Source organism: Actinoplanes sp. NPDC051861, assembly GCF_040681145.1.
Lineage (GTDB): Bacteria > Actinomycetota > Actinomycetes > Mycobacteriales > Micromonosporaceae > Actinoplanes.
In genome coordinates, this window is the sequence record NZ_JBFAYE010000029.1 from 1 (window position 1) to 56055 (window position 56055).

Below are 56055 nucleotides of genomic sequence, written 5' to 3' on the forward strand. Positions count from 1 at the left end.
TACAACACTGCACGCAGCCACTCAGCCCTCGGAGGACACCCACCGATCACTCGACTGGCCGTGTGAACAACGTCTTCGGTCACAACATCTAGACCAGCATTTGCTCCAGTCCTGTCCATGCTCATTCGCAGGTACAACACAGCGCGAGGCATTGATGTATCGGAGGACGCGGCTTTGATGGCGCGACGCCGGGCCGCACTCTTGACGTGCGACAATCCTGTCATGCGACTAGATTAAAACTGTGCTGCTCACAAGAGAGCACCTCACGTCCGGAGCGGGGCCAACGACCACCTAGAAGTCATCCCCGCTCCGGCGCTCAACCACCACCCGAAGGCAGAGCTGAGAGCACCGAAGCTAGCCCACACCACCCCCGCGAAACACTGACAACCACCGTATGGCGTACCCCGGGCCTGCTCTCAAGACGCAGCCAGATCGCTGATCCGCGGCGAGCCTGGTCCTCTCCTCGCCCCCTTCCGGCCCGAAGACAGCGACGTATAGGTAGAAGTGCTGAGGATCCTCAGTCGGGGCCTGGACCTGCCGGTCTTCGAGGGGGATGGCGGGGCCTCTCGCTGAACCTCCGGACGCCTTTACTTCGATCTTGTGCGGTGGGCTGCTCACGTCATATGGCAGGCCGCGAAGGTGCTCAGGCCTGGTCAGGGGCGTTTGGCTCGAGGGCCGGCCACCACGATGGGCTTTTCGATTCGGTGTGCCATCAGTGGTGCCGCTGGGCGTACCCAAGGTGCTTGTGAATTTCCTGCTGGGTCTGCCTCCCATTTTTTGCAGACCTTGTTGACGCCGATCGGGTGGATGGTGAGGGTTCCGCCTGCGTCGATGTGCATTCGTAGGAAGCTCTTGGCGTCCTCGATGCCCTGGCCGGCGAACAGCTCGTTCAGGTTTACGCCGAAGCGGCCGGAGATGAGCAGGTAGAGGGCGCACAGCTGGGTTGACACGATGGCGATCAGGGGGCCGTAGACGACGGCAGCCACGACCAGGGGTCCGGGCCACTGCCAGTCGCGGAACGGGAGCTGGAGCCACACCCAGGTGCCACCCGCCGCGAGCGCGATCTGGGCCAGTCCGTGCGCTATGCCGAGGATCCAGTGGCGCGAATGTTTAGCGAAAGCGTCGGCGCCGGGTGGCTTCGCGAAGAGAACCGTTGCGGCCATGATGATGAAAAGCATGAGTACGAGCGGAATGCTGAACAGCCGCTGGATGTCCCCGCCCTGACTGGCCGCGCCGGCCATCGCCAGCATCGTCAACGTCTGGATGATTCCGAGCATCGTGGCGAACCCGGCGTTGCGGCGCGGTAGGCGATGGAAGACGCCCCAGCCCAGCTTGGTGGAGGTTTCGGCGTTCGGGAACGTGGCCGCCAGATCGTAGGGCCTGCTGCGGCTCCGGCTCCTGGTCAGCGTCTCTTTCGGCGGCACCATGATCTGGTCCGGCAGATCCTGGGTCCCCAGCGTGTACGCCCCGCCGCCGCCACAAGTGATCAGTTCCCGGTCCTCGCCGGTGTAGCGCGCGTAATGATGCAGGTCACCGGAGACCAGAACACGCACGTGCGCCTGAGTGGGTGCCAGGATGGTCCGGATGAAGTAGTCGACCGCGTCGTACGCCTCCGGCTTGTCGACGGCCTTCACCCAGGTCGGCGACGGCGTCATCAGAATGACCCGGTCGTCCGGCCCGACCTCCCGCGCCGCCTTCTCGAAATAGAGCAGCTGAGGGTCGTCGATGTACGCCCCGAACTGCTCGTCCACGGCGAACAGCCACCAGTTCGCCGGAAGCTTCACCGCGAAATACGAGCGGCGCTGCTCGGTACGCCAACCGCCGATGTGGCCGTCCTTGCGCCGGGCGAAGAGCCGTAGGAAAGCCGTCAGGCCGTCGTACCAATCATGGTTTCCCGGCAAAGCGAAAAGCGTGGGTCGCGGCACCCCAGCCGGCGCCTCCGGCAAGGCCGCGCGATACGGGCCCTTCATCCGATTCTCGTAGCCGTCGCCGCTGGCCAGCGGATAGACCTGGTCGCCACCCATCAGGAGCAGCCGCCCGCGCGGCAATTTCTCCCCATCGATATCCAGCTCGGACTGGGCCAGAAGGTACGCCACCGAATAGGTGGCGTCGAACCCGTCACCGAGGTCCGCCACGTAATCCAGCCAGATGTCGCCGTCCGCCGTCGCCGAGTGATCGAAAAAGTCACCGTCCAACGCGTTCTGCAGCTCGCGCTTGTCCAGGTAGGCACCGAACAGGATCGCCAGCAGCGCCCGCAGCCCTGTGCTGAGCAGCAGCAATGGAGCAAGCCAGCCGATCGGCGCCTTGGGCGTGAACCCGAGCTCCTGCGGATCGAGAGTGCGGGGCCGGTCAGGCACAGTCGGCTCGGACTCGGCCGGACCCTGATGGGGAGCGATCGCCATCGACTTATCCTCCGTCACGACATGCACACTAGTCACGAGGTACGACATCAGGCGTCCCCCGCCAAGCCGGAAAGGTCGATGCCGTACACTTGGTTCTCGTTGCCGCCTTAGCTCAGTCGGCTAGAGCGACGCACTCGTAATGCGTAGGTCGACGGTTCGATTCCGTCAGGCGGCTCTGTGAGAAACCCCAGGTCATCGGCCTGGGGTTCTTCGTTTGGTGAGGTCTGTGACGGGGTTCGGAAAGCCCGCAGTCCGCAAAATAGTCCGCGTTACGCGCCGTGGCCGCCTCATCCAGCCTTGTAGCGACCGTGTCCAGGTCGTCGCCGAAGAGGCCCGCGTAGACGTCGAGGGTCATGGCTGCGGAGGCGTGGCCGAGCATGCGCTGAACGGCCTTCACGTTCGCGCAGGCGGCCACGGCGAGCAGCTCGCTACGTACCTCGCTGAACGCGACCGCCACGGTTACCCTGCGCCGGAGCAGGTCCAAGCGGCTGACCCGGAGTGCGGACATCTCGCCCCCAGCGCAACCCTGTTTATGCCAGGAAGCGGACGAGCGGGCCGTATGGTTCGCAGGCGTCCGCTAGCTCTGCCACCTGGTCGTGGTCCAGGAAGACCGGTTCCTCTCGATACCCGAGGCAGCCGGACGCCCTCAGCGGGGTTCCGAGAGATTCGCTCGCGAGCTCTGAGGTCGTGCAGGATGCGCACCGGTCGACCGTGTCGGGCAGCGGCTTGAGTTTGCGCGCAGCCGCCGCAGGTACGCCATACGGTGGTTGTCAGTGTCGCTACGCGGGCAGCGTCGACTCACTTGGGCATCTCAGCCCTTCCTTCTGAGGTGGCGGTTGAGCGCCGGAGCGGGGATGACTTCTAGGCGATTGTTGGCCCCGCTCCGGACCGACCAGGCCAGCCGTGCCCGGCACTTGCCGGTCCCCCTGCACTTCTGCGAGTCCACATAGGGCGTCAGCGTCACGTCGATGAACTCCACCATCGGTGGATCCCCCGGTGCTTGACTTGGAGGTCATACCGCAGCCGGGCCCTGATCGTCGAAAATGTCGCCATGGGTCATGAGCACCGCACCTTTCATAACCCTCCGACCGCAAGGCCGGACGATGTACGGATGGCCTTGGACCGTGAGGACATTTCCGGTGCCTTGGACGCCATGGTCGGATGCGCGCTGTACGGCGACGGCGACTGGAGAGAGGCGCAGGACCTCTACTTGGCCCTGCTCGATCATGAAGACCACCAGGTCCAGGCGCTCGCCGCTACCTGCCTGGGGCACGTGGCGAGGGTTTACGGCCGACTTGACGAGGATCGCGTAGTCGCGGCGCTTCGTCAGGCACGTGCTCGGCCCCACGTCCGGGGGACTGCTGGCAACGCACGGGAGGATATCGAGGTCTTCTTGCATCCTCGGCGTGCACGGTGGCGGGGACGGCTGTGCCGACTTGTCCGCCCATGGACCTGGTTCTGACGCCACCGCTTGAACGCGGGCTGAGGCAAGTGGAAGGCGAGCGTGTGGTCGCGCTGAAGTTGCTGCCGCGCCGCTTCGAGGCTTGCCCTCGAATAGGTGGTGTCGGTGGGATGGCTGAGCTGCAGGCGGCTATGACTGTCAGCGGCGGACGAGAGACCGGGTGTCGAGTTCGAGTCGGAACGGGTGCTCGGAGGTCAGGCTCGCGCCGGTCTTCACGACGGCTTCCTCGACGTAGTGGTGGCCGTCGAGGCGGTTGAGTCGCAGGGTCAGCGAGTCTGGTGCCTCGTGTTCGACCACTCCCACGCTCATCGACTAAGTCACCTCCAGCAGGTTCATAGGAAGATGCTTCCGTCCACGGTACGGCGCCTCAGGCGGCACGGTGTTCCTGTGAAGGAGCATGGTGGCGACCATGCCGCTCGACGGCCGAGCCGTGTGCCGCTGACTCTGGTCGGGAGCACGCCGAACTCCGAACCTCAAGATCGAGTAGTCCGCATTCAGTCCGCACGAAGTCCGCAGAGATAGCGGAACGCTGTCAGATCTTGGCAGGCGTTTTCCGCAGCTCAGCGGGCTTTTCGTTGGGCGAGGTCAGCGGCGCCCGGTGTTCGGCAAACGCAAGGGCCAGGAACCCGAAGTGGTTCCTGGCCCTTGCCCCCTCGAGAGGTCAGCCCCTGACCTTCGTCTTGCGTGTCGCTTCCCGGCGTCGCAGACGCAGTCTCCCGGCGCCCGGGCGTCCGGTTCCAGACCTCCTGCGAACTAATGTCCGCAGAGCGAAGGTCCCTGGCCGATCGGTCAGCTGGAAAGAGACGAAACGCTTTTGCCGCTTACAGGGTGACGCTTACGCGGCGACCTGGTCGACCAGAGCCTCGCAGAAGGCCGGAAGGTCGTCGGGATTGCGGCTCGTGATCAGGCCGCCGTCGACGAACACCTGCTCGTCGACCCAGGTCGCGCCCGCGTTCACCAGGTCGGTGCGCAGGCTGGGCCAGCTGGTCAGCGTCCGGCCGTCGACTACGCCCGCCTCGACCAGCGTCCATGGGCCGTGGCAGATCGCGGCGACCGGCTTGCCGGTGTTGACGAAGTCGCGGACGAAACGCACCGCGTCGGTGTCCGCTCGCAGGAAGTCGGGGTTGGCGACACCGCCGGGCAGGACCAGCGCGTCGTAGTCGGCGGCGTCGGCCTCGCTGACCTGCCGCTCGACCTTGTACGTGCCGGCCTTGTCCATGTGGTTGACGGCCTGGATGTCGCCTGGCTTGATCGAGATGAGTTCCGCCGTCCCGCCGGCCGTCTCGACAGCCTTGCGCGGTTCGGTGTACTCGACCTCCTCCACGCCGTCGGTCGCCAGGAAAGCCACGCGCTTTCCCTTGATCGATGCGGTCATCGTGTGTGCTCCTTCCGGATACCCCCGGGCGTCTGCCGTCTCTAGTTGCGGTTCCCGGCAACAGCGCGAGCAAACGCCGGAGCTTGGCCGGTGGCGACTTTGCCGCCGAACCAGGCGCCGTATCCGGCCAGGGCGAGTGCGAGCAGCTCGACCGCGAACAGCCCGCCGCCGATCGCGCGATCCGGCGCGCGCATCCGGAGCATCAGGATGACCGCGAAGGTCACCAGCACACCCATGTTGACGAGGGCGCGCAGCACGCCGAGACGGCGTGCACTCGGGTGGCGGACGAACGCCACGTCAACGGCGGTGGCCAGCGCCGCCAGCACGCCGGCGAACAAGCCGGCGACGAGGTTCCAGTAGGCCAGTGCGCCGAGAATGCTAGGCCCGCCCAGCAAATCGGCCATATCAAACATTGCGGCCATCGCGAAGAGACCGAGCGGGAACATCACCAATATCGGCTGCACCGCCTGGCCCGCGACAATCAATCGGCTCTCCATCCGGCTATCGCCCTTCCCACCTGCGAAAATACAGGCTCATCGCGGCATCCGGGTTTGGCCTACCCGATCGGTTCGGGGCCGAAACGCCGCGGCGCGTGCCCGAGGCGGACACCGCATCCCACCAGGGGAGCTTGTACGCAGTCTGCAACATGGCAGATTGAATGGTGGCGGGGAGCGGGGTGGCGTGCTTCACTACTGATAGAGCACAAGGGTGGAGCTGGAGGGAGCAACAAGAAGGGCAGTAACCGAAGGGCTCGCGGCAACGGGCCCTTCAAGGACTAACAACGGCACCCGGCGGCAAACGGGTGCCGTTGTCCGCCTCTAGGCAAGTTTCACGACCTAGCACGTTCGCAAGCTATGCAAGTCGCAAGCTATGCAGTTCGCAAGCCAAGCAAGTCGCAGAGCTCAGGCATCCGAACCGGCTTCCTGCTTCCAAGCTCCGTTCGTAGCAACACGAGCGAGGCGGGGATGTCCCTGGCGCCAATGGTGGCCCGCTGTTCTCCCCCTCGCAAGGAAAAGCGAAGAGGAGTTCGCCATGCGCACACGCACCTACTATGACGGACCCGACGCCAAGGTGACCGATGACCAGTTCGTCTGGCGGACCACCTCCGCACGGTTGGTATTCAACATTCACCATCTGCGTAATGTCGGCCTGGTTCAGGCGCCGGCTCGTGTCCGGCCCTTCGCCCCGCTTCTGGCCGGGGCTACGGTGTTCGCCGCGGCGGCCGGCTGGGCTTTTCTGGCGGATCCCGCTCTCTACGTGATCGCCTTCCTTGCCCTGGCCACACCCGCTGTAGTGGCCAGCTGGCGCGAACCGGGCCGCTGGGAGCTGCATGCGCAGTATCGCGGCAGCGCTGTGGTGCTCTACTCTTCGGCCGAGCCGCGAGTGTTCAACCAGGTGAGCCGAGCACTGCGGCGAGCCATGGAGGACACCCGGCGCACCTCGTGGGGTTATGGCCTGGCAGCGGCTTGACCAGGTCATTTTGCGAAGACCTCTCGGGTGAGATCTCTATTCGATCAAAACCGCCCCTTGCACCTCTCGTTCTGATAGGACAGTAATAAGATGTCCGCGACCTCGCTGCCTGCCAACTGGCAGACAGCGAGGTAGCAGTTAGCAAGACCGCCGCTACTGCCGGTGACCACAGACTTCGACGATGAAGGACTCATGGCTGAGGGCGACTCGCCTACGATCGCGCGCCGACGGGTGCGACTCGCGCTCCGTGAGGCGCGAGAGCGAGCCGACCTCACCCAAAACCAGGTCGCCGAAGAGATGGAGTGGTCTCTCAGCAAGGTGATCCGGATCGAGAACGGGGACGTCAGCATCTCCCCGAACGATCTGCGCCCGCTTTTGAATTACCTCGGCATAAAGGACAAAGCGACCATTGCGTCGCTTCTTGCGGACACCAGGATCGCGCGCACCAGGCAGCGACAGGCGTGGTATCAGACGTCGGAATTTCGCGATCAACTCACCGACTCGATGCGTAAACTGATCGAGTACGAGAGCGAGGCCGACGAGATCCGTTCCTACTCGGTCTACTACATTCCGGGTCCACTCCAGACGACCGCGTATGCGACCGCGCTGATGACCCGATACGAGGACGAACTCACCGAGGACCAACGCCGGCGGCGCATCGACGCGCGGATGCGCCGGCGTCAGGCGCTGCTCGAACGAGCCGGCAGGGACGTGCAGTTGCTGCTCATGCTCGACGAGTCGGTGCTGCGGCGGACCATCGGCGGTTCGGCCGTGTTCGCCGAGCAGTTGCAGGACCTGAAGGCACGCGCCGAGGCGGGCACGATCCGGGTGCGGATGGTGCCGTTCTCGCTCGACGCCCCGGTGACGAACAACGCCAGCTTCGACCTGCTCGCTCTGAGCGAGGGTGAAGTGCTCTACCGGGAGACCGGGCTGAGCGACGAAATGATCGAAGACCGAGAAGTGACCGCGAAACACCGCGCCCGTTACGACAAGGTCTGGCAAGAGGTCGCCAATGAGGAAGACACGATCAACTTCATCCAGCGACGGATAGAAAACCTCCTCGAGGGCGGTACGACCGGTCGTCCGCCTGGGGAAACCCGATAACCAAGGCCGCGGCCGTCTTCGCCGGTCCGGCACCAACCGTGGAAGGTCCACAATGGGAGACATGAACGTGCCCGCATGGCGTAAGAGCAGCCGTTGCGGAACGTCAACCTGCGTCGAGGTTGCCAAGGTCGACGACCAGTACCTGATTCGCGACTCGAAGAACCCTCAGGCCGCGACACTCAGTTTCACGAAGGCAGAGTGGGACGCGTTCGTCGAGGGCGTCACCGCGGGTGAGTTCCGCTTCTGATAGTCGTCGGCCAGCCCGCTCTGCGCTAAACCATTTCGACGCGGGGCGGGCCGGTCAAAAAATACTCACAAAATTCGTATTTCATCGCTAATGGACGCCGCATACCTCACATTTGAGGTGATAAGCGGCGTCGTTTCGTTTTCATTCATCCTGCGCCTTGGGCTCATTCGCTTACCGTGGACTCGAACCGTCACGGGAGGTGCATCCATGATCAAACCGACGGAAGAGCCGCGATGGCGTCGTAGCGGTCACTGTGCGAGTGGGGCATGTGTCGAGGTAGCGCGGGTCGGAGACCACTTCCTCGTTCGTGATTCCAAGCGCCCCGGATCCGCCCATCTCTCCTTCACCGAGGAGGAGTGGGACGCGTTCGTCGCGGGAGTCAAGGCCGGAGACTTCGGTTTCGAATGACTCCGCTTCTGCCGGAGCAGCAGAGTGTCGCGGGCCGAGCGCGGCATACTGCAGAGGTGGACGGCTACGCGCGCGCCACCGACATCGACCGCTTCGCTCTTCTGCATGAGGCGGCCGACGACATGCTGGACGAGTTCGCCGACCACTACCTGGTGGAGCGGCGAGAGAACAAGGAGCCGCTCGGGCTCGATGACGCGCTCGTGCGGACCGTCCGGCTCATTCCCCGCATGCCCACCGCGGCGCCACTGGCGATCCATTTCACCGACCCCGGGATCAGGATGGTTCTCGGGCGATGGTGGGCCGAATCGCTGCCGGCCTGCGCGTGTGACATCTGCGGAGAGGATCCGCGAGAACTGGTGGAAAGGCTTCGTCTCCACGCCGCCGCGTTGATCGAGGGCGGGCTCTGGGAACGCGTCAGGCGTGGAATGAGTGGGTCCTGGTTCGAGACCAGGCTGATCGGCACCGGAGTGAAATCGAGCCGCGAGGGGCCGTTGTCCGCGGCCGGGGCTCGAGAGGCACGCCGCGGCGGTTTCGCCGAGCCGGTGCAATGGGCGCCCTGGCAGTTGCGTTTCTGAAAGCCTCGACTGGGCTTCTGAAAACCTCGACGGCGCTTCTGAAGGCCTCGACGGAGGACCTCAACCGGTGGCCGGCCCGGCATCCGCGGGCCGGCCCCCGAGCATGCCCACCGCGGCCCGCATCGCGCGGTGACCCAGCACGCGGGTCATCGGCAGCTCACCGCGGCAGAATCCGGTGAACGCGCGCCAGCCGAACGGGCTGGCGAATGCGGCGTGCACCAGCGCGGGATGTCTGCCGAACAGCCCGAGCAGGCGCTGTCCCGCGGCCATCTCGGGTGCCAGACCGTCGGTGACCATCCGGTCGTACGCACTCAGGTCGCCACCCGCCGCCGCGACCGTGCCGGCCCAGGTCCCGGAGCGCAGGGCGTAGCTGATGCCCTCGCGGGTCCAGGGTTCGAGCAGTCCGGCGGCGTCGCCGGCGACGAGGATCCGACCGCGGCGCAGGGGTGCCGTGCCACTGCGGCAGCGGGTCAGGTGGCCCGAGTCCCGCAGCACCTCCCGGTCGGTGAGACCGAGGCGGGACACCAGGTCACGCAGGTAGTGGCGGGTCTCGGCGCCCCGGCCCTTCTCCATGATCACGCCGACGGTGAGCTGGTCGTCCTTCGGGAACAGCCAGCCGTATGAGCCGGGCACGGGACCCCAGTCGAGCAGCAGACGGCCACGCCACCGGGACCGGTCGGACGGTGTCGCGGCGAGTTCCACCTCGAGACCGAGATCCTGCTGGTCGAACGTGACACCGACGTGACGAGTGCTGACACCGGCGGAACCGTCAGCGCCGATCACCACGCCTGCCGTCAAGTCGCTCCCGTCGGCCAGGCTCACGGTAGCCGTACGCTCGCTCTGTGAAACGGCTCGGACCAGGCACCTCTGCCTGACCGTCGCACCCGCCCGGACCACCGCGCGCAGCCAAGCGTGATCGAAGTCGGACCGCCGCACCATGGTGACCACCGGCTTGCCGGGCGATCGGCGGGTGAAAGCCCGCCGCCCGTCATGGGTGAACGTGACCGCGTTGATCTCGTCCCGGGCTGGCACATCGAGGGTCTCGGCACTTATCCGCAGCGCGATTCCGAGCAGACCGCCGCCGCAGGTCTTGTATCGCGGGTGCTCGGCGCGCTCCAGAACGACGACCCGCGCACCGCCCGAAGCCGCCGCGTGCGCCGCCGCCAGGCCCGCGGGGCCGGCACCGATCACTGCGACGTCCCACTCAGGGTCTTCGTGCACAGGGGAAGTTTAGATACGGTCGCCAGTGAACCTTCCTCACGATTCACGGGGCGATACTTGAGCACAGTCGTGCCGACGGACCTGCGGGCCTCCACCCGAGCCGTCTACATCTCATTCATATTCCTCGGTGTGGCCATGGCGAGCTTCGCCGCTCGCATCCCGCAGATCCGCGACGAACTCGGCCTGACACCCTCCCAGCTGGGGCTGGTGCTGCTCAGCATCGCCGTCGGCTCGATCACCTCGTTGCCGCTCGCCGGGCATATCGTCGGGCGTTTCGGCTCCCGGCGCACGGTCGGCGCGACGGCTGTCCTGCTCGGAGTGGCGCTGACCGTGGTGGCGGTCGGCTACCAGTTCGGCGTGCTGCCGGTGATCGTGGGTCTCTATCTGTACGGCTTCGCGACGGGCGCCTGGGACGTGGCGATGAACGTGCAGGGCACGATCGTCGAACGTGGGCTGGAGCGGTCGATCATGCCGCGGTTCCACGCCGGGTACAGCGTGGGAACGGTTGCGGGGGCGCTGGCCGGAGCGGGTGCGGTGGCTCTCGGTATCTCGGTGACCGTGCACATGACCGTTTGCGTGATTCTGGCGGCGGCCGCCGTGGTGGCGACGGTGGGAAGCTATCTGCCGGACGACGCACCGGAGCCGACCGAGCCGGGTGGGGGTTTCGGGCGCGCGCTGTCGACGTGGCGTGAACCGCGCACGCTCCTGATCGGCGTGTTCGTGCTGGCCTTCGCGTTCACCGAGGGTGCCGGGATCGACTGGATCAGTGTCGCGCTGATCGATGACTACGGTGCGCCGGCCGCGGTGGGGACGCTCGGCTTCGCGGTGTTCCTGGCCGCCATGACGGTCGGCCGGTGGTACGGGCCGGGCCTGCTGGATCGGTACGGCCGGGTACCGGTGCTGCGTGTTCTCGCCGTGACGAGCCTGGTGGGGCTGGGGTTGTTCGTGTTCGGATTCGCCACGCCGATCGCGTTCGCCGGTGCGCTGCTGTGGGGCCTCGGGGCGTCGCTCGGGTTCCCCGTCGGGATGAGCGCCGCGGCTGACGAGCCGGCGAAGGCACCGGCTCGGGTGGCGGTGGTGGCGTCGATCGGATACTGCGCCTTCCTGGGCGGGCCGCCGTTGATCGGGTTCCTGGGGGATCACGTCACGGTGTCACGGGGGCTGCTGGCTGTGGGGATGCTGCTGGTGCTGTCGCTCGTGCTGACTCCGGCGCTGAAACCGCCCTCTCCGAGTCGCGCCTCGTAAGAGATAAACCTCAGGCGCGGTGGGCCGCGGTGGCGGCCCAGTCGTCGTCGGCGGCCTTCTTCAGGGCCATGCCGTCCTTGCCGTTGTAGCGGACCAGCTTCGGCAGGGCGGCGGCCAGGGCGAGGGTGCCGGCGACGCAGAGGACGCCGCCCATCCAGATCGAGCCGGAGACGCCCAGGCCGGTGCGGGCCATCGCGCCGGCGCGGAGCTGGCCGAGCAGGGGGCCGGTCGTGTACGAGAGCATCTCGATGCCGGCGAGACGGCCGCGCAGGTGGTCGGGGATCGTCTGGTTCCAGATGATCATGCGGAAGATGCCGGAGATCATGTCGGCGGCGCCGGCGAAGGCCAGGCAGAACAGGGTCAGCCAGAGGGTGCCGGAGAGGCCGACCCCGATGATGCCGACGCCCCAGAACGCGGCGGCGACCAGGACCATGAGCCCGTGCCGGTGCACGCGCGCGGTCCAGCCGGAACCGAACGTGGCGAGCAGGGAGCCGACGGCGGGTGCGGCGTACAGCAGGCCGAGGACCTGGGGGCCGCCGAGTTTGGTGGCCAGGAACGGGTAGAGCGCTGACGGCATGCCGAAGAACATCGCGTTGATGTCGACCAGGTAGGTGCCGAGCAGTTCGGGGCGGGACTTCGCGTACCTGAGGCCGGTGACGACGCTGCTCAGCGACGGGCGGTCGGCGGACGGCGGCGGCGGGACCGCGCGGACCAGGCTCAGGCAGACCAGCGAGACGGCGAAGGTGAGCAGGTCGAACGCGTACACCCAGGCGAGGTCGAAGCTGGCGAGCAGGATGCCGGCGAGCGGCATGCCGAAGAGCTGCGCGAACTGCATGCCGAGCGACTGCAGCGCCATCGTGGCGGGCAACTCCTCCGGCTTCACCAGGCGCGGGATCATCGCCTCCAGAGCTGGGCGCTGAAGGCCGGCCACCGCGGCGGTGAGGAAGGCCGCGACGTAGAGCAGCCAGAGATGCGGGGTCTCGGAGAGCGAGTTGATCAACAGGAGGCCGCAGATCAGGGCGAGCATCGCCTCACTGGCGCGGACCAGGATGCGGCGGTCGATGTAGTCGGCGAGCGCGCCGCCGACGAACGACATGATCAGCAGCGGGGCGAGCTCGCAGACGCCGATCAGGCCGACCATCAGCGGGTCGTCGGTGAGCGCCGCCACCTGGAACGGGATCGTGACGTAGCTGATGAACGAGCCGAAAGCCGTCACCACGCCGCCGGCGAAGACGAGCCGGAAGTCCCGGGAGGTCCGGAGCGGGGTCAGATCCAGCGCGAAGCGGCGTTTGCGGGGTGTCACGGGTGGCAATCCTGCCTTAGGCCACCCTTACCCGCACCGCGATTTTCGTCTCGATCACTTCATGACGAGGCGGCCGGAGCTCTGGAACTCGGCGAGGTCGGCGAGGGCCTCGTTGATGATGAAGGACTGCTGACCGGGCAGCGCGTCCAGCGGGAAGAAGCCGGCGTCGACGCTCTCGTCGGTCTGCCTGAGCAGCTCACCCTCCCAGGCGTGCACCACGAAGGTCATCAGCACCTGCTGGTACGTGTGACGGTATTCGTTCGTGTACGTGTACGCGGTGTAGAACGCGTACGGCGTGAGCGAGGTGGCCCGCAGCCCGGTCTCCTCCCACAGCTCCCGGATCGCGCAGTCCTCCATGCTCTCGCCCAGCTCCATGGCGCCCGCCGGGATGGCCCAGCGGTGGTTGTCGGAGCGCTGGATCAGCAGAAGCCTGTTCTGGTCGTCGAGCACCACGGTCCGCGCCCCGACGAAGAAGATCGTGTCGGTGTCGCCGACGCTAGCCCGGACCCGGCCAAGGTAAGACTCCGCCCACGTCAATGCCACGGGAAAACAATAGTCACGCGGATTTACGAGCGGGCTTGGCGGCCTTCTTCGCCGGTGTCGCCTTCTTCGCGGCGGCTGTCTTCTTCGCGGGTGCGGCCGGGGCGTCCTCGCCCCTGGCCTTGCGCGCCCGCTCGACCGAGGCCTTCAGCGCCGCCATCAAGTCGATCGCCGCGGCCGGCTCCTCGTCGGCCTCCTCCGGCTGGACCACCTCACGGCCCTCGACCTTCGCGTCGATGACCTCCTGGAGCGCCGCCCGGTAGTTGTCGGTGAACTCGTCGGCCTTGAAGCTGCCGGCCATCGAGTCGATCAGCGAGCTGGCCATGGCGAGCTCGGCGGGCCGGGTCTCGATGTCCTCGTCGAGGAAGCCGAAGTCGGGGGTGCGTACCTCGTCGGGCCACATCATCGTGTTGAGGACCAGGACGTCGTCGCGGACCCGCAGGGTGGCGAGTTGCTCCCGCTGGCGGATCGCGATCTTGACGATGGCCACCCGGTCGGCGTCGCGCAGGGCGTCGCGCAGCAACACGTACGGCTTGGCGGCCTGGCCCTCGGGCTCCAGGTAGTACGCCTTCGCGAACAGGATGGGGTCGATCTGCTCGGCCGGGACGAACTCCAGCACGTCGATGGCCCGCGACGTGCTCAGCGGGAGATCGGCGAAGTCCTCGTCGGTCAGGATCACCATCTCGCCGCCGCCGATGTCGTACCCCTTGGCGATGTCGTCGTAGCTGACCACCTCGCCGTCGACCGAGCAGGTCCGTTGGTACTTGATGCGGCCGCCGTCGGTGCGGTGCACCTGGTGGAAGCGGATGTCCTTCTCCTCGGTGGCCGAATACAGCTTCACCGCGATCGATACCAGACCGAACGAGACGGCGCCTTTCCAGATCGCTCGCATGATCGGCTCCTCATCGAGATCGAGTGTCCGGACCCCTGATCAGAATGGCATCACTGAGACGCCTGCGTAAGGTGATTGCTTCTGCCTATGGTGATCGGGTGCCGGGCCCACCTCTGTCCCCGATGCTCGCGACCGCGGGCGGGTTGCCGGTGGGACCGGACTGGAGCTACGAGTTCAAGTGGGACGGCGTCCGGGTTCTGGCGCTGTTCGCCGGTGGGTCTCCGGAGCTGTTCGCGCGCTCCGGCGCGATCGTCACCACCGCATACCCGGAGATCGCTGACCTGCACCTTCCCGAGGGCACGCTGCTTGACGGCGAGATGGTGGTCCTCGACGCGAAGGGGCGGCCGTCGTTCACGGCCCTCGCCGAGCGGATGCACGTGCGGGACCGGAACCGGGCGGCACGGCTGGCGGCGGCGCTGCCGGTCACGTACATGATCTTTGATTTGCTCTTCCTGGACGGGCTGGACTACACGGGCCTGCCGTATCTCGCGCGCCGGGAACGCCTGGAGGAACTTGGCCTCGCGGGGCCACGCTGGATGGTGCCGCCGTCGTTCGGCGACGGTGCGGCCACCGCGGCGGCGGCCCGGGAGAACCACCTCGAGGGTGTGATGGCCAAGCGTTCGGACTCGGTCTACCTGCCGGGGCGGCGGTCGGCGGACTGGGTCAAGGTGAAGTTCGACCAGACCGGCGACTACGTGATCGGCGGATGGCGGCCGGGCGCCCGGAAACTGGGCGGGCTGCTGGTGGGGGTGCCGACGCCGGACGGGCTCGCGTTCCGCGGCCGGGTGGGCGGCGGCATCGGCGCGGTCAAGGAGAAGGAACTGCTGGCGCGGCTGGGGCCGCTCGCGACCGGGGACTCGCCGTTCGCTCCGGGCGCGGTGCCGCGCGAGGATTCGCGAGGGGCACATTGGGTACGACCGGAGCTGGTCGCCGAGATCCGGTACGGCAACCAGACACCGGACCGTCGCCTGCGGTTCCCCCGGTTTCTGCGGCTACGCGACGACAAGACGCCCGAGGAGTGTGCCGAGGATGCCTCGTGACCGATTCGTGGCGCGGATCGACGGCCGCGAGATAGAGATCTCCAACCTCGACAAGCTGATGTACCCGGCGGCCGGGTTCACCAAGGGCGAGCTGATCGACTACTACACGCGGATCGCGCCGGTGATGCTGCCCTATCTGCGAGGGCGGCCGGCGACCCGGATTCGCTACCCGAACGGCGTCGACGACCTGCATTTCTTCGAGAAGAACAAGCCCGGGGGTACGCCCGAGTGGGTGCGCTTGGAGACCCTGCCGGTGCCGGGGTCGACCAAGAGCCGCGAGACGATCGATTTCGTGGTGGTCGACGACCTGCCCACCCTCGTCTGGCTCGCCAACCTGGCGGCGATCGAACTGCACACCCCGCAGTGGCGGATCGGGTCCGATCCGGATCTCATGGTGGTCGACCTGGACCCGGGTGCGCCGGCCGGGCTCAAGGAGTGCAGCGCGGTGGCGACCCTGATGCGGGACCGGCTCGCTGAGGACGGGATCGACGCGTACCCGAAGACGTCGGGGAAGAAAGGCATGCAACTGTGCTGCCCGATCGCGGGCTCGCAGGATTCCGAGCGCGTTTCCGCGTACGCCAAAAAAATCGCCGAAGAGCTGGCGGCGCTGGTCCCCGGCTCGATCACCGCGAAGATGGCGAAGGCCGTCAGGCCGGGCAAGGTTTTCATCGACTGGAGCCAGAACGCGGCGGCGAAGACGACGGTGACGCCGTATTCGCTGCGGGCGGGGGAGAAGCCGACCGCATCGGCGCCGCTGACGTGGGACGAGGTCGTGGCGATGGCCACCGGGGAGAGCGAGGCGCGGCAGTTCGGGGCGAGTGAGGTGCTGGAACGCGTCGAGGAGCACGGGGATCTGCTGGCGGGGGCGCTCGAGGGTGGACCACGAGTACCGGATCGACACACTTGATCAACCCTCGTATGGTTCCACCGTGGGTGTTCTCCGGGGTGCCGCCGTCGCGGCCCTGTCGACTTCCTTGATCCTCCTCATCAATTCGGTGCCGGCCTTCGCCGACGAGCCGGACACGACGCCGCCGGTGCTGACCAGCACCGGGCTCACCGAGGGACAGGTGCTCAAGCGTCAGCCGACGTTCGAGCCCGTCTTCAGCGACAACGTCGGTGTGCTCGTTGCCGAGGTGCTGGTCAACGGCGAGCTGAACCGGGGTCACTACTTCCGGGACTACGTGACCCGGCCGGTGCAGGCATGGCTCGGCGACGTCCCGGACGGCAGCGAGGCGGACATCACGGTTCGGGTGTACGACGCCGCGCGCAACAGCGCCGAACTCACCACTCGGGTCCGGGTCGACAACACCGCGCCGTCCTCCCTGTATGCGCCCGCTGAGGATGTCGTGCTGCCCCGCGGCGTCACCACGATCAAACCCGTCGATGCCCCTGACGACCTGGCCTCGCTCGTACTGTCCGACCCCTCCGGGGCGGAGTTGAGCCGGGTGACGGCGGCGCCGTGGGAGCTGCGCTGGCAGACCCCGGACTCGGGTGACTTCGCCGCGGTGACGGTGGTGGCGACGGACGTGGCCGGCAACCAGGCCACCGAGTATCTCGGCTACCGGCTCGACCGGACCGGCCCGGACATCGAAGCGGGCCCGAACTGGATCCGGGAGACGGTCGGCGCGGATCACCAGGTCCTGGCGGTGTGGTCACCGGACGAGGCGGACGTCGCCCGTGTCGAGTGGTGGATCGACGGCGCGCTGCGCGGCACCGGTTGGTCGATCAACTACGACTTCGGGCGGGTCAGCCGGACGGTGCCGGTGGAGGTTCGGGCGTACGACCCGACCGGCAACGTCACCACGGTGCATCGGCAGGTGCGGGTCGACGCGACCGGTCCCGCGGTCACCTGGGTGACGCCGGCGAACGGCGCTCTGGTGCGGGGATACTCGATCACCAGTGCGGTTCGGGCAACCGACGCCAACGGGGTCAGCCGGGCGACGCTGAACGGGTGGGAGGCGCCGCTGGGTGCCGAGAACCGCCGGTCGGTCCGGGTCGGTGAGGGCGCCAACGTGCTGACCTGGGTGCTCTACGACGACTATCTGAACACCACCACGGTCCGGCGGACCGTGATCGTGGACAACACACCGCCCGCGCTCAAGGTGACCAAGGCGCCGAAGGACCGGGCCAAGGTCAAGGGCACCGTCAAGGTGAGCGCTGCGGCCAGCGACCGTAACGGCGTGGCCCGGGTTGAGCTGCTGGTCAACGGGAAGGTGGTGGCTCGTGACTACCGGGCCGGCTACCAGTTCTCGGTCAACACCAGGAAGTACGGCAAGAAGATCAAGGTGCAGCTCCGGGCCTATGACCGGGCGGGCAACGTGCGGGTCACGGCGGTCCGGGTATGGCGCCGTTGATCGGGCAGACTGTGACGCATGACTGAGTCGCTGGCGCGGGTGCCCGCCTATCGGCGGATCGCGGCGGATCTGGCCGGGAAGATCCGGGCGGGCGAGTATCGGCCGGGGGAGGCGTTGCCCGCGCAGAGAGAGCTCAGTCAGAGGTACGGCGTGACGCTGATGACGTTGCGGCAGGCTCTGCAGGAGTTGCGTGACGACGGGCTGATCGTGCAGCAGGCGGGGCGTGGGACGTTCGTGGCGCCGGTGCAGGCTGCTTATCGGGTGGATACGCTGCGCAGTTTTGTGGACGACCTGCGGGAGCAGGGGCATGAGGTGTCCACTTCGGTGCTTGGTTGTGCGGTTGAGGTGGCTCCGGCGGCGGTTCGTGAGGTGCTCGGGGTTCCTTCTGTTCTGCGGCTTTCGCGTCTGCGGTCGTTGGCGGGGCGCGCGGTCATTTACCAGACGTCCTGGGTGCCGGCCGGGCTAGTCGATTCCTCCGATTTCTCCGACAAATCGCTTTATTTGACCCTGGCTGATGCTGGGATGACCATCGTTCGGGCCTCGGAGCGGATCGTCCCCGATCTGCTCAGCCCGGAGATCGCACGGCATCTCGGCCGGCCCGCCGGCAGTGCTGTTTTCGTGAGCGAGCGGATCACGTTCGCACTCGACGACCGGCCCGTTGTCATGGACCGAGCGGTGATCCTCGGCGACCTCATGGAGATCCGGGCCGAGCGGGCAGCGACCAGGTTGTCCTTGCAGTATCGTGCTCGCCCATGGCTCTCATCGCTCTCGAGCTGAAGCATCCCGTCGACGGCTGGCTGTACAAGGCGACCACCCCCAAGATCTTGGTGGACGGTGCCGAGTTCCCCGGTTCGGACTGGGGGAGGAACGGGATTCAGGTCGCGCCGGGAGCGCACCGTCTCGAGGTGTATGTGCCGTACGTGCTGCCGCGCCGGGCCGGCCGTGCCGTGCTCGACCTGACGGTGCCCGAGGTCGGGGTGGCACTCGAGTACATGGCCCCGAGCGTCACCTTCGCGAAGGGTTCGCTCGGCACCCCGGGACAGCAGAAATCGACCGGCTCCAAGCCGATCCGGATCACCAGTTTCGTGATCATCGGGCTGGTCGTCGCGTATTACCTGCTCAGGTAGCGTTCACGTCGTCGGCGTCAACGATGGTGTACGCGTACCCCTGCTCGGCGAGGAACCGTTGGCGGTGGGCCGCGTACTCGGTGTCGATGGTGTCGCGGGAGACGACTGTGTAGAAATGGGCCTGCCGCCCGTCGCCCTTGGGCCGCAACACCCGGCCGAGCCGCTGCGCCTCCTCCTGGCGCGAGCCGAACGTGCCGGACACCTGAATGGCGACGGCGGCCTCCGGCAGGTCGATCGAGAAGTTGCCGACCTTCGACAGCACGAGTGTCCGAAGTGAACCGTCACGGAACGCGTCGAACAGGCGCTCCCGCTCCTTGTTCGTGGTCGAACCCTGCACGATCGGGGCATCGAGGTATTCGCCGAGCTCGTGCAACTGGTCGAGGAAGCCGCCGATGACCAGCACCTGCTCACCGGGGTGCTTGTCGACGAGGGCCTTCACCACGGGAAGCTTGGTGCGGGCGGTGGCCGCGACCCGGTAGCGCTCCTCGGAGTCGGTCACCGCGTACGCCATGCGCTCTTCATCCGTCAGGGTGACCCGGACCTCGACGCACTCGGCCGGGGCGATCCAACCCTGCGCCTCGATGTCCTTCCACGGCGCGTCATAGCGCTTCGGGCCGATCAGCGAGAAGACGTCGCCCTCCCGGCCGTCCTCGCGCACCAGCGTCGCGGTGAGGCCGAGCCGGCGCCGGGCCTGCAGATCCGCGGTGAACCGGAAGATCGGCGCGGGCAGCAGGTGCACCTCGTCGTAGATCACCAGACCCCAGTCGCGCGCGCCGAACAGGTCCAGGTGGGTGAAGGCGCCGCCGCGTCGTGACGTGAGCACCTGGTAGGTCGCGATCGTGACCGGGCGGATCTCCTTGCGCTCGCCGCTGTACTCGCCGATCTCCTCCTCAGTCAGCGAGGTGCGGGCGATCAGTTCGCGCTTCCACTGACGGCCGGCGACGGTGTTGGTCACCAGGATCAGCGTGGTGGCCTTGGCGGTCGCCATCGCGGCGGCGCCGACCAGCGTCTTGCCGGCGCCGCAGGGGAGCACGACGACACCCGAGCCGCCCGCCCAGAAGCCGTCGACGGCCTCCTGCTGGTACGACCTGAGGGTCCAGCCGTCCTGTGCCAGCTCGATCGCGTGCGCCTCGCCGTCGACGTAACCGGCCAGGTCCTCAGCTGGCCAGCCGAGTTTCAGCAGCGCCTGCTTGAGGCGGCCGCGCTCGGAGCCGTGCACCGCGATGGTCTCGTCGTCGATCCGCGAGCCGAGCATGCCGGCCAGCTTCTTCGACTTCGACACCTCGATCAGCACGATCCTGTCGAGACCGCGCAGGACCAGGCCGTGCACGGGGTCGTTGAGAAGCTGCAGCCGCCCGTAGCGGTCCATCGTCTCGGCGACGTCGACGAGCAGCGCGTGCGGCACCGGATAGCGCGAGAACTTGATCAGCGCGTCGACGACGCTCTCGGCGTCATGACCGGCGGCCCGCGAGTTCCACAGGCCCAGCGGGGTCAGCCGATAAGTGTGTACGTGCTCCGGCGAGCGCTCCAGCTCGGCGAACGGCGCGATCGCCATCCGGCAGGCTTGAGCGTCGGGGTGGTCCACCTCCAGAAGCAGGGTCTTGTCCGACTGCACGATCAGTGGTCCGTCGCTCACTCGTAACCCTCCGCACCGCGAAAAAGCCGACCATCCAGTCTGCCACGAATTCGGGTGCAACATTTCCGGGTGTTCGAGCGTGTTGCTCGTGACGGGTGTGCTGGATCGTGCATCAAACGGGGGTGCACGATCCAGCATCACGCCGTCGAAGGGTTCACTCGGCGAGCGCGAGCAACGCCTCCAGATCGTCGAAAGCGGCCCTGATGAGTGCGGTGGTCTCGTCGTGTGTGAGGAGTGCCGCTGCGATCAGGTTGGTTGCCTGGCCGTCGACGCCGCGTTGCCGCAGGATCTGGAGAAGGCCGTGACGCAGCCCTTCGGTGCGGCCCTCGTTGATCAGTTCTTGCGCCCACTCGGTGTCGCGAATCATGTCAGCAGGCATGCCGAACTCCTCCAATGCGTGACTACTCCTCTGTCACGGCGGCGGTGATGCGGTGCAGGGCGAATGTGTGCAAGCTCTCGCCCCGTTCGTCCTCGGCTCGGAGGTAACCCGCGCTCAGGGAGACCGGGCGGACCAGGCGGGACAGGGTGGCGCCGTGCGAGTCCACGTACCCCACCCAGACCTTGGCCCTGTCGCGGACCGCCTGCTGGAGCACCGCCATGGCCTGCGAGTGCTGCTGCACCGCCGTCAGGCCCGGCACCGCCTGGCCCTGGGCCGCGCGGACCGTGACCGGGGCTCGGCGGGCTGCCCGGGTGGCGATGTCGCCTCGGCGTAGTTGTTCGACGACGCCCGCCAGGCGGGGGCCGGCCAGGACCGGTGGGCCGGCCGGTTCGGCGATGCGCGGGGTGCGGGTCGGTGCGCGCCGGGCCTTGGGGCGGGTGAGCATCGTTGCGCCGCCGACGTCCTCGGCCACCGGGGCGTAGCCCGCCTCGCGCAGCGTGCCGAGCAGACGGGCGACCGGGCGGGGGCTGACCAGGACCGTGGGTGCGATCCGGCGCAGGTCGGCCGCGCTGACGCGTTTGTCGGCGAGCACCTCGGTGAGCAGGGCCTCGTCGTCGCTGCGCAGGTAGGAGCCGGCCGAGCCGGTGCGCAGGCCGCCGTGTTTGCGGGCGGTGTCGTCGATCAGGTAGGTGAGGGTCTGCGGCACGGGTGTGCGAGAGCGGCGGCGGAACAGGGTGTGCAGGTCGTCCGCGCGGTAGCCGACGTCGAGGGCGCGCCGCAGGCTGGCCGGGGTGACGCGGAAGACGCTGGCGCCGCCGGCCGACTCGGGTTCGGCGATGTCGTCGAGCTCGGCGCCGAGTTCGGGTTCCGGCGGGCCGGGGACCACCACGGTCAGGTCGGCCTGGACCAGGAAGTGGTCGACCGGGACGGGCATCAGGTTGTCGAGCGCGCGCACGGCGTCGGCGGGGGCATCCTCCGGATGCACTCCGAGAGGGTCACCCTCGTCCGGTTCCGGGCTGACGAGCAAGAGCCTTGCGTACGAGGTGAGCGCACCCAATCCGGTGAGCCCGAGCAGAGCCGCGCCACTGAACGCGTCCCGGTGAGCCCCGTCCCGTCCCCGGGCCCGGCGGGGTGCCTGCCAGGCCAGGAGTGCGAGCAGGTCCTCGACGGTGGGTGCGGCACCGGTCTCCAGGTCGGCGAGCACGTCCAGGGCCTCGCGGCGCGCCTGTGGTGCCCCGCCGCGTTCGGCGTCCGGTGCGAGCGCGTTGATCGGGCGGTCCCGTTCGTCGCGACGGCCGATCAGGCCGGGCTGGCGAGTCATCGCGAGCCAGGTCCGGGCCAGCACGGCCCAGCGGTGGGCGACGCTGGTCGCGCGCCACAGGTCGTACGCGCCGGTGGGCAGGAAGACGTCCTGGGCGGTGCTGCCGGCGGCACGACTGCCGTTGACCTCGGACTCGCCGAGGAGGCCGGCGGCGTACGTGATCTCGACGAGCAGCGCGGCCGACGCCTCGTCCAGACCGGCGGCCCGGGCCAGGCGCTTGAGGTCGCGGACGCCGAGGCCACCGGCTCGCAGGACCGGGGCGGACTCGGTGGCGAGTGCGTCCAGGATCGCCTCGGTGGCGCGTACCGCCTCCATGGCCTGTCCGGTGCCGGCCGAGTCGACCGCCTTGAGATCGCGGACCGGCGCCTCGGGGATCGGCGGGAACGGGCGCAGCGAGCCGAGCGGGCCGGTGTCGCGGCGCAGCAGCATGCCGACCTCGCGGGGCAGCTCGACGAGTTCGCCGTCGGGGCGGGGTGCGCGGCCGGCCTCCGAGATCGGGACCAGGATGTGCTGGTCGACGAGCCAGCGCACCGGCTCGGCCATGGAATCCCGGCTGAGTGACCCGATCGGGGGACCCGCGGCGAGGCGGTCCAGCACGGCGCGGGCGCCGGCGGGGGCGGCGAGGACCGTACGGCGCAGCCTGGCCCGGTCGGCGACGAGGACGGCGGCCTGGACGTCGAGGTAGTCGGCGGGGCGCCCGAGGCCGGCGGGGTACGGCGAGGTGACCTCGTCGACGGCGCCGACGACCTGCAGTGCCTCCGGCGGGCCGTGCAGCAGGAAGCGGACGCGGAGCCGGTCGACCGCGACGCGTACGTCGTCGGCGGACACCTCGGTGGTCAGCTGAAGAATCGCGTCCACCGAGGTCAGGGCGGTGTCGGCGGCCCGGCTGAGGCGGGCGGCGTCGAGGACCAGCAGGGTGAACTCGTCGAGGGAGTCCAGACAGCGGGCGACCGAGTTACGGGATTGCGCGCGTACGGCGAGGGCCGAGATGTCGGCGGGCACCGGCACGACGAGATCGGGGCGCAGCTGTATGAGCGCGCCCAGCGCTTCGTCGGGCAGCGACCGGAGTTGATCGGCGAATGTGGTGGCCATCGTCTTCAACGCTAACGTTCATGGGACGATGGTGGTGGGTCCGGGCGTGGCCGGACCTCTATCGCGAGGAGGACTGAACGTGGCGTCACAGGCCAAGAAGCGCGGCGGGGACAAGGAGCAGGTCGCCGACAAGGCCCACTTCGACGTGTCCGAGCTGATCTCCGACCGTCCTGCCGCCCCGTCTCCGTTCGGCGACGACCAGACCTTCCCGCTGCCGGTGGAGCGACTGACGTACAAGTACACGATGGCCCAGTGATCGGGGCGGTCGGCTTCGACCTTGATATGACTTTGATCGACTCGCGGCCGGGTATTCGGGCCGCGTACGTCGAGCTCACCGCACGCACGGGCGTGCACGTCGACGCCGACCTGGCAGTCTCCCGGCTCGGCCCGCCGTTGCGGGCCGAGCTGCGGCACTGGTTCCCGGCCGAGGACGTCGAGGAGGCCGTCACCGCGTATCGCGGGCTCTACCCGGAGTACGCGATCGCGCCGACCGTGCCGACCGCCGGTGCCGTCGAGGCGCTGGACGCGGTCCGCGCGGCCGGCCTGCGGGTGGTCGTGGTGACCTCGAAGCTCGGCCGGCTGGCCCGTTTGCACCTGGATCATCTGGGTATGCGCGCCGACGAACTGGCCGGTGACCTGTTCGCCGAGGGTAAGGCCGCGGCGCTGGTCGAGCACGGCGTGCGGTGGTACGTGGGTGACCACGCGGCGGACATGGTTGCCGCTCGCACCGCGGGTGTGCCGGGGATCGGGGTAGCCACCGGACCCTGCTCTGAGCAGGAACTTCGCGATGCCGGAGCCTCGTACGTGCTGCCCGACCTGACCGCCTTCCCGGACCTGCTGGGTGAGATTGCAGTTGGGTCCCGGCCGTCGGCTGGATAGCCTTGCCGTGAGCAGTTGTGTCCATTGAGTGAAGTTGAGGTCAGCGGTGCCCACGGGTCGAGTGAAGTGGTATGACGCGGCTAAGGGATTCGGTTTCGTCACCAGTGACGAGGGCGGAGACGTGTTCCTGCCGAAGGGTGCGCTGCCGGCGGGGGTCACCGACCTCAAAACGGGTCAGCGGATCGAGTTCGGAGTCGTGGACAGCCGCAAGGGCGCCCAGGCGCTCGGTGTGAAGCTCCTGGACGCGCCGCCGTCCCTGGCCGAGCTGCGCCGCAGGCCGGCTGACGAGCTGGCCAGCATGATCGAAGACATGATCAAGGTCCTGGAGAGCCAGGTGCAGCCCGCTCTGCAGCGCGGCCGCTACCCGGACAAGAAGACCGCGCAGAAGATCGCCCAGCTGGTTCACGCGGTGGCGCGGGAGTTCGAGATCTAGAGTTTCACCGCTGGTGTCAGACCCGCCGCCGCTGCGCGCCCGAGGAGGGCGTCGGCGGCGGCGAGTCCGTCTTCGCCCAGGTCCAGGGTGAACTCGTTGACGTACAGCTCGATGTGCTGCTTCACCACCGCGGGCTCCATCTCCTGCGCGTTGGCGAGGATGAAGTCCTGGCTTGCCGACGGGTCGCGCCAGCCATGGCGCAGCGACTCGCGGATCCACTCGGTGGCCTCCGCCCTGTCGACAGTGCCCTTCTTCGCCAGGATCGCGCCGAGCGGGATCGGCAGCCCGGTCTCCTTCTCCCACCACTCGCCCAGGTCGGCGAGGGCGGTCAGGTGGTATCGCTGGTAGGTGAAGCGGGCCTCGTGGATGACCAGGCCGGCGTCGTAGCGGCCGTCGGCCACGCCGGGCATGATCTCGTGGAACGGGACGACCTCGATCCGGGCCGGCGGCTGGTCGGTCGCCCAGAGGCGGAACAACAGGTACGCCGTGGTCCGGTCGCCGGGCACGGCCACCGTCGCGCCGGTCAGGTCGGTGCGGTCACGGGTCAGCACCAGCGGGCCGCAGCCCCTGCCGAGCGCGCCGCCGCACGGCAGCAGGTCGTAGTCGTCGAGGAGCCAGGGCAGCGCCGCGTAACTCACCTTGACGAGGTCGAACCGGCCGTCCTGCGCGGCGGTGTTCGTGACGTCCACGTCCGCGAAGGTCAGGTCGACCGGCGGGGCGCCCGGGACCAGCCCGTGGATGAGCGCGTGGAACACGAAGGTGTCGTTGGGGCACGGTGAGACCGCGAGGGAGAGCGCCACGCTCTTCACGCTAGCCGTGTGAGCGGCGAACTGCTTTGTCTACCTGTTCACACCCGGCATCACGGAATGAAGAAAGTTTCATCTTTATCTCTGGATCTATCGTGTGACGCTTCTTACACTCCCTCTTGTTGGATCAAGTGATCGATCAAAGGGGGTGTCCCGTGGCGCGACTTCGAGCGCTGGCCGCGGGCGTCCTGGTGCTCGGCCTCGTCGGTGGGCTGCCCGCGCCCGCCGCCATGGCCGCGTCCTGGACGCCCGCGAATGACCTGGAGGGCGCGTGCGTCACTCTCCAGGTCTTCGACGGGTCCACGAACAAGGGTTACGTCCGCAAGGACTCGGTGGGATACGGCTTCACCGGCACCGCGTCGGGCGCCGAGCCGTTCCGGTTCGAGGCCACACAGCTGGGGCGTTACCTGTTGCGGGACTCGACCGGTAAGCCGCCGTATCAGAGCGTGCTCGGCTGGGTGTGGACCGGGGACGCGTACGGCGACCGCGCCGACTGGACGGTCAGCGTCGCGGACGGCCGCTATCGATTCGTCTCGACGGCGACGGGCCAGACCCTCGGTGTGTACCTCGGCGGTCTCGGTGCGGGCGGCTCGAACTCGACGGTCGCGCTCGCTCCGGCGTCCGGCTGTGCCGCGATCCCGGACATCGCGACCGGTGTCAGTGGCACCCCGGCGGCAGGTGTGGACTCCAGCGGCAAGCTGGTCGGCTGGATCGACGCGCACGCCCACGTCACGGCGGCCGAGGCGTTCGGTGGATCCATGCACTGCGGGGACGCGTACGCACCCGGCGGCGCCCCGGTGGCCCTGAAGGGCTGCGCCTCGCACGCCACGCTCGGCTGGGGCGCGCTGCTCGAGGCGATCATCGCCGGCACCGACCCGATCAACTCGGCCGAGGACGGCTGGCCCACCTTCGGCGACTGGCCGCAGCACGACACGATGCTGCACGAGGCCTCGTACTTCCGCAGCCTGGAGCGGGCCTGGAAGTCCGGCCAGCGGGTGCTCAACGTGCTGCTGGTGGCGAACCGGGTGATCTGCGGGCTGACCCTGGAGCACACCTCCTGCGACGAGATGGACCAGATCCGGGCGCAGTCCACGTACCTGCGCAAGATGCAGGACTATGTGGACGCCCGCAGCGGTGGCCCCGGCAAGGGCTGGTTCCGCCTGGCCACCACACCGGCACAGGTACGCCAGATCGCCGCACAGGGCAAGCTGGCCGTCACGATCGGCGTGGAGAACTCCGAGATCTTCGGCTGCCGTGAGATCAACGACGTGCCGCAGTGCACGAAGGCGCAGATCGACTCCGGGCTCGACGAGCTGGTGGGCATGGGTGTCAGCGGCTTCTACCCGGTGCACAAGTTCGACAACGCGTTCGGCGGCACCCGCTTCGACGAGGGCGTGACCGGCGCCGCGGTGAACGTCGGAAACCTGATCTCCACCGGTCACTGGTGGCAGGCGACCAGCTGCACCGGGCCGTCCGACAACGAGCAGCCGCTGGTCAGCGACGACCTCGCCAGGCTGCTCGCGCTGGGCGTCGACCTGCCGGCCGGCTCGATCCTGCCGGTCTACCCCAGCGGCAAGATCTGCAACATCCGCGGCCTCACCGACCTCGGCAGGTACCTGGTCCAGAAGATGATGGACCGCGGGATGATCATCCACATCGACCACATGAGCGTGAAGACCGCCTCGGCCGTGCTGGACCTGGCCGAGCAGAACAGCTACGCGGGTGTCACCTCGGTGCACACGTGGTCCGACCCGACGATGGTGAACCGGATCCTCGGCGTGGGCGGGTTCGTCGCCAGCTACGCCTTCTCGGCCACCCCGGACGGGCAGGACACGCCCACCTTCCTCGACGAGTGGCGGGCCAACAAGGGCCTCGCCAACGGCTCGAAGATCACCGGGTACGGCATGGGCAGCGACGTGAACGGTCTCGGCCCGCAGGCTGCGCCCCGTCTGAACGCCGGCTCCAGCCCGCTCACCTACCCGTTCACGGCGACCAACGGCACCACGGTCAGCCGGCAGGTCTACGGCTCACGCACCTTCGACCTCAACACCGATGGCGTCGCTCAGTACGGCCTCTACGCCGACTGGGTCACCGACCTGCTCAACCAGGCCGGGTCCGATGCGACACTGCTCCGCAAGCAGCTGCTCGGCGGCGCCGAGGCGTACACGGTGATGTGGGAGAAGGCTCGCCTGTGAGTCTGGTGACCGAGAGTCCGACGGCGCCGGTCCGGCGCCGTTGGATGGTCGCGTACGCGCTCGCCATGATCGGCGTCGCGGCCGGCTGGTTCGGGCCGATCCAGATCCTGCTCCCGGAGCAGGCGGCCCGGCTGGCCGGCGACGACGGCAAGGAGGCGCTGCTGGCGCTGGTCACGGCGTGGGGCGCGGCGGCCTCGATGGTCGCCAACCCGCTGTGGGGCGCGCTTTCCGACCGGATCGGGTCGCGCCGTCTGCCGATCTTCGTGGCCGGCACGGTGGTCGGCGTCGCGGGCCTGCTGGTGCTGGCCGCGGCGGACACCACCGCGGCGATGGTGTCCGGGTGGATCCTGGTCCAGGTCGGGTTGAACGGTCCGCTGGCCGCGCTCGCGGCGCTCATCGGCGACCGGGTGCCAGAGGCGCAGCGGGGTACGGTCGGTGCACTCTTCGGTGTCGCCCAGATCGTCGGTGTGGTGCTGGGTACAGCGGTCGCGGTGGCGGTCGGTCAGGGGGCGCCGGGCTACGTCGCGGTAGCCGTGGCGGTGCCGCTCCTCGGGATCGCGCTGGTTCTGATGCACCGCGATACCCCGTACAATAAAGATGTTAAAAGGACAAATTGGACAGCGCTGCGGAGGCCCGGTGGACAGTTCGCCTGGGCCTGGCTGATCCGGTTCCTGCTCAACCTGGTGAACGCGCTGGTCCTGGTCTACCTCTTCTACTTCCTCTCGGACGAGGTCGGCGTGGCCGACGCCGCCACCTGGGTGCTGATCCTGACCGTGGTGAACGTGCTCTTCGCGGGCATCTTCGGGTTCGCCGGCGGTGTGCTGTCGGACCGCTGGGAACGCCGCAAGATCTTCGTGGCGGCGGGCGCGGTGATCCTGGCCGCGGGGACGGTGCTGATGGCGCTGGTCCCGATCGTCCCGGTGGTGATCGTCGCGTCGGTGCTGGTCGGTGTCGGCTGGGGGGCGTACATCGCGGTGGACATGGCGGTGATGACGCACGTGCTGCCGGACGCCGAGACCCGCGCCACGATGCTCGGCGTGGCCAACGTCGCCGGGACCCTGCCGCAGCTGCTCGCCCCGGTGCTGGCCGCGCCGATCGTCACGGCGCTCGGCGGTTACCGCACCCTCTACCTGGTCACGGCGGCGTTCGCGCTGATCGCACTGGCCTGCCTGCCGCGCCTGCGGGCGCTGTCCTGACTTTGAAAGGATCTACTTTGTACCCCCAGTTCCCGCCGGGCTTCCGGTTCGGTGTGTCGACGTCGGCGTACCAGATCGAGGGTGCGGCCGACGCCAACGGCAAGACCCCGAGCATCTGGGACACCTTCACGGCGCGGCCTGGAGCGGTGCGGCACGGTGAGGACGGCCGCGTCGCTGTCGATCATTTTCATCGGTACGCCGAGGACGTCGAGCACATCGCGGCCGCCGGTGTGCACGACTACCGCTTCTCGTTCTCGTGGACGCGGGCGCTCGCGGACATCGGGTTCTACGACCGGCTGGTCGACACGATCCTCGCCGCCGGGGTGCGGCCGGTACCCACGCTCTACCACTGGGACCTGCCGCAGGATCTGGAGGACGCCGGCGGCTGGATGAACCGGGACACCGCGCACCGGCTGGCCGACTACACCAGTGCGCTGGTGCTGCGTCTCGGCGACCGGGTCCGCGACTGGATCACCATGAACGAGATGAACGTGCACACCCTGTACGGATACGCGCTCACCGATCACGCGCCGGCCCGGGGACTGGGGCTTTCGGCGTTGCCCGCGGCCCACAATCAGCTGCTGGCACACGGGTTGGCGGTGCAGGTCCTGCGTACGCACGGCGCCGCATCGGTCGGTGTGGCGAGCCAGCACTTCCCGGTCAGGCCGGCCAGCGACGACCCGGCTGACCAGGTGGCCGCTGCGATCTTCTCGGACCTGACGAACTGGACGTTCTCCGACCCGATCCTGCTGGGCGCTTACCCGAACGAGCTGATCCGGGCCGGTGTCGGCGTCGAGGACGCGCAGCTGGAGCGTGACCTGGAGCTGATCCGGGCACGGCTGGACTTCTACGGGGTCAACTACTACGAGCCGACGATGATCGAGGCGCCGAAGGAGGGCAAGGACTACTCCGGGGTGCTGGAGGTGGACATCCCGGAGGGGCTCCCGTTCTCGCCGGTGCCGGTGAAGAGCGACGAGCGGACCGACTTCGGGTGGGCGATCGTGCCGTCCGGGCTCACCGAGATCCTGGTCGGCCTGCGGGACCGCTATCCGAACCTGCCGCCGGTGATCATCACGGAGAACGGTGCCTCGTTCCATGACGCACCGCCGGGGCCGGACGGTCGGGTGCACGACCCGCGCCGGATCTCCTATCTGGACTCGCATCTGCGGGCGGTGGCGGACGCGATCGACGCCGGTGTTCGGGTTGACGGTTATTACGTCTGGTCGGCGCTCGACAATTTCGAGTGGGCCGCCGGGTTCGACGAGCGTTTCGGTCTGGTTTACGTTGACCGGGAGACCCTGGAAAGGACGCGAAAGGACTCCTGGTACTGGTACCGCGACCTGATCGCGGGTCAGCGCCGGGACCTCTGAGGCGGGTCAGCGGCGGAGTTGGTCGACGAAGCTGGTGGCGAGGCGGGACAGGCGTTCGGCGCGGCCCTCTTCGGCCCAGCCGTCGACGAGGCTGAGCAGGGTGCTGCCCTCGACCAGGATGATGAAGTCGTCGATCACGGCCTCGTCGTCCACGCCGGTGCGGAGTTCGTCCAGCTCGCGGGCCTCGCGCAGGCAGTTCCGCAGGTGAACGCGGATCTCCTGGTGCGAGCTGCGCCGTGACTCGGCCAGCCGGGGGTGTGACAGGGCGGCGCCGGCGAACGCGACGTTGACGTGCGCGTCGGCGGCCCGTTCCTCGTCCAGCGGGAGTACGGCCTCCAGTGCGGCGCGTAGCCCGGCCAGGCCGTCCAGGTCGCCGCCGATCCGGAAGGCGCGCTCCACGATCCGGTCGTAGACGGCCTTCTGCGCGGCGACCAGGATGTCGTCCTTGCCGCCGAGGAAGTGGGCGAGCACGCTCAGCGAACAGCCGGCCTCGTCGGCGATCGCGCGGGTTGTGGTGCCCTCGACGCCGCGGACCCGGACCACCCGCCAGGCGGCCGAGAGCAGCTCCGCTCTTCTCAGGTCGTGGTCCACCAGCCTGGGCACGCGGCCAGCTTAGCCACGTGCGGCTCCCACCCCCGCTCCGCACCCAAACCCCACACGCTCGAACACCGCAACCTTGCGTGTGGAGTTGCGCCCCGCTCCGCACCCAAACTCCACACGCTCGAACAGCGCGACCTTGCGTGTGGAGTTGCGCCCCGCTCCGCACCCGAACTCCACACGCTCAGACAGCGCGACCTCGCGTGTGGAGTTGTGCCCCGCTCCGCGCCCGAACTCCACACGCTCGGACAGCGCGACCTTGCGTGTGGAGTTGTGTCCCGCTCCGCGCCCGAACTCCACACGCGATCCTGCCGGCGGGGCGGCAGAGGGGGTGACCGGGCGACTGGGTGGCGTTCAGGTGCGGGACAGGCCGTCGTCGCGTACCGGGAAAGGGGTTTTCAGGGTGCGCAAGCGGCGTGCCAGCGGGAGAGTGGCGATGACCGCGACCACCGGGATGAGGAAGGCGATCTGCAGGCCTACCGGTTCGGAGAGGGCGCCGAGCAGGACCGCGCCGAGGAGTGCGCCGCCGTAGTTGAAGAGGTTGACCTTGGCGATTACCTCGTCGCTGCTGGTCGCGGCCGCTTCGCCGGCGGCGCTGAACGCGAGCGGGACCAGTACGCCGACGCCGATGCCCGCGATGGCGAAGCCGGTGATCGCGGCGGCGGTGGTGGGGAGTGTGGCTACCAGGCCGCAGCCGATGCCGCAGGTGGCGAGCGCGCCCAGAGCGATGGGTGTGCGGCCGGCGCGGGGGACGACGTGGTCGGCTACCAGGCGGCTGATCAGAACGGCGGCCTGGTAGGCGGCGTAACCGAGCGGGGCGACGGAGGCCGCGGTGGCGAGGGAGTCCTGGAGGTAGACCGAGCTCCAGGTGCTCACGGCGGAGTCGACCAGGAAGGCGGTGAAGATCAGCATGCCGCAGACCCAGATGACCGGGCGGACGGCGCGGCCGCCCTCGGCGTGCACGGTGGCGGCTCGCTGGGTGCGGCCGGGTTCGAAGGTGCGCCAGCCGATCAGGCCGACCAGTACGGCGAAGGCGGCGGCGATGCCGACCGCGAGCTCGGCAGCGGCGCCGATCTTCAGGACGCCGGACATGAGGAGGGCCGCGGCGATGGCGGCGGCGGTGTACGCGGCGAAGAGGCGGCTCATCACGCTGCGCCCGAGTCGTGCCTGGACGAGGACGCCCTGCATGCTCAGGGAGGCGTCGACGCCGCCCAGCCCTACGCCGTAGATCAGCAGGACGGCACCGAAGACCACGTTGGGGGTGGGCACGGTGGCGGCGGCGAGTCCGGCGCCGATCAGCAGAAGGCCGCTGGCCAGGGCGTACCGGCTGCCCCAGCGGGCGGCGATCCGGTCGGCGAGGACCGAGCCGCCGGCGGCGGCAACGCAGACGAGCAGGAGCATCGCGGAGACGAACGTGTCATCGATGTGCTGCCGGTCCTTGAAGGCCGGGAGCGCGGTGACCAGGGCGGCATAGCCGAGGCCCTGAGCGGCGTACCCGGCGCCGATCAGGCGGGCGCGCGCGCCGGCGCTCATCTCGCTCATCGAGCCTCGATTCCGATGTCAGTGACGACTGTCACGCAGCATGCCGGGCGCGATCAACAACGGCAATACATTCAGGGGAGTGTCGCCAAAGCGGGTCCGGCGGCACGCAACGCGGCGAACGCGTCGGTCAGGCGCCAGGCCGCGCGGTCCCGCGGGCCGATCGGGTTGGAGATCGTCCGCAACTCGGCGAACGGCACTCCGGCGGCCGCGGCGGCGCTGGCCACGCCATAGCCCTCCATGGCCTCGGCGACGGCGTCGGGGAAGCGTGCGGCCAGGCGGTCCGCGGTGGCGGCGGTGCCGGTGACCGTGCTCAGCGTCAGCACCTCGCCGGTCACCGCGGACGGCAGGGCCTCCCGCAGCGCCTTGAGCAGCGTGGGGTCGCACTCGACGCGGCTGCTGCCGAATCCCAGCTCCTCGACCGGCAGGAATCCGTCGGGGGTCTCGGCGCCCAGGTCGGCGGCGATGCTGCGGGTGGCGAGCACGGTGCCGCCGACCGGGGCTCGTCCGGGGAAGCCGCCGGCGATGCCGGCACTGAGCACCGCGCGGTAGGAGCCGGTGGCGAGCAGGCGCGCGGTTCCGGCGGCGGCTGCGGCGGGGCCGACGCCGACGGCCTCGACCAGGGCCAGGTGCGGGTCGATCTCACTGCGCAGGGCGTCGGCCTCGGCGGTCACCGCGGTCACGATCAAGAGGGGGTACGGGATCACGCGTCCTCGTTCTTTCCGGGTTCTCCCGTGCTGGACGGCCGGTAGACGTGGAACCCGGGCGGCGCTGCCTGGTCGATTTGCTCCTTTTGCGGCTTTTGTTCCTTCGGTGGCCTCTGCTCGGTTGCCGTGGCTGTGCGGCGGCGCCGTTTCGGTGGGGCGGCGGGAGTGGGGTCGGGGACGGCCGGTGCCTCGGGCCACGGGTCGGTCGCGGTGATGACCGTGGAGTCGTCAGGGTCGGGCGGGGGAGCACCCGGGCGCCCGGCGAGGCGCTCGTTGCGCAGCCGCGCGGCGGCCCAGGCGGCGCGGCCGGCCGCGAGTGCGCCGATCAGGGCGGCGAGGCCCACGCCGAGCCGGCCGGTGAGCGGGATCAAGCCGAGGCCGCCGCCGGCCACCCAGGCCAGCATGAGCACCGTCTCGGAGTGCGCGAACGCGGTGGCCCGCTGCTTCTCCGGCACCCGCTCCTGGATGCTCGCGTCGACGGCCAGCTTGCCGATCCCGCTGAAGATCGCGATGAGCAGCGCCAGCAGGGTGACCATCGCGAGGTTGTAGAAGACCGTGGCCAGGACCGCGACGCCGGCGGTGACCACCAGGCCGCTGGACTGCAGCGCGAGCGGCCGGCGAATGGTCAGGCTGGTCCCGGCGGCGGTGGAGAGGAAGGTGCCGAGCGCGAGCGCGCCGCCGACCACGCCGACCGCGGCGCCACGGCTCATCTCCAGCCCGAGCACCGAGGTGTCGAGGTCGCCGCCCATGATCGCGAAGGTCAGGAAGAGCAGGAGGTAGCCGTAGAGCAGCCGCAGGCTGGAGCTGCCGATCAGGCTGGCCAGGACGAGGCGTTCGGAGAGTGGGCGCTCGCTGCCGCCGACGCGCAGGACGGTCCGCCACGGCCGGGGCATCGCCTCCGGCGGGTCGGAGTCGGCGCGGGGCGGCAGGCGCAGCGCCACCACGACGCCGATCATGAAGATGATCGTGGCGACCCGCAGCGGCCACTGTGGCCCGAACTTGAAGGCGAGCAGACCTATGGGTGCCACGAGGGCGCCGGCGAACGTTCCGTACACGCTGGCGCGTGCGCCCACCTGGGACAGTCCGACACCCTCGGGCAACAGGCGTGGCACGGCGGCTGAGCGGGCCACCCCGTACGCCCGGGAGAAGGCGAGCACCCCGAACGCGGCGGGATAGAGGCCCCAGCCGAGCAGGTTGTCGGACATGACGTAGGCGAGGAAGGCCCGGCCCAGCATGGTGACGGCCAACGCGTACCGCCGGCCGTGCCGGAAGTGGTCGAGCAGCGGGCCGACGACCGGCGCCAGCAGCGCGAACGGGATCATCGTGATGAGCAGGTAGAGGCCCACCTTGCTGCGTGCCTCGCCGAGCGGCACGCTGAAGATGGTCCCGGCCAGTCCGATCGCGATGAGAGCGTCGCCCGCGCAGGAGATCGCGTGCAGGTCGAAGAGCCGGATCATGCCGACCTCGTTGGCGGCGCCGCGGGCCCGCGCCGAGCCGACGCGGCGGGTTGCCCAGGCGCTGCCGCGCATGGAACCGCGCACCACCAGCCGCACGGCCTTGATACCGGTGCCGACGGTACGTCCGAGGGTGGGAAGCAACGGCATGGAACCATCCTGACTGATGCGGGCGACCCGCGCGTCGTTCGGCGCCCGCTTATTGGGGAGTCGTTGCGGGACACCTGGTTCGGTAGGCAACAATGGGCGGGTGACCTCCAGGACCACCTCTCGCGCCGCCCGACTCGACCAGGTCTGTGCCGATGCAGTCGGGGTGGCTCGCAGTGCCATCACCGAAGTGGACCCCAGCGACATCGGTGAACATCTGGATGCGATCGCCGAAGGCGACCGTGTCGTTACTCACTTCTTCGAGAGCCACCTGGACGGCTACCGGGGCTGGCGCTGGGCCGTGACGGTTACCCGGGTGCCGCGCAGCCGGCACGTCACCATCTGCGAGACGGTGCTGCTGCCCGGGCCGGACGCGCTGATGGCACCCGGCTGGGTGCCGTGGAACGAGCGGGTTCAGCCCGGCGACCTCGGCGTCGGCGACCTCATGCCGACCGCGCCGGACGACGACCGCCTCGCGCCGGGCTATGTGCTCAGCGACGACGCCGCCGTCGAGGACGTGTCCTGGGAGATCGGCCTGGGCCGGTCCCGGGTGATGTCACGCGACGGCCGGCTCGACACCGCCCAGAGGTGGTATGACGGGGAGTCCGGCCCGGAGGCGGCCATCTCGACCGCCGCGCCGCGCAACGCTCGCTGCGGCACCTGCGGCTTCTACCTGCCGCTCGCCGGGACGCTGCGGCAGATGTTCGGCGTCTGCGGCAATCTGTACGCGCCGGACGACGCCCGCGCGGTCAGCGCCGATCACGGCTGCGGCGCGCACTCGGAGGCCCTGCTCAGCACCGCCGAGCAGCCGGTCGACGAGCTGCCGACGGTGTATGACGACAGTGAGGTCGAGGCGGTGGCGGTCAGCCGCGGTCACGGCTCGGTGGAGTCGGGTGAGCCGGCCGAGGATTACGGCCACAGCTAGGCCTGGTCGACCACGTGGAACTCCGGGTGCGTGAGCGCCCGGCGGCGTTTGCGGTTCCGGTCGTGCACGACCATCGTCAGCGTGCCCGGGATGCCCCAGAGCAGGCCTGCGACGCAGATCTGGATCCAGTCCTGCGGCGCTCCGGCCAGGAGCAGGATCAGCAGGGTGACCGCGAACGCGGCGACGCCGGCGAGCGCGAACGGCAGCATCGGTGGATCCAGCGGTTCGGGCCGTGGTTTCGTCCCGGTCACCACGGTGAGGGCCGGCAACGGATCGCCGGTGTGCGTGGCGGGAGACAAGTCACTCACTCCGCCAGGGTAAGGCCATTACGCACCGCATCGGTGCAGCGCGTGAGAGTTGTAACATCAGTTCGCTTTTGCCGAGGTAGTTGCATCTGAAAGCATGCGCGACCATGCCCCTTGACACTGAATCACCCCCGAAGAACAGCTTCGATCGCTTCTTCGAGATAACCAAGCGCGGGTCCACGCTGAGCCGTGAGATCCGCGGTGGCTTCGTCACGTTCTTCACGATGGCCTACATCGTCGTGCTGAACCCGCTGATCCTCGCGGGCGGCACCGACTCGACCGGCGCGCACCTGCCGCTCGCCGCTCTCGCCGCCGGGACCGCCCTGGTCGCCGGCCTCATGACGATTCTGATGGGCGTGGTCGCGCGCTTCCCGCTGGCGCTGGCCGCGGGGCTCGGCGTGAACGCGCTGGTGGCGTACGAGATCGCGCCGGAGATGACCTGGGCCGACGCGATGGGCCTGGTGGTCATCGAGGGTGTGCTGATCGCCATCCTCGTGCTGACCGGCCTGCGCACGGCCGTCTTCAAGGCGGTGCCGACGCAGCTCAAGACCGCCATCGGCGTGGGCATCGGTCTGTTCCTGATGATCATCGGACTCGTCGACGCCGGCTTCGTGCACCGGATCCCGGACGCCGCCAACACCACCGTCCCGGTCGAGCTCGGGCTGGGCGGCAAGCTGATGACCTGGCCGACGTTCGTCTTCGCGATCGGCCTGCTGTTCACGCTGGTCCTGTTCGTGCGCAAGGTGAAGGGCGCGATCCTGATCGGCATCCTGGGCACCACGGTGCTCGCGATCATCGTGGAGGCGATCGCGGGTCTCGGCCCGGCGATCACCAACCCGCACGGCTGGTCGCTGAACGTGCCGAAGCTGCCCGAGCAGATCATCGACACGCCGGACCTGTCGCTGATCGGCGAGTTCAACGTGCTCGACTCCTGGTCGCACGCGGGCGTCCTGGTCGTCATCATGTTCATCTTCACGCTGCTCGTGACCGACTTCTTCGACACCATGGGCACGATGGTCGCGGTCGGCCAGGAGGGTGAGCTCCTCGATTCCGAGGGCATGCCGCCGCGTACGCGGGAGATCCTGCTCGTCGACTCGATCGCCGCGGCGGCCGGTGGTGCGGCCAGTGTGTCCAGCAACACCTCGTACGTGGAGAGCGCCTCCGGTGTCGGTGAGGGCGCGCGTACCGGTGTGGCCAACCTGGTCACCGGCGTGCTGTTCCTGCTCGCCATGTTCTTCGCGCCGCTCGTCAAGATCGTGCCGTTCGAGGCGGCCTCGACGGCGCTGGTCGTGGTCGGCTTCCTGATGATCACGACGGTCCGGCAGATCGACTGGTCGGACTACACGATCGCGATCCCGGCCTTCCTCACCGTGACGCTCATGCCGTTCACGTACTCGATCTCCAACGGCATCGGGGCCGGGATCATCTCGTACGTGGTGTTGAAGGCGGCCACCGGCAAGGCGCGGGAGATCCACCCGCTCATGTATGGCATCTTCGTCCTGTTCATCCTGTATTTCGCCCGAGGTCCCCTCGAGGCCTGGATCCTCTGACATGTGCGTGAATGACCACCGTCATCGGCGTGCGCTACGGTGCCGGTGACGGTGGTCATAGTGGCTGTCCGATGTCGTTAGCCATGCTCATTAGCTAGGCTAAGTATTGTGATGGAGCGGGTGATGACGACGGAGCGTACGACAGCGGAACCGCTGGCCAAGACGCTGCGGGACGCGATCACCCGACTCGGCCGCCGCGTCCGCCAGGCCCGGCCGGTCGGTGATCTCACGTTCAGTCAGCTCTCCGCGTTGACCAGCCTCCAGCTGGCCGGTGCGCTGACTCCCCGTGAGCTCGCCGACGTGGAACGGGTCCAGCCTCCGACGATGACCAAGATCGTCGGCAAGCTGGAGGAGCGTGGGCTGGTGGCGCGGACACCGCACCCGACCGACGGGCGCCAGGTCATCCTGGCCGCCACCGACGAGGGCCGCGCGGTGTACGCACAGTACGAGCGGGCACGCAACGAATGGCTGGCCAAGCAATTGGAGCAGCTGAGTCCCGAGGAACGGGCAACCCTGGCACAGGCTGCGGAGATCCTGCAGCGCGTCGCCCGCGGCTGAGCCTTCCCCGCACGGTCGTTCCGCTTCGTCACACGACGATGACGCGTACGACCACGAGGGGGCGCAGCCACGTGCGGGCAGCCTTGAACAGCACATTCCGATCTCTGCAGGTCCCGAACTACCGCCTCTTCGCCGGCGGGCAACTGGTGAAGCTGATCGGCGTGTGGATGATGTTCACGGCCCAGGACTGGCTGGTGCTGGAACTCTCCGACAACTCTCCCGGGGCACTGGGGATGGTGACGGCGCTCCAGTTCGTACCCGTCATGCTCCTCACCCTCTGGAGCGGCCGCCTGGCCGACCGGTACGACAAGCGCAAGTTGCTCATCGCGGCGAATGCCGCCTTCGCCGTCTTCGCAATCGCCTTCGCGGTGCTGGTCACGACCGGTGTGGTCGTGCTCTGGCACGTGTTCCTCTTCGCGCTGCTGCTCGGCATCGCCAACGCCGTCGAGACCCCGGTCCGGCAGTCGTTCGTCTCCGAGCTGGTCGAGCTGCGGCTGCTGCCGAACGCCCTCGCGCTCTCGGCGGCCACCTTCAACGTCGCCCGGATCGGCGGGCCGGCGATGGCCGGTGTGCTGCTCGCGGTGCTCTCCACGCCCGGCGTGTTCCTGATCTCCACGGCACTGGCCGTCGCGCCGGTCTTCACCTATCAGCGGATGCGCGCGGCCGATCTGCTCCGCACCGAGCGCAAGAAGGGCGCGAGCGCCCGGGTGATCGACGGCCTGCGGTACGTCGGCAAGCGGCACGACCTGCTGCTGCCGATCTGCCTGATGTCCGTGGTCGGCATGATCGGCTTCAACTTCCCGGTGACCCTGGCGGCTCTCGCGAAAATCAATTTCAACGCCGGCCCGTCGTCGTTCGGCCTGCTCACCACGGCCCTGGCGATCGGCTCGCTGGGTGGTGCGCTGGCCGGTACGCGTCGCCGCACCCGTCCCAGCGTCTACAAGGTGATCGCCGCCGCCCTGCTGTTCGGGCTGTTCGAGATCGCCGTCGGCTTCGCTCCGAACTTCGTGGTCGCCGCGGTGCTGCTGGTGCCGACCGGGTTCTTCTCGATCTACCTGGCACAGGGCGCCAACCACCGCGTGCAGATGGGCGTCGACCCGGCGTTCCGCGGCCGGGTGATGGCTCTGTACGTGCTGGTCTTCCTCGGCACCACGCCGATCGGCGCGACGCTGGCCGGGTGGTGGGGTGAGCGGTTCGGGGTGCCGTCGAGCATCTGGGTCGCCGGTCTGGTGAGCTTCCTGGCCGCCGTGGGCGCGCTGATCTGGCAGCTGCGGGTCAGCCGCCAGCGGATCGAGGTGCACGTGCGGCCGAAGGTGAACGTCCGGCTCGCCCCGCCGAGGGCGCACGCCGAGCCGGTCACCGATTCGGTTCCCGTTTGATCGCACTTCCGACGCAAGCTGGCAGTACATGGGTATTCCGGCCAGGCCTGCAGGGGCCTAGCGTCGAAATCGTGGCGATCGTGCAAATGGCTGTGCTGTCGGCGGCGCTCTCGGCGCTGCTGGTTCTGCCGTGCGCGGCGGCGCTGCTCCTCAGCCCCGACACACGCATGATGCGCCGCCTGTTCAGCCGTCGCGGCCGTGCGGAGTTGCGGGCACTGGACAGCACGCTGCGAGCGCTCGACCTGGAACCCCGGCTGGCCGAGCTCGACGATCCGGCGATCGAGCAGATCGCGTACGACCTGCGGCGGCTGGACCGGTTGCGGCGCAGTGGGCTGACCCGCTCGTCGCAGGTGTGGCTGGCGGCGGTGCTGACGGCGTACGACATCCGGCTCCAGCTGGCGTGCCGGCAACTCGGCGTGACCGAGCACCTGCAGCCGCTCGACGGGGTGGATCGGGAGATCGAGCGGGTGCGGGTGGAGGGTCAGCTGGAGGCGGCCGGGTTGACGCTGCGCCGCCCGGAGTAATCCCTCGCCAGGGCGACGGCCAGGGCTGCCGCGGTGACGGCGCCGACCAGGCTCGGCAGGCCCAGCTCGCCGCGCACCGCGTAGGAGAGCACGGACGTGGTCAGGACGCCTGCCGCGTAGCCGAAACCGATGATGAGGGTGCCGGTGGCCGCTGCCGGGTTGGGCATCACGGCGCCGGCCAGCAGGACCGCGCACAGGATCAGGTCCGGGACCAGGAACAGGTTGTCCCCGCGCCAGGAGTCGTGCAGGAACAGGAAGACGAAGGTGCTCAGGCTCAGAACGGCCGCGGCAGCGCGGCCCAGCATCAGGAGTCGCATGTCTACAGTGTAGACTACGGTGGTGCCGCTTTCGTCATCCCTCATCGCCCGCGCGGCACTTGAACTCGGCGACCGCGACGGTCCGGCAGCCATGTCCATGCGCCGCATCGCCGCCGATCTCGGCTGTGACCCGATGGCCATCTACCGGCACTTTCCCAACCGTGAAGCGCTGCTCGACGCGGTTGCTGACCTGGCGCTCGCCGAGGTCGCCGCCCCCGACCCCGCGGCGGGGTGGGACTCGCGGGTGCGGGAGATCCTGACGTCGGCGCGTGCCGAGGCGCTGCGCCATCCGGGGATCGCGGCGCACATCGCGTCGCGGCCTCCGCTCGGCGCCAACGGCCTCCGCCTGGCGGCGTCGCTGAACGGGGCGCTCGCGGAGGCGGGCCTGTCACCGTCGGGCGTGGTGCACGCGGCCCAAGCTCTGATCGCTTACGTCGCGGCCGCGTTGGCCATGGCAAACCAAGCGGGGGTACGCGACGCGCGCTGGTCGCAGGTGAGCAGCGCGATGATCGGCCTGCCGGGGTCGGAGTTGCCGGTGGTGGGGTCGGTCGAGCAGTTCGAGTACGGCCTGCGCCTGCTGATCAACGGCATCCGCGCGGAGGTGTCCTAGCGCCCGTCATGCGGGCCAGGTGTGCAGGCGGTGGTATTCGCCGGTGGTGCTCCGGACCAGGGCGAAGTCGTGCACCTGCCAGGACGGGCCGGTGTAGTCGCGCAGCGCGTCCCGGATGGCGGGGTCGAAGCGGTAGGAGACGGTCAGGTGGGGACGAAACGGGCGTTCGTCGATCGGGAAGCCGGCCTTGGTCAGGGTGGTGTGGATGCTCTCGCGTAGGGCGGCCAGGCGGTCGACGTCGCCGGCCAGGCCTGCCCAGAGGACAGTGCCGAAACGGCCGCCACCGGCCAGGCCAAGGGTGAGGGGGCCGGGTGTCGGTGTGCCGGTGAGGGCTCGGGCCACGTCGGCTGTGTGATCGTCGGGGACGTCGCCCAGGAAGGCGAGCGTCACGTGCCACTTCTCGGGGCGGGTGGGCCGGCTGCGCGGTGGCAGCCGGCGTTTCAGGTCGAGCCGGGCCTGTTCGTCGGGGAAGACCGCGACGAACAGGCTCAGGAGGACTCCCGGGCGGCCGGTCCGCCGCCGAACAGCACGTCGTCCCAGCTGGGGAGCCGCTTGCGAGGCTTGTTGCTCTCCTCGGTGGAGTCGGCGTTGGCCTGGTTGCCCTGACCGACCGTGCGCCGCGGCCGGAGGACGGCCAGCGACGGGACGGCCGGCACCTCTTTCGGCAGGTCGGCGTCGTCGTCGAAGGCCGAGCCGGAACCGCCACCGAGCAGGGCCGCGGCGCCGCCGGCGACCGGACGGCGCGCCGGCTGCTCCAGGCTGCGGCCGGAGCTGCCCTCGAGCGGGCGGTCGAGCGAGGCGAGCAGCGCGTCCCGGCCGGCCCGGATCGGGTCGCGGTTGGAACGGGCCGGGATCGAGTCGGCGGACGGCAGGCCGTGCCCGCCGCGGGTCGGCTCGGTGCTGCGGGCCGGGCCGGGCAGGCCGTGGCCGCCGCGCTCGGGCGCCGGCTCCTGGCCGAGGATCTGGGTGGGACGCTCGGCACACAGGTATTGCGCCATGTCGTCGTGCGGCGACACCACCTGACGACCCTTGTCCAGGTCCCAGATGGCCTGCGCGGTGGCCTTGCCGGACGGCCAGGTGGCGACGATGCGCCAGGTGCCGTCGTCGCGACGGAACGCGTCCCAGGAGATCTTCTCGGTGTCGATGCCGTGCTGGGCGAGCCGGCTGTCGACGACCTCGGCGAGCGGCTGCCCGGAGTCCGACGTCTTCAGCCGGGTGCGGCGGGCGTGCTGTGCGAGCATGGCCCGTTCCTGCAGCACCGGGCCGGCGTAGCGCAGGACACGGTCGACCGGCACACCGGCGATCCGGGCGACGTCCTCGGCGGACTCACCGGAGCGGATGCGCGCCTGGATGTCGCGGGGTGACAGAGACGGCGCCGAATCCGGCGCCATGACCGCCACTGCCATCCCGGGTCCGGTCTGGGGTCCCTCGTTCAACGCTCCGGAGATCCGGTCGTCGATGGGGAGAGCCAGGAGCCGGCCGACCTCGTCGGCGAGCACCAGGGCGTGACCGTCCTCGGAGAGGGCGACGAAGCGTACCGGCCGCATGCGTTGCCTCCGTCCCGTCGCGTTGGCCTGTGCTCCCGAGAGTCAGCCACCCGGGCGCGTTTCGGAACACGGTACGCGCCTTGGTCACCCAATGGGGTAAGCCACGCCGTCAAACTGGCTGGTGTCCGGTTGTCAACTCTGACGCTCGGGATCTTGGAGAGTTGTGCCCGCTTTCGATCCCCAACGGTTACAGGCGCTCGGCGACGTAGTCGATGCAGGTCGTCAGCGCGGTCACGTCCGAGGGGTCGACGGTGGGGTAGAGGGCGATCCGCAGCTGGTTGCGGCCCAGCTTGCGGTACGGCTCGGTGTCCACGATGTCGTTGGCGCGCAGGACCTTGGCGATGGCGGCGGCGTCGATGCCGTCGGCGAAGTCGATGGTGGCCACGGCGGCGGAGCGCAGCGCGGGGTCGGTGACGAACGGCTCCGCGTACGAGGACTTGTCGGCCCAGCCGTAGACGGCGGCCGCGCTCTCGGCACTGCGCTTGACCGCCCAGGGGAGGCCGCCCTGCGCGTTCATCCAGTCCAGCTGGTCGGCGGCGAGGAAGACGGTGGCCAGGGCCGGCGTGTTGTACGTCTGCTCGAGCCGGGACTGCTCGATCGCGGTGACGAGGTCGAGGAACTGCGGGATGTACCGCCCCGTGCCCTTGATCTCGAAGGCGCGCTCGATGGCGGCGGGTGACATCAGGGCCAGCCAGATGCCGCCGTCCGAGCCGAGCGCCTTCTGCGGTGCCAGGTAGTAGACGTCGGTCTCGTTGAGGTCGACGTCGAGGCTGCCGCCGCCGGAGGTGGCGTCGGTGAGGATCAGCGCGCCCGGGTCGGCGCCCTCGACACGGCGGACCGGGACGGCGACGCCGGTGGACGTCTCGTTCTGCACGCTGGCGTAGACGTCGACGCCGGCCTCGGCGGTCAGGAAGGCGGCCTGGCCACCGGGCGCCCGGTGCACGGTCGGCTCGACCAGGAACGGCGCGTCGGCCACGGCCTGCACGAACTTCGCGCCGAACTCGCCGAACTCGGCGAACTGGGCCTTGCTGCGGACCAGCCCGAACGTGGCGACCTCCCAGAACGCGCTGGTGCCGCCGTTGGCGAGGACGACCTCGTAACCCTCCGGGATCGAGAAGAACTCGGCGAGGCCGCGGCGCAGCCGTGCGACCTGGTTCTTCACGGTGCTCTGCCGGTGAGACGTACCCATGAAGGTGCGGGACACCGCGGAGAGCGCCTCGACCCCTTCTGGCCGGACCTTGCTCGGCCCGGAGCCGAAACGTCCGTCGACGGGTTTGATCTCTTCAGGGATCCTGATGTCAGCAGCCACGTCAGAGATTATGCGTCAGCTGACTCCAGCCCTCGACCTCCTGCGGCTTTCGGGGTGCGGGTCCCACATAGTGGAGGCTGGGTCGCAGGATCCGGCCGAGCCGCTTCTGCTCGAGGATGTGCGCGCTCCACCCGGCCACCCGGGCGCAGGTGAACATCGAGGTGAACATGTGTGCCGGCACCTCGGCGAAGTCCAGCACGACGGCCGCCCAGAAGTCGACGTTCGTCCAGAGCTGCTCGGCGGGTTTGCGCTCGCGCAGCTCGGCCAGCGCGGCCGCCTCGAGCGCCTCGGCCACCTCGAACCGGGGGGCGCCCAGGTCCTTGGCGATGCGGCGCAGGACGCGGCCGCGCGGGTCCTCCGCACGGTAGACGCGGTGACCGAAACCCATCAGGCGCTCGCCGCGGTCCAGGACATCCTTCACATACGACTCGGCGTCGCCGCTGCGCTCCACCGCCTCGATCATGTGCAGCACCCGGGTGGGCGCGCCGCCGTGCAGCGGGCCGGAGAGCGCGCCGATCCCGGAGGAGATGCAGGCGGCCGCGTCCGCGCCGGTGGAGGCGACGATCCGCGCGGTGAAGGTGGAGGCGTTCAGCCCGTGCTCGGCGGCCGAGATGAAATACGCGTCGACGGCCTTGACGTGCCGCGGGTCGGGCTCGCCGCGCCATCGGCGCATGAACCGCTCCACGATGGTCTCGGCCTTGTCGATGTCCTTCTGCGGCACGGCCGGCAGGCCCAGCCCGCGGGCCGCCTGCGCGACGAAGGACAGTGCGGTCACCGACACCCGGGCCAGATCGGAGCGGGCCTGCTCGGAGGTGATGTCGAGCATCTGGGAGAGCCCCCAGTAGGGCGCGAGCATCGCGACCGCGGACTGCACGTCGACCCGGATGTCGCCGGAGTGCACCGGGACCGGGAACGGCTCGGCGGGTGGCAGGCCCGGCCCGAACTTGCCGTCCACCAGCAGGCCCCAGACGTCGCCGAAGGAGACCTGTCCGATCAGGTCCTCGATGTCGACGCCGCGGTATCGCAGCGCGCCACCGTCCCGGTCGGGCTCGGCGATCTCGGTCTCGAAAGCGATGACGCCCTCGAGCCCCGGCTTGAAGTCGGACACGGCACTCCCTGGGGAACCGAACTGCGGTGAGTGATTCATCTTGCCCGCCGGGTAACCGCACGGTCGACCCGTCGCGATTGTGCTCTCGATGACACCCATCCTGGTTCAACTGACTCTTTACGTGGGGCGACTTAACGTCGTTGCATCCGAATCGAAGCCGTCTGCAGGGAGCGCGCATGAACGCATCGCCCGCCGGAATGCGCCGTGACTACACCGAGCGCGGGCCGCTGCTGGAAAGTGCGCTGGCACCGGACTGGGCGGCGCAGTTCGCCGACTGGTTCGCCGCGGCGACGGCCTTCGGCCTGCCGGAACCCAACGCGATGATCGTGGCCACGGCGGACGAGAGGGGGCGGCCGTCGGCCAGGACGGTTCTTCTCAAGGGGTACGACGAGCGCGGTTTCGTATTTTTCACGAACTATGAGTCGCGGAAGGGCTCGGAGCTGGGCGCGAACCCGTACGCGAGCCTGGTCTTCCCGTGGTTCCCGATGCAGCGCCAGGTGATCGTGACCGGGGCGGTGGAGCGGGTGACCCGAGCGGAGACCGAGGAGTACTTCGCGTCCCGCCCGCGCGGCTCCCAGCTCGGCGCGTGGGCCAGTCCGCAGTCGCGGGTGCTGGCCGGCCGGGAGGACGTGGAGGTGGGCCTGGCCGCGGCGGCCGAGCGGTTCGCGGACGGCTCGGTGCCGCCCCCGCCGCACTGGGGAGGGTTCCGGGTCGTGCCGGACGCGGTGGAGTTCTGGCAGGGGCAGAGCAGCCGGTTGCACGATCGGCTGCGGTTCCGGCGTACGGACGAGCGCTGGACCGTGGAGAGGCTCGCACCTTGAGTCAGGAGGTCGAGAGGGAGCCGAAGTCGTGGATGATCGACGTACGGCCGCTGCGGCTGTCGACGTTCCGGCGTACCTGGGTCGGTAACGGGGCGTCGTACTTCGGGTTCCAGTTCACGGCGGTCGCCGTACCGGTGCAGATGTGGGCGATCACCGGGTCGCCGACGTGGGTGGGCCTGCTGGGCGTCGCGGGTCTCGTACCCCTGCTGATCTTCGGTTTGTGGGGCGGTGCGGTCGCCGACGTGGTGGACCGGCGCAAGCTGCTGCTGGCCGGCTCAGTGCTGACCTGGGTGATCACGTGTGCGCTGCTGGTGCAGGCCCTGCTCGGGATGCGCAGCGGGCACCTGCTGCTGGCGCTGACCGCGGTGCAGTCGGCCGGGTTCGCGATCAGCTCGCCGGCCCGGCAGGCGATCGTGCCGCGGATCGTCCCGGAGGCCCTGGTGCCCGCGGCCAACACGCTCAACTACACGGCCATCACGGCCGGTGGGGTGCTCGGTCCGCTGGCCGCCGGCGTGATCATGGGGATCTGGTCGACCGGCACCGGGGTGATCGTGGCGTACGCCCTCGACGCGCTCCTGTTCACGGTGACGTTCTGGGCCACCTGGCGGCTGCCGCCGATCCCGCCCGCCGAGCACCAGGAGGGCGAGGACCGGCCCACGGCCGGTCTGCGCGGTATCGCGGCCGGCCTGAAGTTCCTGGTCACTCAGCCGGTCCTGCTGCTCTCCTTTGCGATCGACCTGATCGCCATGGTGTTCGCCATGCCCCGCGCGCTGTTCCCGGCGGTGGCCGAGACCCAGTTCGGCGGTGGAGCGGCGGTCGGCTGGCTGTACAGCGCGATCGCGATCGGTTCGATGATCGGCGGCCTGACCTCGGGCTGGATCGGCCGGGTTCGCCGGCAGGGACTGGCGCTGGTCGTGGCCGTGGTCGGCTGGGGTGTCGCGATCGGGTTCTCCGGGCTGGCGAACCAGCTGTGGCTGATGGTGCTGCTGCTCGCGATCGCCGGTGCGGCCGACCTGGTGAGCGCGGTCTACCGGCAGACGATCATGCAGACCTTCGCGCCCGACCGGCTGCGCGGGCGACTGCAGGGCGTCTTCACCGTGGTGGTGGCCGGTGGTCCCCGACTGGGTGATCTGCGCGCCGGCGCGACGGCCGACCTGACGAGCGTCACAGCGTCCTGGTCGGGCGGTGGTTTCGCCGCGGCGGGCATGGCGGTGCTGCTCGCGGCGGTGTCGCCGGCCCTGATCCGCTACCGGCCCGACCGGGAAGAATCCGAGGCCCGATAGTGTCGCGGGTATGAGCGCAGAGGCAGCCCCCAAGTCCGGGGCCCAGTGGTCGATCGAGGCGGACGGGCACCGCGCCGTCGTGACGGAGGTCGGTGGCACGCTCCGGGCATATTCCGTGGAGGGCGTCGACCTGCTCGACGGGTTCGGCACCGACGAGATCGCCCCGGGTTCGGCCGGTCAGATCCTCGCGCCCTGGCCGAACCGGATCCGCGACGGGCGCTACGTCTTCGAGGGCGTGGAATATCAGCTGGCGCTCACCGAGCCGTCCCGGCACAACGCGATCCACGGCCTGGTCAACTGGTCCTCGTGGCGGCTCGGCGACCAGTCCGCCGGTTCGGTGACCCTGGAGTATTCGCTGCCTCCGCAGGTGGGTTACCCGTGGTCGCTGTTGTTGCGTACGCGGTGGTTGGTCTCGGCTGACGGACTGCGCTGCGACCAGGAGGTGGTGAACACCTCCGAGTCGAACGCCCCGTGGGGGTATTCGGTGCACCCGTACCTTCGCCTGCCGGGCGTGCCGGTCGAGGAGACCGTGCTGCAGGTGCCGGCCAAGAGCCGCGTCATGGCCGACAACCGCCTCCTGCCGCTGGGCGCGGTGAAGGTGGCCGGCTCCGAGTTCGACTACGCCGAGCCGCGCCGGATCGGCAACCAGGTGCTGGACACGACGTTCGGCGACATCGACTTCGACGCCGACGGGATCACCGCGGTCACCCTCGCCGACCCGAACTCGGACCGGCGGATCGTGGTCTGGGCCGACGAGAAGTTCCGCTACTGGCAGGTCTACTCGGGCGACACCCTGCACGGCGAGCGGTTCCGCCGCTCGGTCGCGGTCGAGCCGATGACCTGCCCGCCGGACGCGTTCCGGACCGGCCGGGACCTGGTCGTGCTGGAGCCGGGACAGACCTGGACCACGTCCTGGGGCATCCGGGCCTGATGGAGTTCGACGAGGTGGTCCGCCGCCGGCGGATGGTCCGCGGTTACGACCCGGACCGCCCGGTGCCGCCGGAGCTGGTCGACAAGATCGTGCGGCACGGGCTGCGGGCACCGTCGGCCGGCTTCTCCCAGGGCTGGAGCTTCCTGGTGCTCACGTCGCCCGCCGACCGGGAGCTCTTCTGGTCGAGCACGGCGGAGAAGGACGGCGACCCGGGCGGCTGGCTGGACCGGATGCGGACGGCGCCGCTGATCGTCGTGGCGCTCTCCAATAAGTCGGTCTACCTGGATCGGTATGCCGAATCGGACAAGGGCTGGACGGACCGGGACGAGTCGCACTGGCCGGTGCCGTACTGGGACATCGACACCGGATTCGCCGCGCTGCTCATGCATCTCACCGCGGTCAACGAGGACCTCGGGTCGTGCTTCATCGGGCTGCCCGCGAACACGTTGAGCGACTTCAGGAACGCGTTCGGTGTCCCCGCGGAGTTCACGCCGATCGGTGCGCTGACGATCGGCTATCGGGGTACCGACAAGAGGTCCCCGTCACTGCGGCGTGGGCATCGTCCGGTGGCCGATGTGGTGCATCATGGCCGGTGGGCTTCGGCGGGCGAGCCCTGACCGCCACGCGGCTACGCTGGCATGCGAACGCACGATCTCACGGAAAGGGGCAGCCGCCGTGATCTTCAAAGCGGTCCGGGACGGAGCCCCGTACCCCGATCACCACACGACGCTGAAGGCGTGGGCCGAGATTCCGCCACGCCCGATCCGGCTCGCGGATCTGATCACCACGAAACGCGAGCTCGCGCTCGACAAGCTCCTCGCCGAGGACTCGACGTTCTACGGTGACCTCTTCCCGCACGTGGTGGAGTATCACGGGGCCCTCTACCTGGAGGACGGCCTGCACCGGGCGCTGCGTGCGGCACTCCAGCAGCGCAACCAGATTCACGCTCGCGTATTAGTAGTCGAAGACTGACACAGCGCAACGGCCGATCACCCCTTAGCTTGAATTCATGGGTGTCAGACCGCTTGACCTGCTGGATCTTGACGGACTCCTCACCGACGACGAGCGCGACGTGCGCGCGCAGGCCCGCCGCGTGGCCGACGATCACATCCGGCCGGACGTGGCCGAGTGGTACGACAGCGGCGACGCACCGATCCGCGAACTGGCTCTGGAACTGGGCAAGGCCGGTCTTCTCGGCATGCACCTGACCGGGTACGGCTGTGCCGGCACCTCCTCGGTCAGCCTCGGCCTGGCCTGCATGGAGCTGGAGGCCGCCGACTCCGGCATCCGTTCCCTGGTCTCCGTGCAGGGCTCCCTGACCATGTACGCGATCTGGCGCTACGGCTCCGACGAGCAGAAACAGCAGTGGCTGCCGGGTATGGCCGCCGGACGGCTGCTCGGGTGCTTCGGCCTGGCCGAGCCCGACCACGGCTCGGACCCGACCGGCATGTCCACCCGGGCCCGCCGCGACGGCGACGACTGGATCCTGGACGGCGTCAAGACCTGGATCCTCAACGCGCCGATCGCCGACGTGGCGGTGATCTGGGCGCGCGCCGAGAAGGGCGTGACCGGGTTCGCGGTGCCCACCGACATCACCGGCTTCCAGGTCCGCGAGATCAACCACAAGATGTCGCTGCGCGCGTCCAGCACCGGCGAGATCGTCCTGGACGGGTTGCGCGTGCCGGAGAGCACCCGGCTGCCCGGCGTGCGCAGCCTGATGGCGCCGCTCTCGTGCCTCACCGAGGCGCGGCTGAGCATCATCTGGGGTGTCCTCGGCGCGGCCCGCGACTGCCTGGACACCGCCCTGGACTACGCGGCCGCCCGTGAGCAGTTCGGCCGTCCGATCGCGAGCTTCCAGCTCACCCAGGCGAAGCTCGCCGACATGGCGGTCGAGTTGCAGAAGGGCTTCCTGCTCGCCCTGCACCTGGGCCGGCTGCGAGACGCGGGGGACAAGCCGCTGCGCCCGGAGCAGGTCAGCGTCGGCAAGCTGAACAACGTCCGGGAGTCCCTCAAGATCGCCCGCGAGTGCCGGACCATCCTCGGCGGGAACGGGATCCGGCGCGAGTTCCCGGTGATGCGGCACGCCAGCAACCTGGAGAGCGTGCTGACGTACGAGGGGACGTCGGAGATCCATCAGCTGTCGATCGGCCAGAAATTGACCGGACTGAACGCATTCGCCCGGTGACCTGTCCTCTCCGGATGCGAAATGTCGTACCCGGTACTTACCGTTGAGTCATGGCAACCTCACCGGATGTCGACGAGCCGACCAGGGAGTACCCATCGGTCCCCGAGGAGCGGAAGCCGAGCGGTTTCGCCCGGCTCCTGATCTTCGTCGGCTTCGTCTTCGCGCTGATCGTCCTCGCGTGCCTCGGGCTGCGCGCCATCAACGTGCTGCCCACGTTCGACAACCCGTTCGAGGACAAGACGGTCGACCGCAGCCAGCCCGTGCTGCTCCAGTCCATGCGTGACCTGCAGCGCTACGTGGCGGCCGACGGCACCTTCCAGGTCATCGTCGACCTGGAGCAGAGCAAGGAGAACATCCCCGACTTCCTGGTCGGCCGGCGGACGCTGTTCGTCGGTTCGGGCACCGTCGAGGCCTATGTCGACTTCGGCGCGCTCACCGGTGACGGTCTGAAGGTCGACGAGGAGAAGCAGTCGATCGCGCTCACGCTGCCCGCGCCGGAGCAGTCCACGGCCGCTCTCGACATGAAGAAGAGCTACGTCGTGGCCGAGGAGCGTGGCGTGCTGACCAGCATCGGTGACGCGTTCGGCAACGACCCGAACAAGCAGCAGAAGATCTATCAGCTCGCGCAGGAGCGGATCACCCAGGCCGCCAAGGACAGCGGGCTGGACCAGCGGGCGAAAGAGAACACGCAGCGGATGCTGGAGAGCCTCTTCGCCCGCCTCGGCTACACCACCGTCACAGTGACGTTCGCCAACCCGTGATTCTCAGGCTCACGACTCGTTGGGCATGAGGGCCCAGAGGATCAGGTACGCGACGAACTGCGGGCCCGGCAGCAGACAGGAGACCAGGAACAGCAGGCGGACCATCCCGGCCGACATGCCGAAGCGGCGTCCCAGACCGGCGCAGACTCCGGCGATCATGCGGTTGTGGCGGGGGCGGGTGAGAGTACGGGTCTTGAGGTTGTAGGACACGATCATCCGCTCCTTCAGCAATGACAGTGGCTGTGTGCCACCGCCACTTCGACGGTAAGTACCGGGGCGGGAGCGTCCCTCAGTCTCCAGGTGGATACCGCAGGTCCAGCTCCCGTAAGGGTGACCCGTACCCGGTGGACGCCCGCTGTTAACCTGGACCGCATTTCGGGCGCTCACGAGGAGTGAAATCGGTGACCCTTGCCCTCCTCTATGCCCCGGCAGGCGACGCCTTACCCATCGCGGACGCCGATCGGCTCGCCGAGGACCTGACCACCGCGCTGCACTCCGCCGGGGCTTCGGTGATCGACCACCCGGCCAGGAACGAGGACGTCACCGGCCATCTGCGCGAGCTCGCCCGGCAGGCCCGCGAGGCGCACGAACCACTGCTGATCTGCCCGGACAACCTGGTCGCGCACGGCAGCCTGCTCTGGACCCTGGCCACCGAGCCGGCCGGCCGCAGTACCGTACTGGTCGCCCCTGATCCGGGCGGCGATCTGCGGGAGGACCGCGGCCGGGTGGTTCCCGCCGAGCCGGGCACCGGCACCGTGCGGTTCCTCGGCGCGATGTGCGTGGCACCGGCCGATCTGCCGCTGCTGGAGAAGGTCGCCGACTCCGACGACCTGCTGCCCGCGCTGATCGAGGCCGGTCTGGCGCCGATCGCGACGCGCATCCGGCTGCTGCACGCCGAGCAGGTGAACACCGGGGAGGAGCTCGCGGCGGCACGGGACGCGGTCGCCGCGGTGGACGAGGACGCGGCGCGCCTGCGGCTCGCGGTCAAGGAACAGGACGACTTCTTCACGACGTACGCGGTGAGCAGCTGGTCGCCACTCGTGACCAAGGCTGCCGCCCGCCTCCGGCTCACCCCGACCGGGGTGACGGCGCTGTCCGTGCTGTTCGCGGTCGCCGCCGCGCTCGCCTTCTGGCAGGCCTCCCGGCTCGCGATGGTCGCCGGCGGCGTGCTGCTCTATCTCGGCTTCGTGCTGGACTGCGTGGACGGGCAGCTGGCCCGGTACACGAGGCGGTTCGACGCGTTCGGCGGCTGGCTGGACACGATGGCCGACCGCGCCAAGGAGTACGCGGTGTACGCCGGTCTGGCAGCCGGTGCGGAGCGGATCGGCCTGCCCTACGCGTGGCCGCTGGCGATCACCGCGATCATCCTGCAGACCGCCCGCCACATGACCGACACGTGGTACGGCGCGCTGCACGACGAGGCCGCGATCCACCCGGCCGCGCCGGCCTCCGGCGGGGTCGGCGCACGGCTCTCGGCCGCCTCGGTGAAGGCGCAGAGCCAGCGCGGGTCGCTGGTCTACTGGGCGAAACGGATCGTGGTCTTCCCGATCGGCGAGCGCTGGGCCCTGATCGCCGTCCTGGCGGCCCTGACGAACGGGCGGGTGACGCTGGCCGCGGTGGTCGGGTTCGGACTGCTGGCGGCGGCGTACACGCTGGCGCTGCGGTCGCTGCGCGCGCTCTCGATGCGGGTCGGTGTCCTGCACACGGTCGACACGATGCGGCACCGGGACGACGGGCCGCTGGTGCGGGCCGTGCTGAGCCGGGCCGGGATCGGCCGGCCGCTGCCGCTTGCCGCGCTCGCCGTGGTGTGGGCGCTGGCCACGGTGGGTGTGTTCGCCGCCGGTGAGCCGTCCGCGTGGTTGCTCGCTCTGCTGATCCTGCCGGTTGTGGCGTGCGGGCTCCCGGCCCGGTCGCGGCACGGCGGGGCGCTGGACTGGCTCGTGCCGGCCGCGCTGCGGGCCGCGGAGTACCTGATCGTGGTGGCGGTCGCGCTTTACGGCTCGGTGCCGCCCGCGGTGGTCTTCCTGTTGCTGTTCACGCTGGCGCTGCGCCACTACGACCTGACCGCCCGGATGGAGAAGGGCGCGCCGGCGACCGGTGCGGGTGCCGCGTTGCTCGGCTGGGACGGCCGCGTTCTCCTGCTTGTCCTAGCCGCGATTGCCGGATATGCGACTCACGGCATTGCGATCCTCGCGGTGTTTGTCGGCGGCGCTTTCGCGGTCGTTGCGATCAAGGACTGGCGTACCTCTCGCACCGCTGCCTGAAATAGATTTTCACGGCCGGCCGGGGCCACGATCTTCCCAGGTAAGACGGTCCGCCGTGGGTGCATAAAAGCGATTTGCATGGTGCACACATAGGCATGTCGGGCATGTCTCTTCTTGCTGTGAACGTGCACAGTCGACCTCCTGAAGTTCAGATCTCCGTAATCGATTGATCACTATGTGCGAATGGCACTTTCGTCCGATGGCAAAGCATCGAAGGCACTCGCAGAGTTAGGGCCCGATCGCCGACCGTCGTGGGCCTCGGGATCGCACGCAGAACGGGGAGGTTGACGGTGTCCACCGTCGCACTCAAGGACGTCACGAAGATTTGGCCGGACGGCACGTATGCCGTCGACAACCTCAGCCTGGACGTGCAGGACGGCGAGTTCATGGTCCTGCTCGGGCCGTCAGGCTGCGGAAAGTCGACCGTGCTCCGCATGATCGCCGGGCTGGAGGACCCCACCGAGGGTGAGATCCTGCTGAACGGTGATCCGGTCCTCGAGCTGCCCCCGCGCGACCGCAGTATCGCGATGGTCTTTCAGGATTTTGCGCTCTATCCGCACATGACCGTGGCGGAGAACATCGGCTTCCCGCTCAAGCTCTCCGGTGTCGAGCCGGTGCCGCGACAGGACCGGGTCGGCACGGTGGCCGGCGCGCTCGGCATCGGCGAGGTGCTCGGCCGGCGGCCCAGCCAGCTCTCCGGCGGCCAGCGTCAGCGCGTCGCGATGGGCCGGGCGATCGTGCGCCGCCCCGGGATCTTCCTGATGGACGAGCCGCTCTCCAACCTGGACAGCGGCCTGCGTGCCGAGCTGCGCGCCGAGATCACCAGCATGACCCGCGAGCTCGGCGTGACCACGATGTACGTGACGCACGACCAGGCCGAGGCGCTGACCATGGCGGACCGGGTCGCGATCATGCGCAAGGGCATCCTCCAGGACGTCGGCACGCCCACCGACGTCTACCGCCGCCCGGCCACCCTCTACGTGGCCGCGTTCCTCGGCTCGCCGAAGATGAACCTCCTCGAGGCCGCCGTCTACGTCCACCTGGACCAGTACATCGCGCTCAACTTCGGTGAGCAGACGCTGTACATGCCGTGGAACGACCCGCGGGCCCGTGCGGTCGCCCGCTATCACGGTGAGCGGATCGTGGTCGGCATCCGGGCCGAGGCGCTCACCCCGGTCACGCCGCAGACGCCGGGACACATCTTCCAGGGGCGCATCCGCTATCTGGAGCACCACGGGCACGAGTCGCTGGCGTACCTGGACATCGGCGCCACCGCGATCGTGGTCGACGAGATGAGCGGCCCGATCCAGGACCAGGTGCCGAGCGGTGGCGCGCTCAAGCGCATCGGCGGCGCCCTGCAGCGCCTGACCCGACCAGCCCAGGCCGACACGCCGCGGGAGGAGCGATCCCGCTCGCGGGTCAGCGTGCTCAACGACCCGGGCCGGCACTCCCGGAAGCCGGCCGAGTTGGCGGTGCGGCTGGCGCCGTACCCGGCGGTCTCGCCCGGTCACCCCCTGGCCATCTCGGTACGCATGGACGCAGTGCACTTCTTCGACGAACGAGGAGACCGGATCGATGTCGGCTGGCGCTGACCACGAGACGCACGCCACTTCCGGGCGGGATCACCGATGCCTCCCGCCACTGAACGGCCACAGCGCGTAGGCTGCACGACGGTGGAGGACAGGATCGGTCAGAGCGTTCGCTCGGCTCCCGGCACGGAGCCGAGAGAGCAGGCCGCGCCTCCGTCCGGGGAGCGCGTGCTGCTGGACCGCTCGTTCGGCCACGACGACATCACCGTCCTGCGGCACGAGGTCTCCGCGCATCTCGGCCCGCTCGGCCTGGGCCCGGACCGCCGCCACGGCTATCTGCTGGCCGTCAACGAAGTGATCACCAACGTGGTGCTGCACGCCGGCGGGACCGGACGGCTGGTGCTGCGGATCGAGAGCGGCTCGGTGTGGTGCGTGGTCACCGACGCGGGTCCCGGCATCCCCGGCGGCTATCTGACCGACCTGCGGGCGCCGGAGGCCTTCGAGGTCGGTGGGCGCGGGCTGTGGCTGGCACATCAGCTGTGCGACGACGTGACCACCGCGACCGGCCCGATCGGTACCTCGATCGGATTGCGCATGTCATTGGATGCCCTGCCGGGATCCCGGTGAACGAGCAGCTCGGGCGAGCTGCGAAACATCCCGGAAATGTGAAGGAGCCCTTCCGCTCTCGTCACTCTTCCCGTCCGGCTACATTGGGCGCGTGCTCGGACTTCCTTCACAGGTGACCGCTTGCCTCTTCGATCTTGACGGCGTGCTGACGCAGACCGCGCTCGTGCACAATGCCGCGTGGAAACAAACGTTCGACTCGTTCCTGGAGTCCTGGGCGGCGCGTAACGGGCAGCCGTTCGTGCCCTTCGACTCCGACACCGACTACCACCGGTACGTGGACGGCCGGCAGCGGGCCGACGGCGTCCGCACCTTCCTCACCTCGCGGGGCATCACCCTGCCCGAGGGCGAGCCTGACGACAGTCCCGACCGGGACACCGTCAACGGCGTCGGTAACCGCAAGAACATCCTCGTGCTACAGAAGATCAAAGAGGGTGCCGTCCAGGTCTACCCCGGATCGGTGGAGTACCTGAAGGCGGCCAAGGAGGCGGGCCTGCGCCGCGCCGTCGTCTCGGCGAGCGCCAACTGCCGGGACGTGCTGGTCGCGGCGGGTATCGCGGACCTGCTGGAGGCCCGCGTGGACGGCGTGGTCGCGCGCGAGCTCGGCCTTCCCGGCAAGCCCGCTCCCGACACGTTTCTGTATGGGGCTAAGCTGCTCGATCTCGCCCCGGAGAACTGTGCCGTGTTCGAGGACGCCCAGGCCGGTGTGGCCGCCGGACGGGCGGGCGGATTCGGCATCGTGATCGGGGTGGACCGGGTCGGCCAGGCGGAGGCGCTCCGTGCGAACGGTGCCGACGTCGTGGTGACCGACCTGTCCGAACTCCTCACTCAGTAAGACCTCCTCTTATACGTAACGAGAGGCACGACCGTGATCCGTGAACGGGCCTACCCCGTCGACCCTTGGCACATCCGGGAGACCCGGCTGGACCTGGACCTGCTGGCCCAGTCCGAGTCGGTGTTCGCGCTCTCGAACGGCCACATCGGGATACGCGGAAACCTTGACGAGGGC

At 69.1% G+C, this 56055-nt stretch carries 60 protein-coding genes and 1 tRNA gene (1 of these 61 only partly in view); 36 read left to right on the forward strand and 25 right to left on the reverse strand.

All coding sequences use genetic code 11. The annotated features are described in order from the left end of the window. Positions 1-653: 653 nt before the first annotated feature. Positions 654-2402: a metallophosphoesterase gene (locus AB0M02_RS42305; RefSeq protein WP_364238262.1), complete on the reverse strand. Its 1749-nt coding sequence runs from the start codon at positions 2400-2402 to the stop codon at positions 654-656. Between the two features lie 101 nt (positions 2403-2503). On the opposite strand from AB0M02_RS42305, the gene AB0M02_RS42310 reads away from it, so the two are divergent. After that, positions 2504-2577 (forward strand) — tRNA-Thr (locus AB0M02_RS42310). A gap of 636 nt (positions 2578-3213) precedes the next feature. On the opposite strand, the gene AB0M02_RS42315 is transcribed toward AB0M02_RS42310, so the two are convergent. The 5 genes from AB0M02_RS42315 to AB0M02_RS42335 all read right to left on the reverse strand — a co-directional run bounded on the left by AB0M02_RS42315 (position 3214) and on the right by AB0M02_RS42335 (position 5736). After that, positions 3214-3384 carry a hypothetical protein gene (locus tag AB0M02_RS42315; protein ID WP_364238102.1) on the reverse strand — a complete coding sequence of 57 codons (171 nt, stop codon included), beginning with the start codon at positions 3382-3384 and terminating at the stop codon, positions 3214-3216. 30 nt (positions 3385-3414) lie between these two features. Beyond that, on the reverse strand, positions 3415-3801 hold the full coding sequence (locus tag AB0M02_RS42320) for a hypothetical protein (RefSeq protein ID WP_364238104.1): 387 nt from the start codon (positions 3799-3801) through the stop codon (positions 3415-3417). 201 nt (positions 3802-4002) lie between these two features. After that, positions 4003-4173: a hypothetical protein gene (locus AB0M02_RS42325; RefSeq protein ID WP_364238105.1), complete on the reverse strand. Its 171-nt coding sequence runs from the start codon at positions 4171-4173 to the stop codon at positions 4003-4005. Between the two features lie 526 nt (positions 4174-4699). Further along, complete coding sequence (locus tag AB0M02_RS42330; protein WP_364238106.1) at positions 4700-5239, reverse strand: type 1 glutamine amidotransferase domain-containing protein; 540 nt, start codon at positions 5237-5239, stop codon at positions 4700-4702. 41 nt (positions 5240-5280) lie between these two features. Next, positions 5281-5736 carry a DUF2231 domain-containing protein gene (locus AB0M02_RS42335; protein WP_364238108.1) on the reverse strand — a complete coding sequence of 152 codons (456 nt, stop codon included), beginning with the start codon at positions 5734-5736 and terminating at the stop codon, positions 5281-5283. A 535-nt stretch (positions 5737-6271) separates the two neighbouring features. Between AB0M02_RS42335 and AB0M02_RS42340 the strand changes: the two genes are divergently transcribed. The 5 genes from AB0M02_RS42340 (at position 6272) to AB0M02_RS42360 (ending at position 9043) form a co-directional block, all read left to right on the forward strand. Further along, positions 6272-6709 (forward strand): DUF6232 family protein, encoded by a 438-nt coding sequence (locus AB0M02_RS42340; RefSeq protein ID WP_364238110.1) that lies wholly within the window; start codon positions 6272-6274, stop codon positions 6707-6709. A gap of 162 nt (positions 6710-6871) precedes the next feature. Beyond that, on the forward strand, positions 6872-7813 hold the full coding sequence (locus tag AB0M02_RS42345; RefSeq protein ID WP_364238111.1) for a helix-turn-helix transcriptional regulator: 942 nt from the start codon (positions 6872-6874) through the stop codon (positions 7811-7813). A gap of 52 nt (positions 7814-7865) precedes the next feature. Next, positions 7866-8060, forward strand: a complete 195-nt coding sequence (locus tag AB0M02_RS42350; protein WP_364238113.1) for a DUF397 domain-containing protein — start codon at positions 7866-7868, stop codon at positions 8058-8060. A 207-nt stretch (positions 8061-8267) separates the two neighbouring features. After that, positions 8268-8468: a DUF397 domain-containing protein gene (locus AB0M02_RS42355; RefSeq protein ID WP_364238115.1), complete on the forward strand. Its 201-nt coding sequence runs from the start codon at positions 8268-8270 to the stop codon at positions 8466-8468. Positions 8469-8524: 56 nt separating this feature from the next. Beyond that, the gene (locus AB0M02_RS42360; protein WP_364238117.1) at positions 8525-9043 is read left to right on the forward strand and encodes a DUF6226 family protein; all 519 of its coding nucleotides are present in this window, start codon (positions 8525-8527) and stop codon (positions 9041-9043) included. Between the two features lie 60 nt (positions 9044-9103). Here the strand turns inward: AB0M02_RS42360 and AB0M02_RS42365 are convergent, their stop codons facing one another. Continuing rightward, on the reverse strand, positions 9104-10264 hold the full coding sequence (locus AB0M02_RS42365; protein WP_364238118.1) for a geranylgeranyl reductase family protein: 1161 nt from the start codon (positions 10262-10264) through the stop codon (positions 9104-9106). A 57-nt stretch (positions 10265-10321) separates the two neighbouring features. Here AB0M02_RS42365 and AB0M02_RS42370 point away from each other — a divergent pair, with 57 nt between their 5' ends. Continuing rightward, positions 10322-11509 carry an MFS transporter gene (locus tag AB0M02_RS42370; RefSeq protein WP_364238120.1) on the forward strand — a complete coding sequence of 396 codons (1188 nt, stop codon included), beginning with the start codon at positions 10322-10324 and terminating at the stop codon, positions 11507-11509. A 10-nt stretch (positions 11510-11519) separates the two neighbouring features. Here AB0M02_RS42370 and AB0M02_RS42375 read toward each other — a convergent pair whose 3' ends face one another. The 3 genes from AB0M02_RS42375 to AB0M02_RS42385 are packed head-to-tail and all read right to left on the reverse strand — an operon-like array spanning position 11520 to position 14244. Further along, complete coding sequence (locus AB0M02_RS42375; protein ID WP_364238122.1) at positions 11520-12812, reverse strand: MFS transporter; 1293 nt, start codon at positions 12810-12812, stop codon at positions 11520-11522. A 54-nt stretch (positions 12813-12866) separates the two neighbouring features. Further along, complete coding sequence (locus AB0M02_RS42380; RefSeq protein ID WP_364238124.1) at positions 12867-13355, reverse strand: NUDIX domain-containing protein; 489 nt, start codon at positions 13353-13355, stop codon at positions 12867-12869. A 13-nt stretch (positions 13356-13368) separates the two neighbouring features. Then, positions 13369-14244, reverse strand: a complete 876-nt coding sequence (locus AB0M02_RS42385) for a Ku protein (RefSeq protein ID WP_364238126.1) — start codon at positions 14242-14244, stop codon at positions 13369-13371. A 98-nt stretch (positions 14245-14342) separates the two neighbouring features. Here AB0M02_RS42385 and ligD (AB0M02_RS42390) point away from each other — a divergent pair, with 98 nt between their 5' ends. The 5 genes from ligD (AB0M02_RS42390) to AB0M02_RS42410 are packed head-to-tail and all read left to right on the forward strand — an operon-like array spanning position 14343 to position 18765. Continuing rightward, positions 14343-15284 (forward strand): non-homologous end-joining DNA ligase, encoded by a 942-nt coding sequence (ligD, locus tag AB0M02_RS42390; RefSeq protein ID WP_364238128.1) that lies wholly within the window; start codon positions 14343-14345, stop codon positions 15282-15284. After that, positions 15274-16191 (forward strand): non-homologous end-joining DNA ligase, encoded by a 918-nt coding sequence (gene ligD, locus AB0M02_RS42395; RefSeq protein WP_364238130.1) that lies wholly within the window; start codon positions 15274-15276, stop codon positions 16189-16191. The genes ligD (AB0M02_RS42390) and ligD (AB0M02_RS42395) overlap by 11 nt, the downstream gene beginning before the upstream one ends. 22 nt (positions 16192-16213) lie before the next feature. After that, positions 16214-17638, forward strand: coding sequence for an Ig-like domain-containing protein (locus AB0M02_RS42400; protein ID WP_364238132.1), 1425 nt, complete (start codon positions 16214-16216; stop codon positions 17636-17638). 18 nt (positions 17639-17656) lie between these two features. Beyond that, the gene (locus AB0M02_RS42405; RefSeq protein ID WP_364238134.1) at positions 17657-18415 is read left to right on the forward strand and encodes a GntR family transcriptional regulator; all 759 of its coding nucleotides are present in this window, start codon (positions 17657-17659) and stop codon (positions 18413-18415) included. Next, entirely contained in the window at positions 18391-18765 is a 375-nt protein-coding gene (locus AB0M02_RS42410; RefSeq protein WP_364238136.1) for a hypothetical protein, read from the forward strand. Before AB0M02_RS42405 ends, AB0M02_RS42410 begins: the two co-directional genes overlap by 25 nt. Here AB0M02_RS42410 and AB0M02_RS42415 read toward each other — a convergent pair. The 3 genes from AB0M02_RS42415 to AB0M02_RS42425 all read right to left on the reverse strand — a co-directional run bounded on the left by AB0M02_RS42415 (position 18758) and on the right by AB0M02_RS42425 (position 23193). After that, positions 18758-20401: a DNA repair helicase XPB gene (locus AB0M02_RS42415; protein WP_364238138.1), complete on the reverse strand. Its 1644-nt coding sequence runs from the start codon at positions 20399-20401 to the stop codon at positions 18758-18760. The genes AB0M02_RS42410 and AB0M02_RS42415 overlap by 8 nt on opposite strands. Before the next feature lie 154 nt (positions 20402-20555). Then, positions 20556-20780: a hypothetical protein gene (locus tag AB0M02_RS42420; RefSeq protein WP_364238140.1), complete on the reverse strand. Its 225-nt coding sequence runs from the start codon at positions 20778-20780 to the stop codon at positions 20556-20558. Positions 20781-20802: 22 nt separating this feature from the next. Then, positions 20803-23193 (reverse strand): helicase-associated domain-containing protein, encoded by a 2391-nt coding sequence (locus AB0M02_RS42425; protein WP_364238142.1) that lies wholly within the window; start codon positions 23191-23193, stop codon positions 20803-20805. Positions 23194-23272: 79 nt separating this feature from the next. On the opposite strand from AB0M02_RS42425, the gene AB0M02_RS42430 reads away from it, so the two are divergent. Genes AB0M02_RS42430 through AB0M02_RS42440 form a run of 3 tightly spaced genes read left to right on the forward strand, consistent with a single transcriptional unit; the run spans position 23273 to position 24505 of the window. Continuing rightward, positions 23273-23449: a hypothetical protein gene (locus tag AB0M02_RS42430; protein WP_364238144.1), complete on the forward strand. Its 177-nt coding sequence runs from the start codon at positions 23273-23275 to the stop codon at positions 23447-23449. Beyond that, positions 23446-24072 carry an HAD family hydrolase gene (locus AB0M02_RS42435; RefSeq protein WP_364238146.1) on the forward strand — a complete coding sequence of 209 codons (627 nt, stop codon included), beginning with the start codon at positions 23446-23448 and terminating at the stop codon, positions 24070-24072. The genes AB0M02_RS42430 and AB0M02_RS42435 overlap by 4 nt, the downstream gene beginning before the upstream one ends. A gap of 46 nt (positions 24073-24118) precedes the next feature. Beyond that, positions 24119-24505, forward strand: coding sequence for a cold-shock protein (locus tag AB0M02_RS42440; RefSeq protein WP_364238148.1), 387 nt, complete (start codon positions 24119-24121; stop codon positions 24503-24505). On the opposite strand, the gene AB0M02_RS42445 is transcribed toward AB0M02_RS42440, so the two are convergent. Further along, positions 24502-25305, reverse strand: coding sequence for a 1,4-dihydroxy-6-naphthoate synthase (locus AB0M02_RS42445; RefSeq protein WP_364238150.1), 804 nt, complete (start codon positions 25303-25305; stop codon positions 24502-24504). The two genes, AB0M02_RS42440 and AB0M02_RS42445, sit on opposite strands and share 4 nt — an antisense overlap. Before the next feature lie 161 nt (positions 25306-25466). Here AB0M02_RS42445 and AB0M02_RS42450 point away from each other — a divergent pair, with 161 nt between their 5' ends. Genes AB0M02_RS42450 through AB0M02_RS42460 form a run of 3 tightly spaced genes read left to right on the forward strand, consistent with a single transcriptional unit; the run spans position 25467 to position 30072 of the window. Continuing rightward, positions 25467-27506 carry a hypothetical protein gene (locus AB0M02_RS42450; protein WP_364238151.1) on the forward strand — a complete coding sequence of 680 codons (2040 nt, stop codon included), beginning with the start codon at positions 25467-25469 and terminating at the stop codon, positions 27504-27506. Beyond that, a complete protein-coding gene (locus AB0M02_RS42455) occupies positions 27503-28702 on the forward strand; it encodes an MFS transporter (protein ID WP_364238153.1) in 1200 nt (399 codons plus the stop codon). The genes AB0M02_RS42450 and AB0M02_RS42455 overlap by 4 nt, the downstream gene beginning before the upstream one ends. A gap of 17 nt (positions 28703-28719) precedes the next feature. After that, positions 28720-30072: a GH1 family beta-glucosidase gene (locus tag AB0M02_RS42460; protein ID WP_364238154.1), complete on the forward strand. Its 1353-nt coding sequence runs from the start codon at positions 28720-28722 to the stop codon at positions 30070-30072. Positions 30073-30078: 6 nt separating this feature from the next. On the opposite strand, the gene AB0M02_RS42465 is transcribed toward AB0M02_RS42460, so the two are convergent. From AB0M02_RS42465 to AB0M02_RS42480, 4 genes are all read right to left on the reverse strand, one after another. Beyond that, positions 30079-30675, reverse strand: coding sequence for a TetR/AcrR family transcriptional regulator (locus AB0M02_RS42465; RefSeq protein ID WP_364238156.1), 597 nt, complete (start codon positions 30673-30675; stop codon positions 30079-30081). Between the two features lie 348 nt (positions 30676-31023). Next, a complete protein-coding gene (locus AB0M02_RS42470; RefSeq protein ID WP_364238157.1) occupies positions 31024-32211 on the reverse strand; it encodes an MFS transporter in 1188 nt (395 codons plus the stop codon). Between the two features lie 71 nt (positions 32212-32282). Further along, on the reverse strand, positions 32283-32915 hold the full coding sequence (locus AB0M02_RS42475) for a futalosine hydrolase (RefSeq protein ID WP_364238159.1): 633 nt from the start codon (positions 32913-32915) through the stop codon (positions 32283-32285). Further along, positions 32912-34519, reverse strand: coding sequence for an MFS transporter (locus AB0M02_RS42480; RefSeq protein ID WP_364238161.1), 1608 nt, complete (start codon positions 34517-34519; stop codon positions 32912-32914). The genes AB0M02_RS42475 and AB0M02_RS42480 overlap by 4 nt, the downstream gene beginning before the upstream one ends. A gap of 100 nt (positions 34520-34619) precedes the next feature. Here AB0M02_RS42480 and AB0M02_RS42485 point away from each other — a divergent pair, with 100 nt between their 5' ends. Next, on the forward strand, positions 34620-35441 hold the full coding sequence (locus AB0M02_RS42485; RefSeq protein WP_364238163.1) for a DUF3027 domain-containing protein: 822 nt from the start codon (positions 34620-34622) through the stop codon (positions 35439-35441). Here AB0M02_RS42485 and AB0M02_RS42490 read toward each other — a convergent pair. Beyond that, a complete protein-coding gene (locus tag AB0M02_RS42490; protein ID WP_364238263.1) occupies positions 35438-35650 on the reverse strand; it encodes a DUF2530 domain-containing protein in 213 nt (70 codons plus the stop codon). The two genes, AB0M02_RS42485 and AB0M02_RS42490, sit on opposite strands and share 4 nt — an antisense overlap. Positions 35651-35853: 203 nt before the next feature. On the opposite strand from AB0M02_RS42490, the gene AB0M02_RS42495 reads away from it, so the two are divergent. The 4 genes from AB0M02_RS42495 to AB0M02_RS42510 all read left to right on the forward strand — a co-directional run bounded on the left by AB0M02_RS42495 (position 35854) and on the right by AB0M02_RS42510 (position 39757). Then, on the forward strand, positions 35854-37296 hold the full coding sequence (locus AB0M02_RS42495) for an NCS2 family permease (protein ID WP_364238165.1): 1443 nt from the start codon (positions 35854-35856) through the stop codon (positions 37294-37296). 123 nt (positions 37297-37419) lie between these two features. Next, positions 37420-37854, forward strand: a complete 435-nt coding sequence (locus AB0M02_RS42500; RefSeq protein WP_364238167.1) for a MarR family transcriptional regulator — start codon at positions 37420-37422, stop codon at positions 37852-37854. A gap of 71 nt (positions 37855-37925) precedes the next feature. Continuing rightward, a complete protein-coding gene (locus AB0M02_RS42505; protein WP_364238169.1) occupies positions 37926-39233 on the forward strand; it encodes an MFS transporter in 1308 nt (435 codons plus the stop codon). 71 nt (positions 39234-39304) lie between these two features. Beyond that, entirely contained in the window at positions 39305-39757 is a 453-nt protein-coding gene (locus AB0M02_RS42510) for a hypothetical protein (protein ID WP_364238171.1), read from the forward strand. Here AB0M02_RS42510 and AB0M02_RS42515 read toward each other — a convergent pair. Beyond that, positions 39715-40074: a hypothetical protein gene (locus AB0M02_RS42515; RefSeq protein WP_364238172.1), complete on the reverse strand. Its 360-nt coding sequence runs from the start codon at positions 40072-40074 to the stop codon at positions 39715-39717. The two genes, AB0M02_RS42510 and AB0M02_RS42515, sit on opposite strands and share 43 nt — an antisense overlap. Before the next feature lie 22 nt (positions 40075-40096). Between AB0M02_RS42515 and AB0M02_RS42520 the strand changes: the two genes are divergently transcribed. Continuing rightward, complete coding sequence (locus AB0M02_RS42520) at positions 40097-40684, forward strand: TetR/AcrR family transcriptional regulator C-terminal domain-containing protein (protein WP_364238173.1); 588 nt, start codon at positions 40097-40099, stop codon at positions 40682-40684. Between the two features lie 6 nt (positions 40685-40690). On the opposite strand, the gene thpR is transcribed toward AB0M02_RS42520, so the two are convergent. The 4 genes from thpR to AB0M02_RS42540 all read right to left on the reverse strand — a co-directional run bounded on the left by thpR (position 40691) and on the right by AB0M02_RS42540 (position 44648). Further along, a complete protein-coding gene (gene thpR, locus AB0M02_RS42525; RefSeq protein WP_364238264.1) occupies positions 40691-41224 on the reverse strand; it encodes an RNA 2',3'-cyclic phosphodiesterase in 534 nt (177 codons plus the stop codon). Further along, positions 41173-42231, reverse strand: coding sequence for a septation protein SepH (gene sepH / locus AB0M02_RS42530; protein ID WP_364238175.1), 1059 nt, complete (start codon positions 42229-42231; stop codon positions 41173-41175). The genes thpR and sepH overlap by 52 nt, the downstream gene beginning before the upstream one ends. Positions 42232-42418: 187 nt before the next feature. After that, positions 42419-43549, reverse strand: coding sequence for a phosphoserine transaminase (gene serC / locus AB0M02_RS42535; RefSeq protein ID WP_364238265.1), 1131 nt, complete (start codon positions 43547-43549; stop codon positions 42419-42421). Next, positions 43542-44648 carry a citrate synthase 2 gene (locus tag AB0M02_RS42540; RefSeq protein ID WP_364238176.1) on the reverse strand — a complete coding sequence of 369 codons (1107 nt, stop codon included), beginning with the start codon at positions 44646-44648 and terminating at the stop codon, positions 43542-43544. Before AB0M02_RS42540 ends, serC begins: the two co-directional genes overlap by 8 nt. A 176-nt stretch (positions 44649-44824) precedes the next feature. Here AB0M02_RS42540 and pdxH point away from each other — a divergent pair, with 176 nt between their 5' ends. Genes pdxH through AB0M02_RS42575 form a run of 7 tightly spaced genes read left to right on the forward strand, consistent with a single transcriptional unit; the run spans position 44825 to position 50629 of the window. Continuing rightward, a complete protein-coding gene (gene pdxH / locus AB0M02_RS42545; RefSeq protein ID WP_364238178.1) occupies positions 44825-45469 on the forward strand; it encodes a pyridoxamine 5'-phosphate oxidase in 645 nt (214 codons plus the stop codon). A 32-nt stretch (positions 45470-45501) separates the two neighbouring features. After that, positions 45502-46752, forward strand: a complete 1251-nt coding sequence (locus AB0M02_RS42550) for an MFS transporter (RefSeq protein ID WP_364238266.1) — start codon at positions 45502-45504, stop codon at positions 46750-46752. Between the two features lie 10 nt (positions 46753-46762). Continuing rightward, positions 46763-47683 (forward strand): aldose 1-epimerase family protein, encoded by a 921-nt coding sequence (locus AB0M02_RS42555; protein WP_364238180.1) that lies wholly within the window; start codon positions 46763-46765, stop codon positions 47681-47683. Beyond that, on the forward strand, positions 47683-48300 hold the full coding sequence (locus AB0M02_RS42560) for a nitroreductase family protein (RefSeq protein ID WP_364238182.1): 618 nt from the start codon (positions 47683-47685) through the stop codon (positions 48298-48300). Before AB0M02_RS42555 ends, AB0M02_RS42560 begins: the two co-directional genes overlap by 1 nt. A 58-nt stretch (positions 48301-48358) precedes the next feature. Beyond that, a complete protein-coding gene (locus AB0M02_RS42565; protein ID WP_360932998.1) occupies positions 48359-48655 on the forward strand; it encodes a type II toxin-antitoxin system VapB family antitoxin in 297 nt (98 codons plus the stop codon). 37 nt (positions 48656-48692) lie between these two features. Further along, positions 48693-49868 carry an acyl-CoA dehydrogenase family protein gene (locus AB0M02_RS42570; protein ID WP_364238184.1) on the forward strand — a complete coding sequence of 392 codons (1176 nt, stop codon included), beginning with the start codon at positions 48693-48695 and terminating at the stop codon, positions 49866-49868. A 50-nt stretch (positions 49869-49918) separates the two neighbouring features. Next, positions 49919-50629: a DUF4230 domain-containing protein gene (locus tag AB0M02_RS42575; protein WP_364238186.1), complete on the forward strand. Its 711-nt coding sequence runs from the start codon at positions 49919-49921 to the stop codon at positions 50627-50629. Between the two features lie 9 nt (positions 50630-50638). Here AB0M02_RS42575 and AB0M02_RS42580 read toward each other — a convergent pair whose 3' ends face one another. Continuing rightward, positions 50639-50845 carry a PspC domain-containing protein gene (locus AB0M02_RS42580; RefSeq protein WP_364238188.1) on the reverse strand — a complete coding sequence of 69 codons (207 nt, stop codon included), beginning with the start codon at positions 50843-50845 and terminating at the stop codon, positions 50639-50641. A gap of 185 nt (positions 50846-51030) precedes the next feature. Between AB0M02_RS42580 and AB0M02_RS42585 the strand changes: the two genes are divergently transcribed. The 5 genes from AB0M02_RS42585 to AB0M02_RS42605 form a co-directional block, all read left to right on the forward strand. Then, positions 51031-52893, forward strand: coding sequence for a DUF5941 domain-containing protein (locus AB0M02_RS42585; protein WP_364238190.1), 1863 nt, complete (start codon positions 51031-51033; stop codon positions 52891-52893). A 290-nt stretch (positions 52894-53183) separates the two neighbouring features. Then, the gene (locus AB0M02_RS42590; protein ID WP_364238192.1) at positions 53184-54485 is read left to right on the forward strand and encodes an ABC transporter ATP-binding protein; all 1302 of its coding nucleotides are present in this window, start codon (positions 53184-53186) and stop codon (positions 54483-54485) included. Positions 54486-54566: 81 nt separating this feature from the next. Beyond that, entirely contained in the window at positions 54567-55049 is a 483-nt protein-coding gene (locus AB0M02_RS42595; RefSeq protein ID WP_364238194.1) for an ATP-binding protein, read from the forward strand. 91 nt (positions 55050-55140) lie between these two features. Further along, the gene (locus tag AB0M02_RS42600) at positions 55141-55881 is read left to right on the forward strand and encodes a beta-phosphoglucomutase family hydrolase (protein WP_364238195.1); all 741 of its coding nucleotides are present in this window, start codon (positions 55141-55143) and stop codon (positions 55879-55881) included. 33 nt (positions 55882-55914) lie between these two features. After that, positions 55915-56055, forward strand: the start of a protein-coding gene (locus AB0M02_RS42605; RefSeq protein ID WP_364238197.1) for a glycoside hydrolase family 65 protein. 2223 nt of this gene lie beyond the right edge of the window; 141 of the gene's 2364 nt are visible here — the first part of the coding sequence; the start codon lies at positions 55915-55917; its stop codon lies off the right edge, out of view.

Coding starts and splice junctions, on each gene's coding strand:
- pdxH (WP_364238178.1), top strand. CDS start 44,825: ATGAACGCATCGCCCGCCGGAATGCGCCGTGACTACACCGAGCGCGGG.
- AB0M02_RS42330 (WP_364238106.1), bottom strand. CDS start 5,239: ATGACCGCATCGATCAAGGGAAAGCGCGTGGCTTTCCTGGCGACCGAC.
- AB0M02_RS42350 (WP_364238113.1), top strand. CDS start 7,866: ATGGGAGACATGAACGTGCCCGCATGGCGTAAGAGCAGCCGTTGCGGA.
- AB0M02_RS42500 (WP_364238167.1), top strand. CDS start 37,420: ATGACGACGGAGCGTACGACAGCGGAACCGCTGGCCAAGACGCTGCGG.
- AB0M02_RS42480 (WP_364238161.1), bottom strand. CDS start 34,519: ATGCCGTTGCTTCCCACCCTCGGACGTACCGTCGGCACCGGTATCAAG.
- AB0M02_RS42325 (WP_364238105.1), bottom strand. CDS start 4,173: ATGAGCGTGGGAGTGGTCGAACACGAGGCACCAGACTCGCTGACCCTG.
- AB0M02_RS42315 (WP_364238102.1), bottom strand. CDS start 3,384: ATGGTGGAGTTCATCGACGTGACGCTGACGCCCTATGTGGACTCGCAG.
- AB0M02_RS42490 (WP_364238263.1), bottom strand. CDS start 35,650: ATGCTGCCGTTCGCGCTCGCCGGCGTCGCCGCGTTCGCGGTCACCCTG.
- AB0M02_RS42410 (WP_364238136.1), top strand. CDS start 18,391: ATGGCTCTCATCGCTCTCGAGCTGAAGCATCCCGTCGACGGCTGGCTG.
- AB0M02_RS42385 (WP_364238126.1), bottom strand. CDS start 14,244: ATGCGAGCGATCTGGAAAGGCGCCGTCTCGTTCGGTCTGGTATCGATC.
- AB0M02_RS42425 (WP_364238142.1), bottom strand. CDS start 23,193: ATGGCCACCACATTCGCCGATCAACTCCGGTCGCTGCCCGACGAAGCG.
- AB0M02_RS42580 (WP_364238188.1), bottom strand. CDS start 50,845: ATGATCGTGTCCTACAACCTCAAGACCCGTACTCTCACCCGCCCCCGC.
- AB0M02_RS42335 (WP_364238108.1), bottom strand. CDS start 5,736: ATGGAGAGCCGATTGATTGTCGCGGGCCAGGCGGTGCAGCCGATATTG.
- AB0M02_RS42355 (WP_364238115.1), top strand. CDS start 8,268: ATGATCAAACCGACGGAAGAGCCGCGATGGCGTCGTAGCGGTCACTGT.
- AB0M02_RS42550 (WP_364238266.1), top strand. CDS start 45,502: ATGATCGACGTACGGCCGCTGCGGCTGTCGACGTTCCGGCGTACCTGG.
- AB0M02_RS42305 (WP_364238262.1), bottom strand. CDS start 2,402: ATGGCGATCGCTCCCCATCAGGGTCCGGCCGAGTCCGAGCCGACTGTG.
- AB0M02_RS42495 (WP_364238165.1), top strand. CDS start 35,854: ATGCCCCTTGACACTGAATCACCCCCGAAGAACAGCTTCGATCGCTTC.
- AB0M02_RS42570 (WP_364238184.1), top strand. CDS start 48,693: ATGGGTGTCAGACCGCTTGACCTGCTGGATCTTGACGGACTCCTCACC.
- AB0M02_RS42340 (WP_364238110.1), top strand. CDS start 6,272: ATGCGCACACGCACCTACTATGACGGACCCGACGCCAAGGTGACCGAT.
- AB0M02_RS42560 (WP_364238182.1), top strand. CDS start 47,683: ATGGAGTTCGACGAGGTGGTCCGCCGCCGGCGGATGGTCCGCGGTTAC.
- AB0M02_RS42575 (WP_364238186.1), top strand. CDS start 49,919: ATGGCAACCTCACCGGATGTCGACGAGCCGACCAGGGAGTACCCATCG.
- AB0M02_RS42515 (WP_364238172.1), bottom strand. CDS start 40,074: ATGCGACTCCTGATGCTGGGCCGCGCTGCCGCGGCCGTTCTGAGCCTG.
- AB0M02_RS42555 (WP_364238180.1), top strand. CDS start 46,763: ATGAGCGCAGAGGCAGCCCCCAAGTCCGGGGCCCAGTGGTCGATCGAG.
- sepH (WP_364238175.1), bottom strand. CDS start 42,231: ATGCGGCCGGTACGCTTCGTCGCCCTCTCCGAGGACGGTCACGCCCTG.
- ligD (WP_364238130.1), top strand. CDS start 15,274: ATGCCTCGTGACCGATTCGTGGCGCGGATCGACGGCCGCGAGATAGAG.
- AB0M02_RS42470 (WP_364238157.1), bottom strand. CDS start 32,211: ATGAGCGAGATGAGCGCCGGCGCGCGCGCCCGCCTGATCGGCGCCGGG.
- AB0M02_RS42405 (WP_364238134.1), top strand. CDS start 17,657: ATGACTGAGTCGCTGGCGCGGGTGCCCGCCTATCGGCGGATCGCGGCG.
- AB0M02_RS42320 (WP_364238104.1), bottom strand. CDS start 3,801: ATGCAAGAAGACCTCGATATCCTCCCGTGCGTTGCCAGCAGTCCCCCG.
- AB0M02_RS42420 (WP_364238140.1), bottom strand. CDS start 20,780: ATGCCTGCTGACATGATTCGCGACACCGAGTGGGCGCAAGAACTGATC.